This is a genomic window from uncultured Tateyamaria sp. (assembly GCF_947494755.1).
Classification (GTDB): Bacteria; Pseudomonadota; Alphaproteobacteria; order Rhodobacterales; family Rhodobacteraceae; genus Tateyamaria.
The window spans coordinates 1-55,679 of record NZ_CANLVZ010000009.1; the positions used below are offsets into that span (position 1 = coordinate 1).

The 55,679-nt window shown below is 60.8% G+C and carries 55 protein-coding genes and 1 tRNA gene (1 of these 56 running past the window's edge); 32 read left to right on the forward strand and 24 right to left on the reverse strand.

Translation table 11 applies throughout. From position 1 onward, the window contains the following. Positions 1 to 72: 72 nt before the first annotated feature. The 3 genes from Q0908_RS12160 to Q0908_RS12170 form a co-directional block, all read right to left on the reverse strand. Positions 73 to 2,082 (reverse strand): DNA methyltransferase, encoded by a 2,010-nt coding sequence (locus Q0908_RS12160; RefSeq protein WP_299284508.1) that lies wholly within the window; start codon positions 2,080 to 2,082, stop codon positions 73 to 75. Next, positions 2,079 to 2,570 (reverse strand): helix-turn-helix transcriptional regulator, encoded by a 492-nt coding sequence (locus Q0908_RS12165; protein ID WP_299284511.1) that lies wholly within the window; start codon positions 2,568 to 2,570, stop codon positions 2,079 to 2,081. Before Q0908_RS12165 ends, Q0908_RS12160 begins: the two co-directional genes overlap by 4 nt. A 1,078-nt stretch (positions 2,571 to 3,648) precedes the next feature. Continuing rightward, on the reverse strand, positions 3,649 to 3,828 hold the full coding sequence (locus Q0908_RS12170) for a hypothetical protein (RefSeq protein WP_299284514.1): 180 nt from the start codon (positions 3,826 to 3,828) through the stop codon (positions 3,649 to 3,651). 242 nt (positions 3,829 to 4,070) lie between these two features. On the opposite strand from Q0908_RS12170, the gene Q0908_RS12175 reads away from it, so the two are divergent. Further along, on the forward strand, positions 4,071 to 4,901 hold the full coding sequence (locus Q0908_RS12175) for a hypothetical protein (RefSeq protein ID WP_299284517.1): 831 nt from the start codon (positions 4,071 to 4,073) through the stop codon (positions 4,899 to 4,901). A 144-nt stretch (positions 4,902 to 5,045) separates the two neighbouring features. On the opposite strand, the gene Q0908_RS12180 is transcribed toward Q0908_RS12175, so the two are convergent. The 6 genes from Q0908_RS12180 to Q0908_RS12205 form a co-directional block, all read right to left on the reverse strand. Beyond that, positions 5,046 to 5,120, reverse strand: a tRNA-Phe gene (locus tag Q0908_RS12180). 106 nt (positions 5,121 to 5,226) lie between these two features. Continuing rightward, complete coding sequence (gene yacG / locus Q0908_RS12185) at positions 5,227 to 5,397, reverse strand: DNA gyrase inhibitor YacG (RefSeq protein ID WP_299284520.1); 171 nt, start codon at positions 5,395 to 5,397, stop codon at positions 5,227 to 5,229. Then, positions 5,394 to 6,416, reverse strand: a complete 1,023-nt coding sequence (locus tag Q0908_RS12190; RefSeq protein WP_299284523.1) for a ribonuclease E/G — start codon at positions 6,414 to 6,416, stop codon at positions 5,394 to 5,396. Before Q0908_RS12190 ends, yacG begins: the two co-directional genes overlap by 4 nt. Next, entirely contained in the window at positions 6,413 to 6,982 is a 570-nt protein-coding gene (locus Q0908_RS12195; RefSeq protein WP_299284525.1) for a Maf family protein, read from the reverse strand. Before Q0908_RS12195 ends, Q0908_RS12190 begins: the two co-directional genes overlap by 4 nt. Positions 6,983 to 6,991: 9 nt before the next feature. Beyond that, complete coding sequence (gene infA, locus Q0908_RS12200; RefSeq protein ID WP_005978431.1) at positions 6,992 to 7,210, reverse strand: translation initiation factor IF-1; 219 nt, start codon at positions 7,208 to 7,210, stop codon at positions 6,992 to 6,994. Between the two features lie 82 nt (positions 7,211 to 7,292). Beyond that, the gene (locus Q0908_RS12205; RefSeq protein WP_299284528.1) at positions 7,293 to 8,183 is read right to left on the reverse strand and encodes a carbon-nitrogen hydrolase family protein; all 891 of its coding nucleotides are present in this window, start codon (positions 8,181 to 8,183) and stop codon (positions 7,293 to 7,295) included. Positions 8,184 to 8,332: 149 nt separating this feature from the next. Between Q0908_RS12205 and Q0908_RS12210 the strand changes: the two genes are divergently transcribed. Then, on the forward strand, positions 8,333 to 9,295 hold the full coding sequence (locus Q0908_RS12210) for a LysR family transcriptional regulator (RefSeq protein ID WP_299284531.1): 963 nt from the start codon (positions 8,333 to 8,335) through the stop codon (positions 9,293 to 9,295). Here the strand turns inward: Q0908_RS12210 and Q0908_RS12215 are convergent. Then, a complete protein-coding gene (locus Q0908_RS12215; protein ID WP_299284534.1) occupies positions 9,292 to 10,002 on the reverse strand; it encodes a site-2 protease family protein in 711 nt (236 codons plus the stop codon). The two genes, Q0908_RS12210 and Q0908_RS12215, sit on opposite strands and share 4 nt — an antisense overlap. 81 nt (positions 10,003 to 10,083) lie before the next feature. Between Q0908_RS12215 and Q0908_RS12220 the strand changes: the two genes are divergently transcribed. Further along, a complete protein-coding gene (locus Q0908_RS12220; RefSeq protein ID WP_299284537.1) occupies positions 10,084 to 10,779 on the forward strand; it encodes an NAD-dependent deacylase in 696 nt (231 codons plus the stop codon). A gap of 142 nt (positions 10,780 to 10,921) precedes the next feature. Here the strand turns inward: Q0908_RS12220 and Q0908_RS12225 are convergent, their stop codons facing one another. Continuing rightward, complete coding sequence (locus Q0908_RS12225; RefSeq protein ID WP_299284994.1) at positions 10,922 to 12,484, reverse strand: 5'-nucleotidase C-terminal domain-containing protein; 1,563 nt, start codon at positions 12,482 to 12,484, stop codon at positions 10,922 to 10,924. A gap of 138 nt (positions 12,485 to 12,622) precedes the next feature. Here Q0908_RS12225 and Q0908_RS12230 point away from each other — a divergent pair, with 138 nt between their 5' ends. From Q0908_RS12230 to Q0908_RS12240, 3 genes are read left to right on the forward strand one after another with little or no spacing between them, the layout of a single operon-like run. After that, positions 12,623 to 12,970 carry a DUF952 domain-containing protein gene (locus Q0908_RS12230; protein ID WP_299284540.1) on the forward strand — a complete coding sequence of 116 codons (348 nt, stop codon included), beginning with the start codon at positions 12,623 to 12,625 and terminating at the stop codon, positions 12,968 to 12,970. Then, entirely contained in the window at positions 12,967 to 13,404 is a 438-nt protein-coding gene (locus Q0908_RS12235; protein WP_299284543.1) for a DUF1330 domain-containing protein, read from the forward strand. The genes Q0908_RS12230 and Q0908_RS12235 overlap by 4 nt, the downstream gene beginning before the upstream one ends. Next, positions 13,401 to 14,444: a quinone-dependent dihydroorotate dehydrogenase gene (locus Q0908_RS12240; RefSeq protein WP_299284546.1), complete on the forward strand. Its 1,044-nt coding sequence runs from the start codon at positions 13,401 to 13,403 to the stop codon at positions 14,442 to 14,444. The genes Q0908_RS12235 and Q0908_RS12240 overlap by 4 nt, the downstream gene beginning before the upstream one ends. 52 nt (positions 14,445 to 14,496) lie before the next feature. Here Q0908_RS12240 and Q0908_RS12245 read toward each other — a convergent pair whose 3' ends face one another. Genes Q0908_RS12245 through Q0908_RS12255 form a run of 3 tightly spaced genes read right to left on the reverse strand, consistent with a single transcriptional unit; the run spans position 14,497 to position 16,741 of the window. Continuing rightward, the gene (locus tag Q0908_RS12245; protein ID WP_299284548.1) at positions 14,497 to 15,819 is read right to left on the reverse strand and encodes an MATE family efflux transporter; all 1,323 of its coding nucleotides are present in this window, start codon (positions 15,817 to 15,819) and stop codon (positions 14,497 to 14,499) included. Continuing rightward, complete coding sequence (locus Q0908_RS12250) at positions 15,816 to 16,316, reverse strand: PaaI family thioesterase (protein WP_299284550.1); 501 nt, start codon at positions 16,314 to 16,316, stop codon at positions 15,816 to 15,818. Before Q0908_RS12250 ends, Q0908_RS12245 begins: the two co-directional genes overlap by 4 nt. After that, on the reverse strand, positions 16,313 to 16,741 hold the full coding sequence (locus Q0908_RS12255) for a PaaI family thioesterase (protein ID WP_299284553.1): 429 nt from the start codon (positions 16,739 to 16,741) through the stop codon (positions 16,313 to 16,315). The genes Q0908_RS12250 and Q0908_RS12255 overlap by 4 nt, the downstream gene beginning before the upstream one ends. 132 nt (positions 16,742 to 16,873) lie before the next feature. Between Q0908_RS12255 and Q0908_RS12260 the strand changes: the two genes are divergently transcribed. The 9 genes from Q0908_RS12260 (at position 16,874) to Q0908_RS12300 (ending at position 26,590) form a co-directional block, all read left to right on the forward strand. Further along, the gene (locus tag Q0908_RS12260; protein ID WP_299284556.1) at positions 16,874 to 17,254 is read left to right on the forward strand and encodes a MerR family DNA-binding transcriptional regulator; all 381 of its coding nucleotides are present in this window, start codon (positions 16,874 to 16,876) and stop codon (positions 17,252 to 17,254) included. Between the two features lie 129 nt (positions 17,255 to 17,383). After that, positions 17,384 to 18,136 carry a hypothetical protein gene (locus tag Q0908_RS12265; RefSeq protein ID WP_299284559.1) on the forward strand — a complete coding sequence of 251 codons (753 nt, stop codon included), beginning with the start codon at positions 17,384 to 17,386 and terminating at the stop codon, positions 18,134 to 18,136. Between the two features lie 193 nt (positions 18,137 to 18,329). Continuing rightward, entirely contained in the window at positions 18,330 to 18,731 is a 402-nt protein-coding gene (locus Q0908_RS12270; RefSeq protein ID WP_299284562.1) for a MerR family DNA-binding transcriptional regulator, read from the forward strand. A 90-nt stretch (positions 18,732 to 18,821) separates the two neighbouring features. Continuing rightward, positions 18,822 to 20,603 (forward strand): acyl-CoA dehydrogenase C-terminal domain-containing protein, encoded by a 1,782-nt coding sequence (locus Q0908_RS12275; protein ID WP_299284565.1) that lies wholly within the window; start codon positions 18,822 to 18,824, stop codon positions 20,601 to 20,603. Positions 20,604 to 20,651: 48 nt separating this feature from the next. Next, on the forward strand, positions 20,652 to 20,864 hold the full coding sequence (locus tag Q0908_RS12280) for a hypothetical protein (protein WP_299284568.1): 213 nt from the start codon (positions 20,652 to 20,654) through the stop codon (positions 20,862 to 20,864). A 27-nt stretch (positions 20,865 to 20,891) separates the two neighbouring features. Beyond that, the gene (locus Q0908_RS12285; protein ID WP_299284571.1) at positions 20,892 to 22,049 is read left to right on the forward strand and encodes an acyl-CoA dehydrogenase family protein; all 1,158 of its coding nucleotides are present in this window, start codon (positions 20,892 to 20,894) and stop codon (positions 22,047 to 22,049) included. Positions 22,050 to 22,346: 297 nt separating this feature from the next. Beyond that, the gene (locus Q0908_RS12290) at positions 22,347 to 22,979 is read left to right on the forward strand and encodes a glutathione S-transferase (RefSeq protein ID WP_299284574.1); all 633 of its coding nucleotides are present in this window, start codon (positions 22,347 to 22,349) and stop codon (positions 22,977 to 22,979) included. 105 nt (positions 22,980 to 23,084) lie between these two features. Further along, positions 23,085 to 24,296 carry an acetyl-CoA C-acetyltransferase gene (locus Q0908_RS12295; protein WP_299284577.1) on the forward strand — a complete coding sequence of 404 codons (1,212 nt, stop codon included), beginning with the start codon at positions 23,085 to 23,087 and terminating at the stop codon, positions 24,294 to 24,296. Positions 24,297 to 24,388: 92 nt separating this feature from the next. After that, the gene (locus Q0908_RS12300; protein ID WP_299284580.1) at positions 24,389 to 26,590 is read left to right on the forward strand and encodes a 3-hydroxyacyl-CoA dehydrogenase NAD-binding domain-containing protein; all 2,202 of its coding nucleotides are present in this window, start codon (positions 24,389 to 24,391) and stop codon (positions 26,588 to 26,590) included. 318 nt (positions 26,591 to 26,908) lie between these two features. On the opposite strand, the gene Q0908_RS12305 is transcribed toward Q0908_RS12300, so the two are convergent. After that, entirely contained in the window at positions 26,909 to 27,562 is a 654-nt protein-coding gene (locus Q0908_RS12305; RefSeq protein ID WP_299284583.1) for a Hint domain-containing protein, read from the reverse strand. 203 nt (positions 27,563 to 27,765) lie between these two features. Further along, the gene (locus tag Q0908_RS12310; protein WP_299284586.1) at positions 27,766 to 28,407 is read right to left on the reverse strand and encodes a Type II secretory pathway, pullulanase PulA; all 642 of its coding nucleotides are present in this window, start codon (positions 28,405 to 28,407) and stop codon (positions 27,766 to 27,768) included. A gap of 107 nt (positions 28,408 to 28,514) precedes the next feature. Here Q0908_RS12310 and Q0908_RS12315 point away from each other — a divergent pair, with 107 nt between their 5' ends. From Q0908_RS12315 to Q0908_RS12325, 3 genes are all read left to right on the forward strand, one after another. Further along, the gene (locus Q0908_RS12315) at positions 28,515 to 30,143 is read left to right on the forward strand and encodes an AMP-binding protein (protein ID WP_299284589.1); all 1,629 of its coding nucleotides are present in this window, start codon (positions 28,515 to 28,517) and stop codon (positions 30,141 to 30,143) included. Positions 30,144 to 30,208: 65 nt separating this feature from the next. Next, a complete protein-coding gene (locus tag Q0908_RS12320) occupies positions 30,209 to 30,418 on the forward strand; it encodes a CsbD family protein (RefSeq protein WP_299284592.1) in 210 nt (69 codons plus the stop codon). Positions 30,419 to 30,518: 100 nt separating this feature from the next. After that, positions 30,519 to 31,688 (forward strand): peptidase S41, encoded by a 1,170-nt coding sequence (locus Q0908_RS12325; RefSeq protein WP_299284595.1) that lies wholly within the window; start codon positions 30,519 to 30,521, stop codon positions 31,686 to 31,688. A 15-nt stretch (positions 31,689 to 31,703) separates the two neighbouring features. Here Q0908_RS12325 and Q0908_RS12330 read toward each other — a convergent pair whose 3' ends face one another. The 3 genes from Q0908_RS12330 to Q0908_RS12340 form a co-directional block, all read right to left on the reverse strand. Continuing rightward, the gene (locus Q0908_RS12330) at positions 31,704 to 33,593 is read right to left on the reverse strand and encodes an AMP-binding protein (RefSeq protein ID WP_299284598.1); all 1,890 of its coding nucleotides are present in this window, start codon (positions 33,591 to 33,593) and stop codon (positions 31,704 to 31,706) included. Between the two features lie 214 nt (positions 33,594 to 33,807). After that, on the reverse strand, positions 33,808 to 34,062 hold the full coding sequence (locus tag Q0908_RS12335; protein WP_299284601.1) for a hypothetical protein: 255 nt from the start codon (positions 34,060 to 34,062) through the stop codon (positions 33,808 to 33,810). 145 nt (positions 34,063 to 34,207) lie between these two features. Then, complete coding sequence (locus tag Q0908_RS12340; RefSeq protein ID WP_299284604.1) at positions 34,208 to 36,481, reverse strand: NADP-dependent malic enzyme; 2,274 nt, start codon at positions 36,479 to 36,481, stop codon at positions 34,208 to 34,210. A gap of 191 nt (positions 36,482 to 36,672) precedes the next feature. On the opposite strand from Q0908_RS12340, the gene Q0908_RS12345 reads away from it, so the two are divergent. Further along, on the forward strand, positions 36,673 to 37,758 hold the full coding sequence (locus Q0908_RS12345) for a cupin domain-containing protein (RefSeq protein ID WP_299284607.1): 1,086 nt from the start codon (positions 36,673 to 36,675) through the stop codon (positions 37,756 to 37,758). A gap of 35 nt (positions 37,759 to 37,793) precedes the next feature. On the opposite strand, the gene Q0908_RS12350 is transcribed toward Q0908_RS12345, so the two are convergent. After that, positions 37,794 to 37,955 (reverse strand): hypothetical protein, encoded by a 162-nt coding sequence (locus Q0908_RS12350; protein ID WP_299284609.1) that lies wholly within the window; start codon positions 37,953 to 37,955, stop codon positions 37,794 to 37,796. Between the two features lie 77 nt (positions 37,956 to 38,032). Between Q0908_RS12350 and Q0908_RS12355 the strand changes: the two genes are divergently transcribed. The 5 genes from Q0908_RS12355 (at position 38,033) to Q0908_RS12375 (ending at position 43,187) form a co-directional block, all read left to right on the forward strand. Then, positions 38,033 to 38,431: a cytidine deaminase gene (locus Q0908_RS12355; RefSeq protein ID WP_299284612.1), complete on the forward strand. Its 399-nt coding sequence runs from the start codon at positions 38,033 to 38,035 to the stop codon at positions 38,429 to 38,431. After that, entirely contained in the window at positions 38,428 to 39,735 is a 1,308-nt protein-coding gene (locus tag Q0908_RS12360) for a thymidine phosphorylase (RefSeq protein ID WP_299284615.1), read from the forward strand. The genes Q0908_RS12355 and Q0908_RS12360 overlap by 4 nt, the downstream gene beginning before the upstream one ends. After that, complete coding sequence (locus Q0908_RS12365) at positions 39,735 to 40,904, forward strand: phosphopentomutase (protein ID WP_299284618.1); 1,170 nt, start codon at positions 39,735 to 39,737, stop codon at positions 40,902 to 40,904. Before Q0908_RS12360 ends, Q0908_RS12365 begins: the two co-directional genes overlap by 1 nt. 184 nt (positions 40,905 to 41,088) lie before the next feature. Then, on the forward strand, positions 41,089 to 41,721 hold the full coding sequence (gene upp / locus Q0908_RS12370) for a uracil phosphoribosyltransferase (RefSeq protein WP_299284621.1): 633 nt from the start codon (positions 41,089 to 41,091) through the stop codon (positions 41,719 to 41,721). A 68-nt stretch (positions 41,722 to 41,789) separates the two neighbouring features. Then, positions 41,790 to 43,187, forward strand: coding sequence for an SPOR domain-containing protein (locus tag Q0908_RS12375; RefSeq protein ID WP_299284624.1), 1,398 nt, complete (start codon positions 41,790 to 41,792; stop codon positions 43,185 to 43,187). Between the two features lie 12 nt (positions 43,188 to 43,199). Here Q0908_RS12375 and Q0908_RS12380 read toward each other — a convergent pair whose 3' ends face one another. Then, a complete protein-coding gene (locus tag Q0908_RS12380; protein ID WP_299284628.1) occupies positions 43,200 to 44,216 on the reverse strand; it encodes a hypothetical protein in 1,017 nt (338 codons plus the stop codon). A gap of 172 nt (positions 44,217 to 44,388) precedes the next feature. On the opposite strand from Q0908_RS12380, the gene Q0908_RS12385 reads away from it, so the two are divergent. Genes Q0908_RS12385 through Q0908_RS12395 form a run of 3 tightly spaced genes read left to right on the forward strand, consistent with a single transcriptional unit; the run spans position 44,389 to position 45,971 of the window. Continuing rightward, the gene (locus Q0908_RS12385; RefSeq protein ID WP_299284630.1) at positions 44,389 to 44,853 is read left to right on the forward strand and encodes a hypothetical protein; all 465 of its coding nucleotides are present in this window, start codon (positions 44,389 to 44,391) and stop codon (positions 44,851 to 44,853) included. Continuing rightward, entirely contained in the window at positions 44,850 to 45,410 is a 561-nt protein-coding gene (locus Q0908_RS12390; protein WP_299284633.1) for a hypothetical protein, read from the forward strand. The genes Q0908_RS12385 and Q0908_RS12390 overlap by 4 nt, the downstream gene beginning before the upstream one ends. A gap of 12 nt (positions 45,411 to 45,422) precedes the next feature. Then, positions 45,423 to 45,971, forward strand: coding sequence for an SCO family protein (locus Q0908_RS12395; protein ID WP_299284636.1), 549 nt, complete (start codon positions 45,423 to 45,425; stop codon positions 45,969 to 45,971). Positions 45,972 to 45,992: 21 nt separating this feature from the next. On the opposite strand, the gene Q0908_RS12400 is transcribed toward Q0908_RS12395, so the two are convergent. Both Q0908_RS12400 and Q0908_RS12405 read right to left on the reverse strand, forming a co-directional pair. Then, positions 45,993 to 47,240: a Coenzyme F420 hydrogenase/dehydrogenase, beta subunit C-terminal domain gene (locus tag Q0908_RS12400; RefSeq protein WP_299284639.1), complete on the reverse strand. Its 1,248-nt coding sequence runs from the start codon at positions 47,238 to 47,240 to the stop codon at positions 45,993 to 45,995. Beyond that, positions 47,237 to 47,998: an NAD kinase gene (locus Q0908_RS12405; protein ID WP_299284642.1), complete on the reverse strand. Its 762-nt coding sequence runs from the start codon at positions 47,996 to 47,998 to the stop codon at positions 47,237 to 47,239. Before Q0908_RS12405 ends, Q0908_RS12400 begins: the two co-directional genes overlap by 4 nt. Before the next feature lie 170 nt (positions 47,999 to 48,168). On the opposite strand from Q0908_RS12405, the gene glyA reads away from it, so the two are divergent. Next, positions 48,169 to 49,464, forward strand: a complete 1,296-nt coding sequence (glyA, locus tag Q0908_RS12410) for a serine hydroxymethyltransferase (RefSeq protein ID WP_299284645.1) — start codon at positions 48,169 to 48,171, stop codon at positions 49,462 to 49,464. Positions 49,465 to 49,527: 63 nt separating this feature from the next. Here the strand turns inward: glyA and Q0908_RS12415 are convergent, their stop codons facing one another. Further along, positions 49,528 to 49,902, reverse strand: a complete 375-nt coding sequence (locus Q0908_RS12415) for a hypothetical protein (protein ID WP_299284648.1) — start codon at positions 49,900 to 49,902, stop codon at positions 49,528 to 49,530. A 76-nt stretch (positions 49,903 to 49,978) separates the two neighbouring features. Between Q0908_RS12415 and Q0908_RS12420 the strand changes: the two genes are divergently transcribed. From Q0908_RS12420 to carB, 4 genes are all read left to right on the forward strand, one after another. Next, complete coding sequence (locus tag Q0908_RS12420) at positions 49,979 to 50,743, forward strand: alpha/beta fold hydrolase (protein ID WP_299284651.1); 765 nt, start codon at positions 49,979 to 49,981, stop codon at positions 50,741 to 50,743. A gap of 65 nt (positions 50,744 to 50,808) precedes the next feature. Further along, positions 50,809 to 52,050, forward strand: coding sequence for a cyclopropane-fatty-acyl-phospholipid synthase family protein (locus tag Q0908_RS12425; protein ID WP_299284653.1), 1,242 nt, complete (start codon positions 50,809 to 50,811; stop codon positions 52,048 to 52,050). A 152-nt stretch (positions 52,051 to 52,202) separates the two neighbouring features. After that, positions 52,203 to 52,544: a hypothetical protein gene (locus Q0908_RS12430; protein ID WP_299284656.1), complete on the forward strand. Its 342-nt coding sequence runs from the start codon at positions 52,203 to 52,205 to the stop codon at positions 52,542 to 52,544. Positions 52,545 to 52,688: 144 nt separating this feature from the next. Continuing rightward, positions 52,689 to 55,679, forward strand: partial view of a carbamoyl-phosphate synthase large subunit gene (gene carB, locus Q0908_RS12435; RefSeq protein WP_299284659.1) — the 5' portion only. The gene runs 342 nt beyond the window's last position; the window shows 2,991 of its 3,333 coding nt (coding positions 1-2,991); its start codon is at positions 52,689 to 52,691; the stop codon falls past the right edge of the window.

Here is a 55,679-nt window from a genome sequence, read left to right on the forward strand (position 1 = left end):
TTCTCTTCATCGTCTGTCTCCTCAGTTGGAGAACAGGCTAACTCTAAATGCCGGACTTTTCAGGGGAGCAGGTCACCACTTTTCAAGCAACCAATCTTTGGTCACAGGGTCCAGTAACAGATGTTCCGATATGCCGTAGTAGTTGCCTTTCACCATTGCTTGAACCGATGATAAGGGCTTGCTGACAGTTGATACCCAATGATCAGGCTGTGCTAGGAGATATCCGTTAATGTTGGGTGTCGAAAGCTGTGTGCCTTCATCAAAAAGAACCGCTTCACCTTTGTCCAGAGCGCCGCCGATGACTACGACAGTAACGCCCGCATCGTTGGCTGCTAGGTTCGACCACTTGAATGACCTGATGGCATAGAAAATGCGCATTCCATCCTGGAATAAGGGCTTCCAAAAGTTGGACACATGTTGACCTTGCGCGACACTATTAGTTGCAACGAATGCAAAGCGCGTTGGCGTGACACGGGCGTAGTCAAATGACTTGATAAACCAGCCACAAACATAGTCGAGCAGCCCCCACTTTTCTGCTCTACCGTCGAGAAGGAATTTCATGTCATCCTTCTGTTCGGGAGTTTTCCTTGCGTTGCCCTTGTAAGGCGGATTCCCGCATATGTAGGTTTCTCCACCTTCATTCTCAAAGTCGATCTCTGCCTGTTCCAGTGGTGTCTGGAAGAGGTCATCGGAACGCAACCTCACTTTGGCACCTGTTGGTGGACACACAGTCAACCAGTCAAGCCGAAGCGCGTTCCCGCAAGTGATCCAATTCTCTCTATCCAAAGGCAGGAACTCAGCCAGCGCATCCTTCTGACCCCGATAGGTCACGTCGCACTGATATTCAGCGATGATTAGGGCCAGACGGGCGATCTCGGCTGAGAAGTCCCGCAGTTCAATCCCACGGAAGTTCTGGATGCGGATGTCGGAACGAATGAACTCTTCACCGCGTCGTTTGTTGATGGCGAACTCGATTTCGCGCATCTGTTTGTAGGCGATGACAAGGAAGTTGCCCGATCCACAGGCGGGGTCGAACACACGGATGTTGGACATGCGTTTGCGCAGGTTCAGCAGCTTGGCTTTGTTGTCGCCCGCGCGATCCAGATGGTCCCGCAGATCATCAAGAAACAGCGGGTTCAAAACCTTCAGGATGTTCGGAACAGAGGTGTAGTGCATCCCCAAGGCGCTGCGTTCATCCTCGTCCGCCACGGCTTGGATCATCGACCCGAAGATATCGGGGTTGATCTTGGTCCAGTTCAGATTGCCGATGTGCGTCAGGTAGCGTTGCGCGATGCGGCTGAACTTTGGAACGTCAGTGCGGCCAGAGAACAGACCACCGTTCACGTAAGGAAACACATCCGCCCAACGGGGCAGCTTGGCCGCTGCACGGTCCTTGATGGGCGTATCCATGGCACGAAAGAGTTCGCTGATCACCTCATGGGTGTTGGACCCATCGGGGTTGGACATCTGTTCGATGGTGGCCGTGAACAGGTCTTCACCGTTCAGGATGTCTGTGTCCTCGGCGAAGAAGAGAAAGATCAGACGCGCCATGAAGTGGTTCATGTCGGCGCTGCGTTCGGGTGTCCCCCAATCAGGGTTGTCGGTGCGCAGGGTGGTGTAGAGCTTGTTCAGACGCAGGGTGGCCCGCACATCGAACTCGGACTCAGATAGCTGCTTGGTCTTGCTAAGGCCCGCCAGTGGCCAGAAGAAGACGAAGTGGTTCGGGAAGTCCTCATGGGTGCAGGAGACGGTTTCACCCGTGGACAGGTCTTCAGCCTCAAAGGTGGCACCGTCGGTGGCCAGCAGGAAACGGACCTTGTTGCGCTTGGTGTCGGTGGCTTTGCTTTCGCGCAGGGCGGTCAAGGTGTCTGGCACCTGACCCACATCGCAGGTCTTGAGGTGGATGTGGTTGACCTGAAGAACCCCGCCGATGTCGGATTTGTTGGACGCATCAGTGCGGAGTTTCTTGATGGTGGTGGCCTTGTTCCCGAAGGCTTCAAGAAAGCTGAACGGGAACTCAGCCGCGTCAAAAGGTTGCTCGGCCAGATCGGTGATGGCCTGTTCGATCTCAACAGCGTTCATGAAGAATGACCCAAGATGCCACCAACCATGGCATCGTAGCGTGAGGGATCGAACGCACTGCCCGTGGTTTCCAGCACCCGCGTCGTCTCAAGCCGTAGGACCTCCACCACCGCCGTGCGCACGGCTTCAGGCTTGGGCCGATGCCCGATGTGCTGGATCATCCGTTCGATGTGTTCAACGACGATGCCAAGGCGGTCAAAGTCTGTTTGGGTCGGCGCTACCACGATGCGGCCCTCAAACATCGCGGAGATCGAAAGGCCGTAGGCCGCAGCGATGTCCACCAGCCGTTGGGCATCAACCTTAGTTTCGTTATTTTCCCAACGCCAAAGGCTGGTCTTCGGAACCCCAAGCAGCTTTGCACCTTCACCGAGGGAAAGGTCCTTGGATTCACGGGCGTCTTGCAGGATTTCACCAAATGATTTGGCAGATGCATTTTTCATCCTTTTTGTATTCCACAATGTGGAACGTGAGGGAAGCGGAACGATCATATTTCACAATTTCAATTGCGAATCGTTCCGTATAATGGAATACGGGACACATGACATTGACGCAATATCTTGCCACCAACCAACTGACCCTCAACGACCTCGCAAAGCAGTGCGGAACCAGCGCCAGCACGATCCTAAGGGTAAAGGATGGGACCGTGGCACCTTCAAAGCGGGTTGCACGTGCCTTGTGGGATGCCACTGGCGGTCAAGTGTCCCCAAACGACCTCTACGGCCTGCACCACGCCGCAGGACACTGTGTCTGTGGCCACAACGCACCTGAAGCACCGACCACACAACAATAAGGAATACTGTATTGCCCCCACAAACCACAACGTCGCCTCTGACCGCCTTGATTACCATGTGTGCCATCGCAGTCGGCGGATATGTCGGATACGCCACCGCATTTCCGAGTGATCGAAAGCAAGTGCGGTCTTGCATCGCATCCATGCTCGAATCGTCACGGGGACAGGTCGGTTACGGCGAACTGCGTGATAAGTTGTTGGAACTGGATCGTGCGGAATCGGTTGTGGTTGTAGATGAGACCCGCCGTGATTTTGGTGACAGCACTTTGGTTACATTCGTTTACCAAGTAGATGGCCGCACCAGCCGCATCGTATGCGGGCAATGATGTCCTGATGGGCAGTTGATAGTCATCGGCTCCAACGACAACCCACAGTGCATTCAATTGAATAGTTTACCAACTTGCAGCTTCACCAACATGATGAGCGCCTGACTTCAATACCTGAACGACAGGCCATCTTTGAAAGGCTCTGTCACCGCAATGGCATCAGACGCGAACGTTGCCTTCGTTTGATAAACGTTCCAATGGCATATGACTATCAAGTCAGAAATCTTGCCACACGCCGCTACGTCGCGCTTTTGAATCCGCTGTTAGCCGCAGCTTTCACAGAGGCTACGTTGCCCCATCCCCCTGCTGCAAGACGTGCAATGGCAGTTTACCTATATCAACGTGTCAAAGCCAAGCTTGGCATCGCCGATCCGCATTCGAAACCACCTGACGCCCTCCAACTCCTAGAACGGTTTGCAGGCAGCATGAATATCGTCCACATGACTCCGCCTAAACCCCATAGGACAAGTCAGCCTGATCAACGTCCAAAAATTCGCCCTCGTTGATGAAGAAGGCAAGACAGTGACTGATCAATTCCCCTGTTGGCATATCATTCTCGACCGCCATCACCCTCGCTTGGCGATACAAGTCGTCGTCGATGTTTCTAATGGTTTTTCGTGTGCTGCTCATACTGCATCCTCCCCTCGTATTTAGCCGAACTGTCAGACAAGCAGGCGAGGAAACGTAACCTCAATGACCACCTTTCTTGATGACATCCATTCAAACTTCGGCGTCGATGTCGGCTGACCGAAATAATACCAGCGCAACTGGCTGGTTTTTCCCCCGAAGCGTCATTTCGACCGTCCCCCTAGAACAAGGGTGTGCTCCCGCAATGAGAGCAAAACCTAATCCAGATGGAAGGAACGATAATTATGAACGCACATGCATCCACTTTCGGCAAACAACAGGAAACCCCAGAAGTCCCAGCCGAGATTTTTCAAATACTCAACAATATGTATGACACGTCAGACCAATTGACTCTTGTGCCGAGGGAGAACTTCGTGCCTTTGCTTGACTGCAAACTTCATGAAAAGCTACGTGATGCCTCAGATCGCAAAGACCATTTTGCTATGATGGAAATGCGGATGATCATCGAAACAGCCGTGGCCAAAGCGGGCTACGGGTTTTGCTCTTTTGAAACAGGGGCTGCTGTTAGCGTCTTGTTTGAACCGGAAAAGTTCATTGACCTCTATGATTTACTTGAGGCTGACCAAGCCGTGGAAGGTGACGAGGGGCTGAACGCCTTTATCTGGCGGTCAGGTCAATGGGCGCAGCTTCAGTTTGTGCTTGCTGCCATACATTACAAATCAAACCCAGATACACTGGGTCGTTTTGTAAGCAGTGCTTGGAAGACAGGAAAGGGTCAGAGCATCATGACCGCCAACTTTGACTTCAAAACATGCAGCGAACTGTTTGAAGCTTCCAGCCAAAGGGGGCTGAACATGGAGGAAAGCGCCCCAACCAAAGCGATCAGCAAGACACTTTATCGTGGTGGTGCGCTCTGCCCATCATTATCCCATGGCATGTCTTGGACCGAAGATCGGGACATGGCGGTCTTCTTTGCCAAGCGCCTCAACAAGGAGACCCCTATTGTTCTCTCCACAAAAACTTCTGCCAACAGGGTGCTTGCACGGTTCGAACATGAATCCGAGGCTGTGCTGTCCTACGACACCAAACGACCAGTTCAAGTCGAATTTTTGTAAACCAAGAGCATCAGGCCCAACGACAGCCTGACGAAGGATCGGCCAGTCAAAACCACCCGATTGTCCCACTTTGGAACGTCACGATGTGAAGTGGGACATTTCATACTTATAAGTATCTGATTTAACTGAATATTTTCAGATAAATGGTGCCCGGGGGCGGAATCGAACCACCGACACGAGGATTTTCAATCCACTGCTCTACCCCTGAGCTACCCGGGCACAAATGAAGGTCAAAGCCTTCTGGGGGTGGACGCGTGATAGGACGAAGACACTACGCTGTCCATAGGAAAACAAACAAAAAACCGACAAGCGCGAAATCCTGCGATCAGTGCGTCGTTGGCACCTCATCATCCGGCAAACTCTGGTCCTCTTCGCGTTCGGACGGGACCGCATAACCGCCGCTCATCCAGCGTGCCAGATCAACGTCCGCGCAACGGCGCGAACAGAACGGGCGGTAGAGCTTGACCGTCCCGTTCTGGCAAATGGGACATGTCATGACAGCACCTCCGACAGTGGCAAGCGGGCACGTTTGCGTTGCAATTCGTAGTGCCCCAAAGGCGTCCAGCCCGCCAGCACGGTGTCCACGTCATCTGCGCGGAACGCGGCGCGCAGGGCGGCTTCGAAACTGCGCCGTTCCTTCTTGGGCATGGGGGCGAGATCGAGGATGATCTGCCCACCCAGACCCCGCACACGCAAGGCGGCGGGCAAGGCACGCGCGCAGGCGATATTGGCGCGCAGCCCGGCGGCAAAGGATCCATCTGCGCCGGTGTTCACATCTACGGCCACCAAAGCACGGGTGGGTTCGACAAACATATTCATATCGCCGCCCAGAGGCACGCGGGCACCTTGCGCCGCGTCGATGGCATCAAGAACGCCATGGCTTTCAAAGCAGCCCTTATCCGTCACGATATCAGCCGTGTCGACCCAATCTCGCCACGCCAGAACGTGCGGCGCATCGCCCAAGGTCAGCACTTCGGGGTCGCTGCCTTCGTCACCAACGACCTGTTCGGCGAGTTCACGCATGGCGGCGATGTCTTCGGCGACGTCACCCGGATCGGCTGTCGCGGCGGCGGAGCGCAGGATGAGGCCCATCTCGCAGCCCTCCATCCCCTCATGCGCCAGTTCCATCAGCGCATCACGCAGATCATCGTCCCGGATACGGCGCGATAGGTTCAGGCCGGGCGCATCCGGAGTCACAATCGCATGGCGGCTTTTGAACAGCAACTTGTGGGTCACCGGGATGGCCTTGCCGGGCTCGGCGTAGCCTGTGACCTGCACCTGCAACACTTCGCCCTGCCCGATGCCCTTGACCCCGCGTAGATAGGCCGACCCATCCGGGGTTTTCAGAAATATGCCACCCTGCCCTTTGACCGGGCGATCTGTGACCGCGCGGTAGATCGTGCCGGGGCTTGGCGGATCGCCTTCGATCAGCAAATCACTGAGGACCCCGTCCACCATCAGGGCCGCCGCTTCGCGACCGGCGATATGGTCCAGCAATATCTGACGTCCTTTCATGCCCACACCTTCATACCTGCGGCCCGCAAGAGGCCTGCGGTTTCGGCCAAGGGCAATCCGACGATGCCCGTGAATGATCCGCTGATCCAAGGGATCAACGCACCGGCAGGGCCTTGGATGCCGTAGCCCCCGGCCTTGCCTTGCCAGTCCCCTGTGGCCAGATAGCCCGCAATTTCGGGCTGCGAGAGGTTTTTCATGCGCACCGTGCTGACGACATCCACCTCCCACATACGCGCGCCTTGGCGCACGGCAACGGCAGTGATAACACGGTGACGACGGCCAGACATCAGGCGCAGAAAGGCTGCGGCCTCGTTCTCATCTGTGGGTTTGCCAAGGATGCGGCGGCCCAATGCGACGGTGGTGTCTGCACATAACACGACATCATCGGCATCCGCGACAACGGCGGCGACCTTTTCGCGGGCCATGCGGGCGCAATAGGGGCGTGGCAACTCGGCCCGGGCCGGCGTCTCGTCGATGTCGGGCGGGCGCACCGCATCCGGCACAACGCCCAATTGCGCCAGCAATTCAAGCCGGCGCGGGCTTCCTGACCCTAGGACAAAAGCCACGAAACGTGGCTACTTGAAGCGGTAGTTGATGCGGCCCTTGGTCAGGTCATAGGGGGTCATCTCGACCTGCACCTTGTCACCTGCCAGAACGCGGATCCGGTTCTTGCGCATTTTTCCTGCCGTATGTGCGATGATCTCATGGCCATTTTCAAGCTCGACCCGAAACGTCGCATTGGGCAGGAGTTCCTTTACGACACCGGGAAATTCGAGCGTATCTTCCTTGGCCATGGTCTCTCCTTGATTACACAGGCCCGCGCGGATGCGGACGCGCCACTAAATGCGCCTGTTGTCCCAATAATTCAAGGGCTAATCAGGTCAAAGACGTCACGACAGCCCGATCATCCCGCCCCATTTGGGCTTGCCAGTCCCGCCGGTTCAACACGCCCCCGTCGGCGCGCACATGGGCAATCGCGTCCAGTTCAACGTCCCCGTAGACCCAGCCCGGTTCGTTCATCTGACCCAGCGCAATGACCCCGGTGTCGGGAAACCCCACATCCGGCGGGCCGAATATCCCCCCGGCACCGACGGAAATATCGACCGCCTCGGACCACGGTGCCGCGCCAACGACCGATGCCATCACCGTCACGCATTGGTTTTCCAGAGCGCGCGCTTGCGCGCCGATACGCACGCGGGAATAGCCTGTGAGCGCTTCGGTCACGGACGGCACGAGGATCAGATCCGCGTCCATCAGCGCCCGCCCCAAAAGCGGAAATTCACTGTCATAACAGATCAGTATGCCGATCTTGCCCAAGGTCGTCTCAAAGAGTTGCAAAGGGCCGCCCGGCACGACATCCCATGTTTCGGCCTCGAAGCGGGTCATGATTTGCTTGTCCTGCACGCCCACAGCGCCACCGGGCGCGAAAAGGCGCGCGCGATTGACGGGGCGGGTCACGCCCTTTGGCAGGGCGGTGGTGGCAGGGCCCGACCCCGCCAGAATGTGAACACCGAATTGCTCGGCCAAATGAGCGTGCAGCGCATCCGCATCGGCAAGCCGGTCAGCCACCGCATGCAGGGACGCCTCTAGATCAGCGGCGACATCAAGGCCCGCAAGGGTTGCCAATTCCATCGCCCCGTATTCGGGAAAGACCAGCAGTTTGGCGCCATAGGCCTCAGCCTCGGCCACCCAACGGGTCAATTTATCCTCATATGCCGCCCAATCGGGCAGTACATCCAAAGGGTAAGAGGCGGTTGCGATCTTCATCAGTGCAATGTGCCAGAGCGTACACGGACAAGGCAAGAGTGCAGGCTACCATCGCAAAACCTGAATCTTGCATGCGCATGCCCGCTTTATTTCCTGAACGCGCCGGGATATGAATTTGCCAAACCCAAATCTAACCTCAAGGACCCCGCATGCTGAGCAAAGGCGTCACCCTCCGTGGTCTCGAAGTCTTCGAGGCGCTGGCGGCCACCGGGTCCGTCGCGCAGGCGGCCAATGTGACGGGGTTGAGCCAGCCCGCCGTCAGCCAGCAGTTGCGCAATCTTGAGACCGCGCTCGCCACCGACCTGATCGATCATGGCAAACGCCCCATGCGGCTGACGCCCGCGGGCCACAGCTTTCTTTCGCGCGCCGAGGCGGCGTTGTCGCAGTTGCGGCTGGCCCAATCGGAATTGACGGTCATGGATCTGGCGCATCTGTCGGCTTTGTCCATCGGTGTGATTGATGATTTCGAGAATGACCTGACGCCCCGTCTGGTCACGATCCTGGCAGACAGCCTGACCCGCTGCAAATTCACGCTGGCCACGGCACCCAGCCATGAAATCCTGCAATCCATCGCGGACAAACGGCTGCACATTGCGATCTCGGCCAGCGATGGGGCGATGCGCGACGGGGTTCTGGAATACCCGCTCGCGCGCGATCCGTTTATTCTTGTGGCCCCCAAGGGGATGTTTGACCCGGAAAACCCGATGGCGCGGCTGCACGATCTGCCCTTGTTGCGCTATGAGCGGGACCAGTTGATCTCGCGCCAGATCGAGGCGCATCTGGCGCGCCAAAAGCTCGACTTGGTGGACCGGTTCGAGATCGGCAGTCATCTGGCCCTGATGGCCATGGTGGCCCGTCGGATCGGGTGGAGCGTCACAACCCCGCTTGGCTTCATGCGTGCGGGTCGCTTCCATGATGAGGTTGAGGCGTTCCCCCTGCCCTTCAAACCGTTTTCGCGTACGATTTCGCTCTATGCCAGTGCCGATTGGGCTGGCAATGTGCCCACCGACGTGGCCCAGACCATGCGGCGATTGATGCAGACGCATATGATTGAACCCGCGCTCAGCCAGTTGCCGTGGCTGGCGGGTGATCTGCGCCTGCTCGACAGTTAGGGCTGCGTCCGGGTGCGACTGCGCCCTTCGCGCAACATGGACCAGTGCAGCCGCAGGCTTGGCAAAAACAGGAACACAAAGCCGAAGGTGACAAAGAGCACCAGCATGACAGGCACCCAGATCAGGCTAAAGACGAGGCCAAGCGCACCGGCGACCTGCAAGGCACGCCCGTCAGGAAGGGCGCGAGACAGGGCAAAGAAGGCCAGCTTGCCCCCATCCAAAGGCTGCACCGGCATCATGTTGAGAATGAACAGCATGAGGTTCAGCTCAGCCGCAAACCACAACCACGCGGCAAGCTGGAATTGATCGCCCGCGCCGGGCGTGGCTTGGGTCGCCCAGATCGCCTCGGCCAGCAGCGACAGGATCGCCCATAGCGCAAGGTTCACCAAAGGCCCCATCACGGTGATAAATTCGGACAGGCGCATCGGGGCCGCTGCATGCAGACATGTCCCGCCTGCGCCATGCAATGTAATCCGGGAGACGCGAACGCCCTGGACCAGCGCGCCCCAGGCATGACCCAGTTCGTGCAGCAGGATCGATCCGATCAGGATCGCCGCAATAATCACCCCGTCCATCATCGCCTCGGCCCCACCGCTCGCATGGACCCCAATGATCAGGAACAGGAGGAACAGGATCGAGGGTTGCACGTCGATCGGAACACCCCAAGGCCCGCGCAGCCGCAGAATTGACGTTTCGATTTGGTGCATGCGGCCTTGCCTATGGGTTGATCTCGGGGTCACATGACGCTTTAGCAAACGATCAAAGCAAGAATATGGCAAAGCAAGACTATGGCACATCCTTCTATTGTGATCCTCACCGGCGCTGGTATCTCGGCGGAAAGCGGGCTTGGCACCTTTCGCGATGAAGGCGGGCTGTGGGCGCAGCACCGCATCGAAGACGTCGCCACCCCAGAAGGTTTTGCGCGCAATCCGCAGCTGGTCGTTGATTTCTATAACGCGCGGCGCGCGCAGGCCGCGACCGCGACGCCGAACGCCGGCCATGTGGCCTTGGCGCGCTTGCAAGCCGAGCATAGAGGCGAGGTCACGCTGGTGACGCAGAATGTGGATGATCTGCACGAAAAGGCCGGCAGTTCGGACGTGATCCATATGCACGGGGCGTTAAATTCGGCATTGTGCGCGACGTGTGATCATCGCTGGCCTGCGCCGCTTGAGATGTCTGTAGGCGCGGCCTGTCCGGCCTGCAGTGCCGCGCAGGCTCGCCCCGACATCGTGTGGTTTGGCGAGATCCCCTATCACATGGAGCGGATCGAGCGTGCGCTTGCGGAGGCCGATATCTTTGTCGCCATCGGCACGTCGGGCAATGTCTATCCGGCGGCGGGTTTTGTGCAGATGGCAACGCATGTCGGTGCCAAGACGGTCGAGATGAACCTTGATCCTGGTGAGACAGTAGCCTTGTTCGAGGACACGCGACCCGGCAAAGCCTCGCAAACCGTTCCGGCCTGGGTGGATGAGATTTTGAGCTAGGAGGGCGGAGGACACCTCCGCCTTACGTGGCACAGGTATTGATCCATGGGGCTCTGCCCCCGGCCTTCGGCCTCCCCCGAGGTATTTCTGGCGAAAGGAAGGGACGGGCATCAGGCGCGGACGTGCCGCGCCTGAGCATGGATCATTTGGCTGTGATGCGCCCGTCCGTATAGGGCGTGAACGGGCCCTGTTCGGCGAGGTATTCAGCCGTCACATCCGCGAGGTCGGGGCCAAAGTCGTATGCATTGGCCGCGTCCTTGAACATCGCATAACCATCGCCGCCGTTGCGCACGTAGTTGTTGGACACCACGCCGTAGACCTTAGCCATGTCGATGGGTGCGCCGCCGACCATGACGTCACTGATCCGCTCACCTGAGGGTTTGGAGGCGTCAAAAGCGTAAGTCATGCCCGCCACTTGCGGGAACCGGCCTGCGCCATCTTCAATCTGGCCCACGCCGTTTTCGAGGGCCGCTACAATCGCTTCACCCGACACTTCGAACGTGGACAGGGTGTTCTGGAACGGCAGCACCGTCAACACTTCGCCCATGGTTACGGGGCCTGCATCGATAGACGCGCGGATGCCGCCCCCGTTCTGGATCGCGATTTCAACGCCTTGGTCGGCCACGCGGGCCAGCATCGCGTCCGCAATCAGTGACCCCATGGCACATTCCTGCGCCCGGCAGGTGTCACGCCCGCCTTCGATCACATCAGCAGCTTCTGCAACCACGCGGGTCTTCATCTCTTCGATGGGCGCACCCATTTCGGCAATGCGCGTCAGGAACGCCTCATCGGGGGTGACGGAGGCGTCGAGCACAATCGGATCACCCGAGGCCGCTGTGACGTTGCCGTCATCATCAAAGGTGACGCTCAGGTGGCCCAGATACTTGGTATAGGCATAGGCTTGGGCCACAGGCGTGCCATCAACCATGGTCGGATAGGCTGGCGTGCCATCGTCATCATTGCTCATGTAGGTGTGGCTGTGCCCGCCGATCACCACGTCGATGGCCGGTACGGCGGCTGCGATGTCGAGATCCTTGTTCAGGCCCACGTGGTTGAGGGCGATGATGATATCGACGCCTTCGGCTTCGAGGGTGGCGGCATCCTGCGTCAGCGCCTCGATTTCATCCTGAAAGACGACGTTGTCGCCCGGGCTGGAGGTTTCGACTGTGTCCGTGGCCAGCGCCGAGATGATACCGATCTTCTTGCCACCGACCTCAAGCACGACGTGATTTTCGACCTTGCCGTTCAGCAACGCTTCACCCGTGAGGTCCAGATTGCCAGAGATCACCGGAAAGCTGACGGTATCGACGAAATCGGCCAATCCTTTGGGGCCGTCATCAAATTCGTGGTTGCCGACGGCCATGGCGTCATAGCCCATCTGCTCCATGAACTCGGCCTCGGCGGCGCCCTTGTAGGTGGTGTAAAACAGCGATCCCTGGAACGGGTCACCTGCATCCAGCACGATCACGTTCTGATTGTCCAAAGCGGCGCGTTTGGTATCGAGCGCGGATTTGACGCGTGCGATCCCGCCAAAGCATTCACCCTCGGCTTCGCCTTCGGCATTGCAGGTCGAATCGTATTTGTTGATCGATTCAATCCGGCTGTGCATGTCGTTGGTGTGCAGAATGTTCAGCGTGTATTCGGCGGATGCCATACCTGCGCTTATGGCAAGCGTTGCTGCACTGAGCAAAAAACGGTTCATGATAGTCTCCCCTGTTTTGGTTATGGCGACATCGTGACCGCATCCTGAGGCAAGAGTCAAAGCCCTCGTCGCCCGGTTGACCCGACGACCTCTTGCCAGCGCGCCCTTGACCAAAAGACAGGCGAGCGGCATGACGGGCATATGCTGATTTACAAAATATTCCGTGCGGGCGAATGGGCGATGCTGCGCCAAAACACCCACACGACGGGTGCGCCAATTGATGTGGCCGATGGCTACATCCACTTTTCGACAGCCGAGCAGGCGGGCGAAACGGCAGCCAAGTACTTTGCCGATGTTGATGACCTGTTCCTGATCGCGGTCGAGGCGGACAGCCTTGGTGACGATCTGAAATGGGAACCGTCGCGGGGCGGGGCGCTGTTCCCACATCTTTATCGCCGACTGGAGCTGGGCGATGTGCATTGGGCGCAACCCCTCCCTATCGTGGACGGCGTGCATCAGTTCCCGGCAGGCGCAGGATTTGAGACATGAGCGATGATCGACACAACGACCCGACTCGCGCGCAGTTTGAGGCCTTCAAGGATCTGGACCGGGACCAACCCATCGAGATGCTGAACCTCGTTGCCTTCAACGATCTGGCCAATTATCCCGGCGACCACGAGCTGGCCCGCGATGGGCTGACGGGGGCCGAGGCTTACAAGCTTTACGGCAAACAGTCCGAGCCGGTTCTGCTCAAGGTCGGTGGTCAGGTGATCTGGCGGGGCCAATTCCAGACCACGTTGATCGGCCCTGCGGATGAGGCGTGGGATGCGGTGTTCATCGCGCGCTACCCCACGGCGCATGCGTTTCTGGCGATGGTGACGGACCCCGACTACCAACGGGCGGTGGTGCACCGTCAGGCCGCTGTGCGGACATCCAGATTGATCCGCTGCGCCCCAACCGGGTCCGGAGCCACGTTCGGATGAAGGCTGCGATTGAGCGGTTCGGCACCGCAGCGCTGCGCCGGATTGACCCTGAAACGGCCCATGGTCTCGCCTTGCGCGCGCTGCACACACCATTGGCCGCGCGCCCCGGGCCGGTCACAAGCGCCCGTTTGCGCACGACGATTGCCGGTCTGACCTTGCCCAACCCCGTCGGTCTGGCAGCCGGGTTCGACAAGAACGCAACCGCCATCGCCCCGCTGAGCCAAGCGGGCTTTGGCTGGATCGAAGTGGGCGCGGCCACCCCCCTGCCCCAGCCCGGCAATCCCAAACCGCGTCTGTTCCGACTGACCGAGGACGCCGCCGCCATCAACCGCTTTGGCTTCAACAACGATGGAATGGAGGCAATTGGCGCGCGGCTTGCCAGACGGCCCAAGGGCATTCCCGTGGGCTTGAACCTCGGGGCCAACAAGGACAGTGCCAACCGGGCCGAGGACTTTGCGCGGGTGCTGCAATACTGCGCCCCCCATATCGACTTTGCCACTGTGAACGTTTCGAGCCCCAACACCGAAAAGCTGCGCGACCTGCAAGGGCCGATGGCGCTGGCCGCATTGCTGGACGGCGTGATGCAGGTGCGCGGGACCTGCCCGGTCTTCCTCAAGATCGCGCCGGACTTGAGCGATCAGGAGCTTGCAGACATTGCCAAAGTGGCGGCGGATGCGCGCATCGCGGCGATTGTCTGTACCAACACAACGCTGGATCGCACCGGCTTGCGCAGCGCCCATGCCTCAGAAATGGGCGGCCTCTCCGGCAACCCCTTGTTTGAAAAGTCCACGCGGGTATTGGCCAAACTGCACAGGCTGACGGACATCCCGCTGGTCGGTGTGGGCGGGATTTCATCGGCGCGCGACGCCTATGCCAAGATCCGGGCGGGTGCCTCTGCGGTCCAACTCTATACCGGGCTGGTCTATGGCGGCCTGAGCCTTGGGGCCGACATCGCCCGAGGTCTGGACACATTGCTGGCGCAGGATGGGTTCAATTCGGTGGCAGAGGCCGTTGGGCGTAACACAGATGATTGGCTCTGATCCCCTTCATCCTGCCAAATAAATTCCGGGGTCTGGGGCAGCGCCCCGGTTCTCAGACCGCGCCACGCTCAAGCGCCGGATAACGCGCGCCCAACGTCACCCCACGGGCGATGAACGACACGAGCAGCGCCGCCCAAAGTCCGTGATTGCCCATGATCGGCAGCAAGGTGAAAATGGCCGCCCAGTAGATGATGAATGACAGCGCCATCATGTTGCGCATGTCACGGCCCCTACCCGCCCCGATGAAGATCCCGTCCAGCATCCAGGCCGCACAGCCGACAAGGGGGGCGGTCACCATCCACCACAAATATGCGCGCGCCTCGACCTGTACGGCGGCATCCTTGGCCATGACATCGATCAGCCACGGGCCCGCCAGCAAGAATGCAAAGGCCGTCGTGGCGCAGACAACCATGCCCCACATGCTTGTCATGACGGCCGAGCGGCGTACCCGGGTCGGGTCGCGTCGCCCATAGGCGCGCGCGATCAACGTTTCAGCCGCAAAGGCGAACCCGTCCATCGCATAGGCGGTGATATACATGAACTGGATCAACACCTCGTTTGCCGCCAGCGTGACATCGCCAAACCGCGCCCCGATGAACACGAAGGACGAAAAGATGATCATCAGCATAGCCGAGCGTAGCAGGATATCGCTGTTCAAGAGCGCCATACGCACCAGTTTTGCGCGCTCGAAAATGCGCGGCCAGTCGCGCCAGGCCACATGCTGAAACGCCGCGCGACAGAACCACAGACCCAAGGCCGCGCCGGTGAGTTCCGCAATCACCGTTGCAACGGCCACACCGTCCACGCCCCAGCCAAAGCCAAGTACAAAAACAAAATTCAACGCGATGTTCAGCCCGTTCATCAGCAATTGAATCCAGAACACAGCCCCCGTACGCTCCATCGCGACAAGCCAGCCGGTCAGCGCATAGATCGAAATCGCCGCAGGCGCCGTCCAGATGCGAATGGCGAGGTAACTGCGCGCGAGGCTTTCCACCTCACCACTGGCGGGTGACAACTGAAATGCGGCCCAAAAGATCAGAGTCTGCAGCGCGATAAGCGCAACGCCCGCAGCCCCAGCCACCATCAGCGCGCGCGTCAGCCACGCGCTGACTTCGGCCTCATCCCCCGCCCCCGCGGCCTGCCCGACAAGGCTGACGGTGCCCATCCGCAAAAAGCCGAAAATCCAGAACACGGTCGTCAGGATGATGGAACCCATCGCAACCGCACCAATCGGAGCCGCCTCGCCCATCTGGCCGACGACCCCCACATCGACCGCGCCCAAAATCGGCACCGTCGCATTGGATAAAACAATCGGCAGCGCGATCTTCAGCACCCGCCGATGGGTCAGCGGCGCAGGTGGGGCGTCCGTGCTCACCGACGCTGCGGCATTACGAAATGCCCTGTGGCCTGCGCGAAGAGCTTGTCGCGGTTGTCCTGCCAGCCCTCCACATGCACCGAGGCATAGCGGCGACCAGACCGGTTGATCCGGGCGCGGGCATAAGCATCGCGTGGCAGACCCGAGCGCAGATAATCGACGGAGAAATCCACCGTCTTGGGCAGGCGGGGCAGCTTGATCTCGCCCCCGATGTCGAAATCGAGACTGCCGCTTTCGATATCTTCCCACAGGTACGACCACGACAAGGTGATGATCGCCGTCACCTCAAGAAAGGCCGCCGTCACCCCACCATGCAAGGCGGGCAGCAGCGGATTGCCGATCAGCTTTTCGTCAAAGGGCAACACGCCCGTCAACTCATCTCCGCGCCGATCAAAACTCAGCCCCAGATATTTGATGTAAGGCACGTGATCGACCAACGCATGCAGGGCCGCATCGCGGCGCTGTTTGACGACCTGAACGGGTTCGGGTTTCTTCATCGCTTGCCCTCCACGGTAAAGGCGCCCGTGGCGGTGGCGACCGGGTTGTCCGTGTCCTCGTCCGAGGCGGTCGCGCGTACAAACGCCACCGAACGGGTGACGTGGTAACACTCGGCCCGGGTGGTAATCGCCTGGCCGGGCGTGGCGGCGCGCATGTAGTCGATGCGCAGATCCAGCGTCGCGGTTCCGCCCATGTTCGAGGGATGGCTCATGACGGCCGCGCCGCAGCAGGTATCCATCAGCGCCGACACCGCACCACCGCTGATCACGCCGGTTTCGGGGTCGCCGATCAGACGGTCATCAAAGGGCATGGTGATCACGGCCACACCATCCTGCATCTCTGTCAGGGTCATGCCCAGATCGCGCGAATGAGGGATGGCTTCGATAAACTGGCGGGCCAATTTCAGCTTGTCTGGGTCGGACATACACCCTGCCTTGTCTGTTTCTTGGTGTTCGTTATCACGTTATGGGCGCGCACCTGCTTGGGGGCAAGGCGGCTGTTGCTCTTGGGGCGTGCGCGCCGTAGGCTTTTGGTCAGGGTTGGAGAAAGATTGGCTATGGCAGACGACCGCTTGAGCTTCAAAGAGATGTGCGCGCGCTTTGATGTGACGCCGCGTACGCTGCGGTATTACGAATATATCGAGTTGCTGCACCCCGATCGCGAAGGGCGATCCCGGTTTTACGGCGCACGTGAATGTGCGCGGATGAAGCTGATCCTGCGGGGGCGCAAATTCGGCTTTCAACTCGAAGATATTCGCCAATGGCTGATGATCTACGAACGCGAAGGCACCGAGGCGCAGATGCGCGCGTGGATCACTCTGGCAGACGGTCAGCTCAAGGAACTGGACGAACAGCGCGCCCAGCTCGACGAGGCCCGCAAAGAGTTGCAGAACCTGCGCGACAGCGTCGCCGATCAGATCACGAGCGCGGACGCCTGAGCGCTCGCCAGTCGGCTCCTTCGCGACACGGGGCCCTAACTCCATCAAAAGACAGACCTGCAATTGACCCCATGGCGCGGCGACCTACACCCTAACAGGAACCAGATCAGCGTAAAGGGTGGCCTTGGTATGACGACAGGTGCCAAAACGGTGCTGATCCTTGGCAGTGCGCCCAATGTGGTCGAGGCCCGCGGCCTGCCCAAGGCGCTGTTCTCTGCAATCGTGGTGATCAACAACGCATGGCGGGTGCGTGCGGACTGGGATTACCACATCTCACCCGATGACTTTCCCGACGCACGCAAGCCGCCACATCTGGCCCCCGGCCAGTCGTCCATAGGGGCCGCCGACTATGTGCCCGCCAACAATCACTATGGCGGCGTTGTTTATGCGGGCGGCACCATGGCCTTTTCGGCAGGATACTGGGCCCTTGCAGCGCTGAACCCCACCGCACTGGTATTTTACGGCTGCGACATGGTCTACCCAACTTCGGGCCGCGCCCATTTTTATGGCACCGGCACAGCCGACCCGCTGCGCGATGACGTTACCTTGCGCAACCTTGAGGCCAAATCCGCACGGCTGATGGCCCATGCCGCCCAACAGGGCTGTGCCTGCCTGCGCGCTCCGCGCGGGGCCAGCCGCCTGTTGTTTCCGACGATCACCCTCAGCGAGGCGACGGCGGGGATCATGGCCACACCTCAGTTTGATGCGGATGCCTTCCACCGCGCCAAGCAGCGCGAGGCAGAGTTGGGGTATTTCGTGGAATCCGGGCGCTATTGGACGCATGCCGCCTCAATTTGCCCCGAAAAAGTGGATTCGCTGGATCATATGTGGACACAAACGACCGCAGTACCACCCGGCGGGGACGCGATCTCGCGGCCATAGTCAGGCGGGGCTTTGAGACCAATCAGTGCCTGAGCGCGGGCCGGACAAAGCCCCACTGCCGCTTGACGTACTTCACAAACACGTCAACCTTGAAAGTTACGTGACGTACAACTTACGTCAACGTCATAGTCTGGTTGCAACGAATCCCACGCTGCCCCATGTCGTGGTCGTAACGGCGATAGCGAGAAATCCGATGACCGATAAGACAGCAACGATCCGCGAGATGTGTGACGCATTCGACGTCACCCCCCGGACTCTGAGATTTTACGAAGCCAAGGAACTGCTGTTCCCGATCCGAGAAGGCCAAAAGCGGCTGTTTACCAAACGCGACCGCGCGCGGCTCAAGCTGATCCTGCGTGGCAAACGGTTTGGCTTCAGCCTCGAACAAATCCGCCAACTGCTGGATCTTTATGACATGGGCGACCAGCAACAAACCCAGCTGGCCCGCACCTATGAAATTGCCCGTGACCGCCTGTCGGACATGGAAGCACAACGCAACGAACTGACCGAGGCCATCGATGACCTCAGAAACCAGCTCAAATGGGGCGAAAAAATGCTCGCTTCGATGAGCACAACCAAAAACGCTGCCGAGTAAGCGGCAGCGCGATAAACTGCGCCATGGACATGTGGCGATGACGGGATACGCGGCCAGACATGTGCCGCAGCACTTAGGGAGAATGACACGATGCCCAGCTACACACCTCCAACGAAAGACATGCAATTCATCCTGCATGACGTCCTGAACGTCACAGAGGCCGGCATTCCCGGCTATGATGAGCTTGAGGCCGATTTCACCTCTGCCGTTCTTGAAGAAGCGGGCAAGTTGACAGCCGATGTCCTCGCGCCGCTGAATGTCGTGGGCGACAAGGAAGGCTGCCGTTTGGAAAACGGTGTCGTCTACACCCCTACCGGGTTCAAGGACGCATTCGAGCAGGTCAAGGAAGGCGGCTGGCCGGGTCTGGACATGCCAGAAGAGTTCGGCGGCCAGAACATGCCCTACGTGATCGGCACCGCCGTGGGCGAGATGTTCTCTTCCGCCAACATGGCCTTTACCATGTATCAGGGCCTTACCCACGGCGCGGCTTCGGCCATTCTGGCGCACGGTTCGCAAGAGCAGAAAGAGACATATTTGCCCAAGATGGTGTCGTGCGAATGGACCGGCACCATGAACCTGACCGAGCCACATTGCGGCACCGATCTGGGCCTGATGCGCACCAAGGCCGAACCGCAGGACGACGGCACCTTCAAAATCTCCGGCCAGAAGATCTTTATCTCCGCCGGTGAGCACGACATGTCCGACAACATCATCCACCTCGTGCTGGCCAAGATCGTTGGCGGCCCCGAGGGCATCAAGGGCGTGTCCCTGTTCATTGTGCCCAAGTTCCTCGTGAACGAAGACGGCTCGCTTGGGGCCCGGAACGGTGTGGCCGTGGGCAACATCGAAGAGAAGATGGGCATTCACGGCAACTCGACCTGCGTGATGAACTATGACGACGCGGTCGGCTATTTGATCGGTCAAGAGCACAAGGGCATGCGCGCCATGTTCACCATGATGAACGAAGCGCGCATCGGTGTCGGCATGCAAGGCCTGAGCCAGGCCGAAGTCGCCTATCAGAACGCGCTTGAGTATGCCAAGGACCGCCTTCAGGGCCGTGACGTGACCGGTGTGAAGAACCCCGAAGGGCCAGCCGATCCGCTGATCGTGCACCCCGATATCCGCCGCTCGCTGATGGATCAGAAATCCTTTGCCGAGGGCGCGCGCGCCTTCATCCTGTGGTCGGCTACCATGATCGACGCCGCCCACCGTGGTGAGGACAAGGACGCGGACGGGATCGTGTCGCTGCTGACGCCCATCATCAAAGGCTTCCTGACGGATGTGGGCTATGACATGACCATCAAGGCCCAACAGGTCTATGGCGGGCATGGCTACATCGAGGAATGGGGCATGTCGCAATACACCCGCGACGCCCGGATCGCGATGATCTACGAAGGGGCGAACGGCGTTCAGGCGCTCGACCTCGTGGGCCGCAAGCTGGCGCAGGACGGCGGCAAGCACGTGATGGCCTTCTTCGAGCTGGTGAAATCCTTCATCAAGGACAATGCCGGTCAGGACGAAGCGTTCGACAAGGAGTTCCTCGACCCGCTCAAGGCAGCGTCCAAGGATCTGCAGGCGGCGGGCATGTATTTCATGCAGCAAGGGATGAGCAATCCTAACAATGCGCTGTCGGGGTCAAATGACTTCATGCACATGTTCGGCCATGTCTGCCTTGGCCTGATGTGGGCCCGCATGGGCAAGGCGGCCAGGGCGGCGCTGGATGGCGGCACTTCGGACACCGAGTTCTACGAAACCAAGCTTGCGACCGGGCGCTACTACATGGCGCGCCAACTGCCCGCCACGGCCCTGCACCTGACCCGCATCCAGACGGGCGGTGACACGGTGATGGCGCTGGACGCGGCAAACTTCTAAACTCGGTGAGGCGGGGGACACCCCCGCCTTACGTTATCAGGTCGGATTATGCCCAAACGCTTTCGTCTCACCCGCCGTTTTCCGGTCGCCATGACCGAAGACGGCTATCGCCGCCTCAAGCGGTTTGCATCCGAAGCGGGCCTTGATGAGGGCGAGGCGCTGTCGTTTTTGTTCGAGAATTTCGACAGTGTGACCAATGAGGAAAACCTGACGGCCCGCATGCGCCTGTTCAATGCGGAACTGGAGGCGCGCAAACGCTGATCACCACATCTTTCAGGGAGGAAAGATATGAAGGATCTCGATCACGGCCCGCAGGGCTGGATGAGTGATGAACACCAGATGATTGCCGACATGACGGCGCAATTCATCACCAACGAATGGGCACCGCATTTTGAACGCTGGCGCAAGCAGGGCGAGATGGACCGCGAGACCTGGCAGCAGGCGGGTGAACTCGGTCTGCTCTGTCCCTCCATCCCCGAGGAATATGGCGGGGCAGGCGGTGATTTTGGCCACGAGGCGGCCATCCTGATCGAAGGTGCGCGCGCCAATCTGGCCAGTTGGGGCCACGGCATCCATTCCGGCATCGTCGCGCATTACATCCTGAATTACGGCACCGAGGATCAGAAACAGCGCTGGCTGCCCAAGATGGTGTCGGGCGAAATGGTGGGTGCCTTGGCGATGACCGAACCCTCGACCGGGTCGGACGTACAGGCCATCAAGACGCGCGCGATCAAGGATGGCAACGCCTATCGGTTGACCGGGTCCAAGACCTTTATCACCAACGGCCAACACGCCAATCTGATCGTGGTGGCGGCCAAGACCAACCCGGAGGAAGGCTCCAAAGGTGTGTCTCTGGTGGTTCTGGAGACCGAAGGCGCGGCCGGGTTCGAACGGGGACGCAACCTCGACAAGATCGGCATGCACGCCTCGGACACGTCCGAATTATTCTTCGACAATGTCGAAATCCCGCCTGAGAACATCCTTGGAGGGACCGAGGGGCAAGGGTTCTACCAACTCATGCAGCAACTCCCGCAGGAGCGGCTGATCATCGCCTGCTCCGCAGTGGGCGCGATGGAAGGTGCGGTGGACCGCACGATCGCCTACTGTAAGGAGCGCGAGGCCTTTGGCGGGCCGATCATGCAATTCCAGAACACGCGCTTCAAACTGGCAGAGGCCAAGACCAAAACCATGGTCAGCCGCGCCTTTTTTGATGAGTGCATGGCCGAGCATTTGCGCGGTGAACTGACCGTCGACAAGGCCGCGATGTGCAAATACTGGACCAGCGATACACAGGCCTGGGTTCTCGACGAATGCCTGCAACTGCATGGCGGATACGGGTTCACGCAGGATTATGATATCGGTGGGATGTGGACAGATGCACGTGTGCAGCGGATTTACGGTGGCACCAACGAGATCATGAAAGAGCTGATTGCGAGGGCGTTTTGAGCTTTCACAGCGCAGACAAAGTTGCAGACCGACCCTCCGGGGGCGGTTTAATTGGCGAAATGAAGTTGGGATCCACCCCGCTTTTCACGGGCGGCGATACACCGAGGCCAGAAAAGCGGGGCTTCACTTCGCACATGGCTCAGCTCCGCAGCCTGCCATGCCCTTCGTTCATATCCGCATTAACCTTAACAGGGTGTAAAAGGGATCATCTTCATTTCGCCAGATAAACCGCACGGGGGTCCGGGGGTGTGAAACCCCCGGTCCTGCCCTACCCCATATTCAAAAAGGCCCAATATCATGACCCTCAAACTGCATTGCTTTGGTGAAAGCGGTAATTCCTACAAGGCGGCGCTCGCACTCGAACTCTCGGGTCTGGATTGGGAGCCGGTCTTTGTCGATTTCTTCGGCGGTGCGGCGCGCAGCGATGAGTATCGTGCGCTGAACCCCATGGGTGAGGCCCCCCTGCTGGTCGATGGCGATAAACGGATCAGCCAATCCGGCGTCATCCAGCAATATATCAGCGACAAATCCGGCAAACACGGCGGCACCGGAGACGATAAATACGAAGTGCTCCGATGGGTGTTGTGGGACAATCACAAACTGTCATCCATGGCCGGCGTCACCCGGTTTCTGATGAACTTCCTGCCCGAGGACAAACGCCCTCAACCGGTTATCGACTTCAACCTCGGGCGACTCAAAGGGGCCTATACCATCCTGAACGCCCATCTTGAAGCGCGCGACTGGATCGTGGGCGACAGCCTCACAAATGCGGACCTGAGTTGCTGTGGCTACCTCTACTATCCTGAGCCGTTTGGGTTTGATCGTGCGGACTGGCCCAATATCGACCGCTGGCTCACGAACATCTCGAACCTGCCAGGCTGGAAGGCCCCCTACGACCTCATGCCCGGCTCACCCGCCGACCGTGCCTAAGTTTACGTGATCGGTCGCAACGTCACTCTTGAATAGACCGACCGGTCCACCCCAACTGATAGACAGACAAAGACACTGACCGCCTCTGGCAAAAGGACAATCTCCATGACCGAAGCCTATATCTATGACGCGCTGCGCACACCCCGTGGCAAGGGCCGCAAAGACGGCGCACTGCACGAAGTCACTGCACTTCGTCTGTCCGCCCAAACCCTCAACGCGATCAAAGAGCGCAACAACCTTGATGGTCACGCGGTCGAGGATGTGATCTGGGGCAATGTCACCCAAGTCATGGAACAGGGCGGCTGTCTGGCCCGCTCCGCCGTGCTGGCTTCGGATCTTGATCAACGCATTCCGGGCCTCGCCATCAACCGCTTTTGCGCCTCGGGTATGGAAGCGGTGAACCTCGCTGCCAACCAAGTGCGCGGCGGCGCAGGTGAGGCTTATATCGCAGGTGGCGTCGAAATGATGGGCCGGGTGGCCATGGGCAGCGACGGGGCGGCCATTGCTGCGGACCCTTCGATTGCGATGGACACATATTTTGTCCCCCAAGGCATCAGCGCTGACATCATCGCCACCGAATATGGATTTAGCCGCGATGATGCCGACCAGCTTGCCGTAGCGTCCCAGCAGCGCGCCAAGGCTGCTTGGGACGACAACCGCTTTGCCAAGTCCGTGATCGAGATCAAGGACGTGAACGGCCTGACCATTCTGGACCATGACGAATACATGCGTCCCCAAACCGATATGCAATCCTTGGGTAGCCTGAACCCCGCCTTTCAGGCCATGGGCGAAGTCATGCCCGGGTTCGACAAGGTCGCGCTGATGAAATACCCCCACCTTGAGAAGATCAACCACATCCACCATGCGGGCAACTCGTCCGGTATCGTGGACGGCTCAGCCGCTGTGTTGATCGGCAACAAGGAATTTGGCGAAAAATGGGGCCTCAAACCCCGCGCCCGCATCCGCGCCACCGCCAAGATCGGGACCGACCCCACCATCATGCTGACCGGCCCGGTGCCCGTCACCGAAAAAATCCTCAAGGATCACGGCATGGACATCAAGGACATCGACCTGTTCGAGGTAAACGAGGCTTTTGCCTCCGTCGTGCTGCGCTTCATGCAGGCCTTCGATGTGGACCACGACAAGGTAAACGTGAACGGCGGGTCCATCGCGATGGGTCACCCCCTCGGCGCGACCGGTGCCATGATCATCGGCACATTGCTGGACGAGATGGAGCGTGCGGACAAAGAGGTTGGCCTTGCCACCTTGTGCATCGCTTCGGGCATGGGTGCCGCCACCATTATCGAGCGGGTCTGAGACCGTGCGCGGCGTGCACAGAACACTGCGCACGTCGCCCCTCGCATCGATAGCCTGACTATAAATATCACTCTCAAGAAGGGAGATCACTGATGACCGATTTCACCATGCAAAAGGACGCCGACGGCATTGCCACGATCACGTGGGATGTGGCCGGCAAGTCCATGAACGTCATGTCGTTCGAAGGGCTCGAAACGCTGAGCGACCTCGTGGACGACGCCCTAGGCGATGACGCCGTCAAAGGCATCGTTATCACCTCTGGCAAGGACACATTCGCAGGCGGCATGGACCTCAACCTGCTCGCCAAGATGAAGGAAGATGCAGGCGATGAGCCTGCCAAGGGCCTGTTCGAAGGCACGATGAAAATGCACGGCCTGCTGCGCAAGATCGAACGCGCTGGCATGGACCCCAAGACCAACAAGGGCGGCAAGCCTGTTGCCGCCGCCCTGCCCGGCACCGCGGCTGGCATCGGGCTGGAGTTGCCATTGGCCACGCACCGCATCTTTATGGCCAACAACCCCAAGGCCAAGGTTGGCCTACCCGAAATCATGGTTGGGATCTTCCCCGGCGCGGGTGGCACGACACGCCTTGTGCGCAAACTGGGTGCGATGGCCGCATCGCCCCTATTGCTTGAGGGCAAGATGCTGTCGCCCGACAAGGCCAAGGGCGTTTTGGTCGATGAAGTCGTCGATGATCCGGTCGCCGCCGCGCGTGAGTGGGTGCTGTCCGCGACAGACGCTGACATCCTGAAACCATGGGATGCCAAGGGCTACAAAATGCCCGGCGGCGCGCCCTACCACCCTGCCGGTTTCATGACCTTCGTGGGGGCTGCGGCTATGGTCAACGGCAAGACCCAAGGCGTCTATCCTGCGGCCAAGGCGCTGCTGAGTGCCGTCTATGAAGGTGCGCTTGTGCCATTCGACACCGCCCTCAAGATCGAGGCGCGCTGGTTCACAAACATCCTGATGAACCCCTCGTCCGGTGCCATGATCCGCTCGCTGTTCCTGAACAAGGAAGCACTGGAAAAAGGCGCGGTGCGCCCCGAAGGTGTCCCGGATCAGCGCGTCAAGAAACTCGGCGTGTTGGGTGCGGGTCTGATGGGCGCGGGCATCGCGCTGGTCTCGGCTCAAGCCGGTATCGAGGTCGTCCTGATCGACCGCGATCAGGAGGCGGCGGACAAGGGCAAAGCCTACACAGCCAAATATGTCGAAGGCGGGATCAAGCGCGGCAAGACCACGCAGGAAAAGGGCGACAAGCTGTTGGCGCAGATCACCGCCACCCCTGATCTGGATGCACTCAAGGGGTGTGATCTGATTATCGAGGCCGTGTTCGAGGACCCCAAGATCAAAGCCGAGATCACACAGAAGGTCGAGGCGATCATTCCCGACGACTGCATCTTTGCCTCCAACACCTCGACCCTGCCGATTTCGGAACTCGCCAAGGCGAGCAAAAATCAGGACCAGTTCATCGGCATCCACTTCTTCTCTCCGGTCGAAAAGATGCTGCTGGTCGAGATCATCAAGGGCGCCAACACCGGCGACCGGGCCGTGGCCAAGGCGCTGGATTACGTGCGCCAGATCCGCAAAACGCCCATCGTTGTCAACGACGCGCGCTTCTTCTATGCCAACCGCTGCATCATTCCTTACGTCAACGAAGGTGCGCGGATGGTCACGGAAGGGGTTGAACCTGCGCTGATCGAGAACGCGGCCAAGCTGGTCGGAATGCCCCTCGGCCCGCTGCAACTGACGGATGAGACGGCCATCGACCTTGGTGCCAAGATCGCACGCGCGACGATGGCCGCGATGGGCGACGATTACCCGAAATCAGGGGCCGACGATCTGATCTTCTGGCTTGAGGAGGAGGGCCGTCTGGGTCGCAAGGCCAACGCGGGCTTTTACCAATACGATGACAAGGGCAAGCGCATCGGCCTCTGGGATGGTCTAAACGAGAAATACCCGCTCGCCGACGATCAACCCGAAGTGACGGAGGTGCAGCATCGCCTGCTGTTCAGCCAAGTCCTCGAAGCGGTCCGTGCGCTGGAAGAAGGCGTGCTGATGGACATTCGCGAAGGGGATGTGGGCGCGATCCTGGGCTGGGGTTTTGCCCCGTGGTCCGGCGGGCCGCTGTCATGGCTCGACATCATCGGCACGCCCTATGCGGCCGAACGCTGTGACCAGCTCGAGGCGAAGTATGGCGAGCGGTTCAAGTGCCCCGACCTGCTGCGCGAGATGGCCGAAAAGAACCAGAGCTTCTATGGTCGGTTCGGCCCGAAAGACGCCGCAGCCGCTGCATAAACAAACATGGGGCCTCGCAAACGCGGGGCCCTTTCTCCATCACCCGGCCTTGCGGGACACGATCCATGATCATGCGCAGATAGAAGTCATACGCATCACGCAGCACGTAAATCCAGCCGGGAAAGTCGGACAGTTTCGGGGGGCGGGGACATGGGCACGTAAAGCCGGCGGGATGCAGGGATCAGCAGTGCGGATCAACGGCTTGGTTCCAGCGGTCCCGTAATGGGCAATGACGGGCAAAGGTCCGACATCGCGGTGATACCGAACCATAGCGAAAAAGGGTAAGGCGCGGCCCTCCAGGTACGCGCGCCCTCCCAGTCAGGCAGAGGTGTAAAGGGTGCTGGTTCCCATCTTGTCTTCGACCATCATGCACTCAACCAGAAATGCGGCGTCGCGGGCGGGCACAACCTCGTAAGCGCCATTCATGGCCCCCATCTGACACAGCTGGATTTGCGCAGGTGGGCAATGCAGCAGCGCGCCACCTTCGGCATAGATTACCTGTTCCTGTGCAAAGACCAATGTGATGACTTCGACCTGAGTGCGCGGCGCGACCCGGGTGATGCCACGAAAGCCGTCGAGGGTCTTGGCGGCGACCACAGCAAAAGGATCGCCCATGGCGTCGCAGGCAGCGTCGGTTTCGATCAGGACGCCTTGGTCAGGCAGCAGTTCCACGTCCTGGCCGTTGCCAAGCGCACCAGCAGGGACGTGGACCGAGGCGTAGGCGGCAGGCACCATCGCATCAGCGGCCCAGAACGTATCGCGGCGCACTTCAACCACGGGTTGCGCGCCCGCATCAAAGGTCAGGACCAGATCGCCGGGGGCCAATGCCTCAACACCGCGCCAGCCCATCGATGTGGCCACCCGTGTGCCCGCCAGCAAACCGCGTGTCGTCATTAGACCGCCATCCCATGCAGCCGACGTTTCGGCCATCCGCTGCGGTGCGCTTTTGCCTTTGCCTTTCCATCCAAACATCTCATCCATCCCCATGGTGCGACGCCTCTCATGCGCCGGTTGCTTTGATGTCTTCATCTGGGGTGATTCTCGGGGCGCAGATCGGTCCTGATCTGGGCACAAATGAGGCATTGTTCCGGGACGTGGTAACAATGATCCCATTAGCGCGCATTTGAGGCAAATTTGACGACAATGAGCAGCGAATTGCGCGCATGGCGCGAACTTCACTCGAATGTGTAGCCGAATCTGTCGATGTCTTCAGCGCAGGATATGGCAACAGCCGCCCGCGCCTGATCCGTGTAATAGGTCCGATAATCCGCATCGCGCACGGACGCATTGGCGCGCCCGATCTCCAGCTCAAAGCCAAGGTGATCCCACAGCGGGGCCGCATCGGTGTCCAAAGCCTCAAGCCGGATATAGAGATTGCAGCGCTCGGCCCCGCTGGCATCTGTCATGTAGTGCCGCGCGGGGCTCGCCTGGAGGGATGCGCGCACCTGGCCTGCGCAGGCAAAGTCAGAAAATGGCATCTGGGCCGCCAAGGCCACCGCCGGGTGGTCAAAGGTCTGATCGCGCAGCCAGTGATAGTAGCTGACCATCCGGTCCCAAGGGTTGCGCACCAGCGTAAAGGCGAACAGCCCGTCCAGCGTCGGCACCAGCCCATCAATGTCCGCAAGGGTTGAGTGTTTCCACAGCCGCCCCCGCGTCTGCACATCCGCCACGCGCTTGCGCCGCTTCAGCGCCTTGGGCGTGTCCCCGAGCATAATGTCATCCTTCATCGCCCGCCCCTCGAGCGCCAGCGCCATGGCGGTGCCACCCGTCTTGGGGGCATGGACAAAGATATAGGACCGGCCGGTGCTCAGGATCATGTGGCACACCCTAGCCGCTGTCGCGCAGACGTCCATCCACCCCTTCCCATTTCGAACCGCCCTCGCCATAACTTTGCCTCAAGACGACGCAGCAGGGAGGCCACGTCATGGGGTGGATGTCAGACGAAACCGGGCTCGACAAAACAGCCGCCAACTATGTGGCGTTGACGCCGCTGTCGCATCTGGCGCGGGCCGCGCATGTCTTTGCCAACCACACCGCTGTCATCTATGGCGACCACCGGGTCACATACGCCGAGTATTATGACCGCTGCACGCGGCTGGCGTCACTGCTTGCGGGTATGGGCGTGAAGCCGGGCGATGTCGTCGCCACCTTGATCCCGAACCTGCCCGCACAGGCCGAGGCGCATTTCGGCGTGCCGGCCTGCGGCGCGGTGCTGAACACGATCAACACCCGTCTGGACGTGGATACGGTCGCCTACATCTTTGATCACGGCGAGGCGAAGGTGGTGCTGTGCGATCCCCAATTCCTCGATCTGGCTGAAGCGGCGATCGAGAAGATGGACGGCGCGCACCCCCTCATCATCGAAGTGGCCGATGCCGCGCACGGCTGGCCCGCAACGGGGCGGCATCCTGAATACGAGACGGTGCTGTCCGCCGCCGACCCGGATTTCAACTGGCACATGCCCGAAGATGAATGGGAAAGCCTCGCGCTCAACTACACCTCCGGCACGACGGGGCGGCCCAAGGGCGTCGTCTATCACCACCGCGGCGCGTATCTTATGACGATGGGCACGGTGATCTCGTGGCGGATGCAGTTGCACCCGGTCTTCATGGCGATTGTGCCGCTGTTTCACTGCAACGGGTGGAACCACACGTGGATGATGCCCGTGATCGGCGGCACGCTGGTCTGTTGCCGCGACATTGCCGCCAAGCCGATCTATGACGCCATCGCGGATCATGGTGTCACCCATTTCGGCGGCGCGCCCATCGTGCTGAACATGCTGGTCAACGCGGATGAGGCTGAACGCCGCCCCTTTGACCATGTGGTCGAGGTGTTTACTGCCGGGGCACCCCCTGCCCCCGCCACGCTGGCGAAGGTCGAGGCGCTCGGGTTCAACGTTACGCAGGTCTACGGGCTGACCGAAACCTATGGCCACGTGACCGAATGCGTCTGGCGGGGCGCGGATTGGGACGAACTGGCCCAGGCGGACAAGGCCGCGATCAAGGCGCGCCAGGGTGTCGCCTTTCCGATGATGGAACATATCACGGTGATGGACGCGGACATGGCTCAGGTGCCGATGGACGCCACCACCCAAGGCGAGATCATGATCCGCGGCAATTCGGTGATGAAGGGCTATTTAAAAAACCCAGAAGCGACTGCTGAGGCCTTCAAGGGTGGCTATTTCCATTCCGGCGATATCGCGATCCAGCACGATGACGGCTACATCCAGATCGCGGATCGGGCCAAGGACATCATCATATCGGGCGGCGAAAACATCTCCTCCGTCGAGGTCGAGGGGGTCCTGATGGGCCACCCGGACGTGAACCTGGCGGCTGTGGTGGCGAAGCCCGACGAGAAATGGGGCGAGGTGCCCTGCGCTTTCGTGGAACTCAAACCCGGCACATCGCCGACCGAGGCGGACCTGATCGCCTTTGCGCGCGAAACGCTGGCGGGGTTCAAAGCACCCAAGCAGGTCGTCTTTCAGGAACTGCCCAAAACCTCGACCGGCAAGATCCAGAAATTCGAGCTGCGGAAATTCGCTAAAACCTTATGAACCCCGGAACCGATCCGCGTTCCAGCCGTTGATATTCCGACAGCATTAGCTTGAGAGGATACGACATGAATTGGGACACGATCAAAGGCAACTGGAAACAGGTGACAGGCTCGGCCAAAGCCAAATGGGGCGAGTTGACCGACGATGACCTGCAAGAGGCCGAAGGCGACCGCGAGATGCTGGCTGGCAAGATCCAGGAACGCTATGGCATCGCCAAAGACGAAGCCGAAAAACAGATCGACGCGTTCGTGGCGGAACAAAAAGCAAAGTTCTAAAGCGACCGTGTTATGAAAACGCCGCAGCACCCCCGAGCTGCGGCGTTTTTTATTTGTCTGACAGATCGACCTTCCGGCCCGCCGTCTTTAGGGTCGTCCCATGGTATTTGAGCGCGACATTGATCTGATCAAGGACATCGTTCTAGGGCGCGATCTGTCGTTTGCCGGTTTGGACCGGCTCCGGGTCGCAGACAGTTTGCAAACGCTAAACAACGCAAACCTGCCGCACGACGCCTTCCTGCTGACCGCCATGCGCAGTCTCGCCCTGACCAGGAACGGCCACACCCGTCTTGTCCCCAATGCCGCCATTCGCATCCATCCCGTTCGGTTTGTCGCTTTGGGGTCAGGCATTTATCTGACAGCGGCACCAAGCGTCTATCAGGCCTGTCAGGACATGCCGCTTGTGGCCATCAACGATGTCGCCATCGAGGATGTCTTTGCCCGATTTGAACCGTATCTGGCCGGAAATATGCAACGACAACGCGTGATCGGGGCTCTTTTACTGGCGTGGCCAGCCGCGCTGAACGCGGTCGAAGTCGTTCGGCAAGGCAGGGATGTGACGTACACATTCCAGCCCACCGACAGCACCCAGAAAACCGTGACAATGGTCCAGCACGATCTGGTTCCAGGTCAAGACCTGTACCCCTATTTCGAGCAGGGGCAGCTGCAGGCCAGCGAGAAAAATCCGATCTGCCACAGGACGATGCCATCCGATGTGACCTATATCGCGTTCCCGGATTTCATTGACACCCGAGAACATACGCTTGAGGCGGACGTGGCGCGCGCTGTGCAGTCCATCACCAAACACCCCGATCACGATTGGGTCGTGGACGTACGGGGCAACCCGGGTGGGTCGTTTCTATGGAGCCTCCCCTTTGTCGAGGCCCTCAAGACCCAATGGCGGGGGAAGCGGTGCGCCGTGCTGACGGACAAATTCACCTTCTCGGCCGGTATCGTTTTTGTCGCCCTTCTCAAACACGCATTGGCCGACCGATTGACCATTATCGGTGAAGGTATGGGCGATAATCTACAGTTCTTTGCCGAAGGTGGCTTGCAGGACTTGCCTGACACGGGTGCGATGATCCGCTATTCCGACGCCTTTCATGACTGGCAAACCGGAACCGCCCACCCCTCAACCCCCGATATAATTGCACAGCACCTCGTCGGAGTAGGCGGTCTGACCCCCGATGTGACGGTCGACATCTCTGCCACACACAAGCGCCATGGTCGCGATCCTCAGTTTGAAGCCGCGCTGAGCGCATTGCTTTGACGCAAGCCTGAGCGCTTACCCTTTCGCGTAGCCAATGCTTTGCAGCGCCACCTTGATCTCGTCCAGGATTGCCGGATCATCAATCGTTGCGGGCATCTTGAAGTCCTGATTGTCGGCGATCTTGACGACCGTGGCGCGCAGGATCTTGCCCGAGCGGGTCTTTGGCAGCCGATCCACGACTACGGCCTGTTTGAAGGCCGCAACCGGCCCGATCTGCTCGCGCACCCGTTGCACGCATTCGGCCACAATCTCACCATGGGGGCGGTTCACGCCCGTGGTCAGGCACAACAAGCCCAAAGGGGACTGCCCTTTGAGGGCATCCGAAACGCCAACGACCGCGCATTCGGCGACGTCGGGATGTCCGGCCAGAACTTCTTCCATCGCACCGGTCGAAAGCCGGTGACCCGCCACATTGATCACGTCATCCGTGCGCGCCATGATATAAAGGTAGCCGTCCTCGTCCATCATCCCCGCATCGCCGGTCTCGTAATAACCGGGGAAGGTGTTGAGGTAGGATGATTTGAACCGCGCTTCGGCATTCCACAACGTCGGCAAGGTGCCGGGTGGCAAGGGCAGTTTGATGGCGATGGCCCCCAACTCTCCGACCGCGACGGGGTGACCCGCATCGTCAAGGATCTGCACGTCATAGCCCGGCATCGCGACCGTAGGCGAGCCGACCTTGACCGGCAGCGCCTCAAGCCCCGCCGGATTGCCCGCGATGGTATAGCCCGTCTCGGTCTGCCACCAGTGGTCATAGACAGGCACACCCAGCTTATCCTGCGCCCATTCGATAGTGTCGGGATCCGCCCGTTCGCCCGCAAGGTACAGGGCGCGTAGACCCGACAGGTCATATTTGGCGCGCTCGATCCCCTTGGGGTCTTCGCGTTTGACGGCGCGGATGGCCGTGGGTGCGGTAAAGAACGATTTCACGTCATGTTCTTCGATCACCCGCCAGAAGGTGCCCGCGTCGGGCGTGCCCACGGGCTTGCCCTCAAACACGACGGTGGTATTGCCGTGGATCAGCGGGGCATAGCAGATATAGGAATGGCCCACGACCCACCCTACGTCCGAGGCGGCCCAGAACACTTCGCCCGGATCGACCTGATAGATATTCTTCATCGTCCAGTTCAGCGCAACCAGATGGCCCGCCGTGGGGCGGACAACACCCTTGGGGGCACCGGTCGTGCCGGATGTATAAAGGATATAGGCCGGATGATCGCCACGCACGGGCGCGCAATCGGCAGGGGTCACACCCTTTTGGGCGGCATGCCAGTCCACATCGCGCGGGCCCAGATCGCAAGGGGCCTGCTCACGTTGCAGAATGAGACAGACCTCGGGGCTGTGATCGGCCATCTCGATGGCCCCGTCGAGTAGCGGTTTATAGGCCACCACACGCCCCGGCTCGACCCCGCAGGAGGCGGCGATGATGGCCTTGGGGGTGCAGTCATCAATGCGCACTGCCAACTCGTTGGCCGCAAAGCCGCCAAACACCACCGAATGGACAGCACCCAAACGGGCACAGGCGAGCATCGCTACAAGCGCCTCGGGCACCATGGGCATATAGATGATGACCCGATCGCCAAGGCCGACGTCGTGCGCCTGAAGGGCACCTGCAAGCGCGGCCACCTGGGTCTGCAATTCGGCGTACGTGATCTTGGCCGAGGTGCCGGTGATCGGGCTGTCATGAATGATGGCGATGCGGTTGCCATGACCCGCCTCGACATGGCGGTCTACAGCGTTCCAGCAGGTGTTGACCTGCGCATCCGCGAACCACTCATAGATGTGATCGCCGCGCTCAAACAGCGCTTGGGTCGGGGGTACGATCCAGTCGATGGCCTCAGCGGCCTGCATCCACCACCCTTCGGGGTTCGCCTTCCAGCTGTCATATTCCGCGCGATATCCCACGACGTTCTCCTCCGTCCCAAACCGTGTGACAAGGGGTACGCCGCCGCAATGCCTCCGGGCAAGAGGGCGTGGGGACTGTCATCCCGCTTGGGTGCAGAAATTTGCAAATATCCACGGCATGGACCTGCAAAACTTTTCAAACTGGCACGCATTACGCATAAATCTGGAAATCGGGACAAAGTTTGCAAAGCCAGCTTACGCGATTTGCAAAGCCTCAGTCGCGATCCCGGTTGTAGGTGTCAATCAATGCAGTCTGGCAATCGCGGCGATCCCCGGCACGGCAGGTCACACGTTCGGCCCCGACATAGATGGTTGTGCGGCTGTAGGTGCTGCCATCGCTGCGCTGAAAGGTGCGGGTGACCGTGTCGTAGGTGCGACCACGATCCGTGATCGTGCCGCTGCTCTGGTTCACAGTGTCCGCACATCCCGCCAGGATAAATGCGGCACATAGGCTGATGAAAGCTTTCATGGACGGTCCTCAAGAATTGGTTGCCAAACAAGTAGTACGCAAGCGGCAGATGGCACGGCCCGCTCAGCGTCTCTATCACAAAAACCCCAGGACGATGTGGCTTGACGGGGCACTGCCCCCGCCTCGGCCTGACCCGGGCTACATACTAGCCGTAATGTGCCACCGGTGTGCCTGCGACCGCCGACATGTTCAGCAAACCCCGCGCCGTGATCGAGGGCGACACGATATGCGCGCGGTTGCCCATGCCCATCAGGATCGGACCCACCTCGAGGCCGCCGCCCTTCATCTTGAGGATGTTGCGCACGCCGGAGGCCGCGTCGGCATGGGCAAAGACCAGCACATTGGCCGCGCCCTGCATTCGGTTCCCGGGGAACAGCCGCGCGCGCAGTTCGGGGTCAAGGGCGGTGTCGATGTTCATTTCGCCCTCATAACAGAAATCATGGCCCTGCGCGTCCAGAAGGCGGATCGCCTCGCGCAGACGCCAGCCAGACCCGTCCCCCTGATTGCCGAACTGCGATTGCGAACAGAAGGCGATCTGCGGCTGAACCCCGAAGCGGCGCACGTGGCGGGCAGCACCCACCGCGATCTCGGCGATCTCTTCCGGTGTGGGATGCAGATGGACCTGCGTGTCAGTCACGAACAACGGACCGTCCTCGAGGATCATCATCGACAGCGCACCGACCGGGTGATGCCCGTCACGGCCCAGAACTTGCGTGATGTAATTCAGATGCCAGCGGAACTCGCCGAATGTACCGCAGATCAGGCTATCGGCCTCTTCGCGGTGGACCATGACCGCACCGATGGCGGTGGTGTTGGTGCGCATGATGGCGCGCGCCAGATCGGGCGTGACGCCCTGACGGCACATCAATTCGTGATAGGTCTCCCAGTAGTCGCGATAGCGCGGGTCGTTCTCGGGGTTCACCAGATCGACCGTGTCACCCAGTTTGATCGTAAGGCCCGCACGCGCGATGCGCGCCTCGATCACCTCGGGGCGTCCGATCAGGATGGGACGTTCGGTGGTTTCCTCGACCATGGCCTGCGCGGCGCGCAACACCCGCTCGTCCTCACCCTCGGCAAAGACGATGCGACGCGCCTTGGCGCGGGCAGCGGCGAACACGGGCCGCATCAGCAGCGCGGATTTGAACACCGAACTGTCGAGCCGGGTTTTATAGGCTTCGAGGTCTTCTATGGGACGCGTCGCCACCCCGGTGTCCATCGCCGCCTTGGCCACGGCTGAACTGACAATGCTGACAAGGCGCGGATCGAACGGCTTGGGGATGAGGTAGTCGGGGCCAAAGGTCAGTTGCTCGCCCTGATAGGCAGCGGCAGCTTCGGCACTTGTGGTTTCGCGCGCCAGGGCCGCGATGCCATCGATGCAGGCCAGTTGCATTTCGTCATTGATGGTTGTGGCCCCCACATCCAGCGCGCCGCGAAAAATGAACGGGAAACAAAGCACGTTGTTGACCTGATTGGGAAAATCGCTGCGGCCCGTCGCAATGATCGCATCCGGGGCGACCTCTCGCGCGAGATCGGGCAGGATTTCAGGCGTCGGATTGGCCAGCGCAAAGATAATGGGCTGCTTACTCATCTTGGCGACGTTGTCTTGGGACAGCACGCCCGGACCGGACAGGCCCAGAAACAGGTCGGCCCCCTCGATCACGTCATCCAGCGTGCGCTTGTCGGTGGGTTGAGCGAAGGCCGCCTTGGCCACGTTCATGTCGATCTCGCGGCCCTCATAGACCAAACCGTGAATGTCGCACAGCCAGACGTTTTCGCGCTTAACCCCCAGTTTCAACAGCATGTTGAGGCAGGCAATGCCCGCCGCGCCGCCGCCGGTCGAGACGATCTTGATGTCCTCGAAAGATTTGTTCGCCACGTGCAGTGCGTTCTTGACCGCGGCCCCGACCACGATCGCCGTGCCGTGCTGATCGTCATGAAAGACGGGGATGTTCATTCGCTCGCGGCAGAGTTTTTCGACCACAAAACAGTCAGGCGCCTTGATGTCTTCGAGGTTGATGGCCCCGAAGGTGGGTTCGAGTGCGCAGACGATGTCGGCCAGCTTTTCGGGATCGGTTTCGTTCACTTCGATGTCAAAGCAATCGATCGAGGCGAATTTCTTGAACAGGACCGCCTTGCCCTCCATCACCGGTTTTGAGGCCAATGCGCCGATATTGCCAAGCCCCAGAACCGCCGACCCGTTGGACACCACTGCCACCAGATTGCCCCGCGCGGTAAAGCGTGCGGCGTTGGCCGGGTCCTCTTTGATCTCGAGGCAGGCTTCGGCCACGCCCGGTGAATAGGCACGCGCAAGATCGCGCCCGTTGGCCATTGGCTTGGTGGCGCGTATTTCCAATTTACCCGGCTTGGGGAACTCGTGATAATCCAGCGCCGCCTGGCGCAGATTTGATTGGTCAGACATGTGGTCCCCTTCTTGGGTATTTGGTTTAGCGTTAAACTGTTTTGGGCAGGTCGCCAATTGACCTTTGGTCAATCGCCGCAAATCGTGATCCGAAGGAACGCTGCCGCGCACGCGATGTTTCGGGGGGCTTTGCCCCCATTGCATTCGCAATTCCCCCAGAGTTTAGTTGGCAAAATTGAAGGGATCTGCCGATGAGCGAGACGCGGGCCGAGATACGCTTGCCCAGCACGACGCTGCGCGATGACATTGCGTTTTTCACCTCTGTTTTGGGGATGCGGATGGACATGATCTATCCAGCTGATGACCCACAGGTGGCGGTGTTTTCAGGCCATGGCTTGCGGTTGCGCCTTGATACGGGTGCGCGCGAGCCTGCGGGCACATTGCGCATCTTGACCGATGCACCGAACGCATTTGCCGATGGTGCGCGCGTGCTGCATGCCCCCAATGGCACAAGGGTCGAGATTGACCTGCTGACCCCGCCGCTGGTGATGCCCGAGACCGCGCACAGCTTTGTGGTGCGCCGATTGGCCGATCAGGCCCCTTGGGTGATTGGACGCGCGGGCATGCACTATCGTGACCTGATCCCGGATCGCCTTGGCGGGTCGATCATTGCCAGCCACATCCGCATTCCCGATGGGGGCCCTGTGCCCGACACGGTGCATTATCACACCGTCGGGTTTCAGCTGATCTTTTGTTATCGGGGCTGGGTTGATCTTGTCTATGAGGATCAGGGGGAGCCGTTTCGGCTTGAAGCGGGCTGTTGCGTGATCCAACCGCCCGAGATCCGCCACCGGGTCCTTTTTGCCAGTGACAATATCGAGGTGATCGAGATTGGCGTGCCGGCTGAACATATCACGACGATTGATCACGACATGGAGCTGCCCAACGGCCCCTCCAACCCGGATCGTCGGTTTCAGGGGCAACGGTTTGTGCATCACAAGGCGTCGGAAGCGACCTGGACCCCATTTCGCATTCCCGGCTTTGAGGCGAGCGACACCGGCATTGCTGCGGGCACGAATGGGGTCGCTGGTGTACAGGTGGCGCGCCGCACAACTGGCCCCGTTGCGACCTCTAGCCATGACGGCGACATCCTGTTCACTTTCGTGATGGAGGGCACGCTGACGCTTGAGGCGGCGGGCCGTGATCCGGTCGCGCTGTCCCCGGGCGATGCCTTCGTCATCCCGCCGGGCATGGCCGTGCGGTATACCGAGCCATCCGACGACGTGGAACTGCTGGAAGTCTCGTTGCCCGGAGTATTTGCGACGACGTTGCTTTAGTCGTCTTTCAAGGCCGCGATCCGCTCGCGCGCCTGTCATTCGGTCAGGGCGGTGTCGAACTCTTCGCCCTTGCGTTCGCACAGGTCGCGCAGTTCAGCGGCGGTGCGTTCGGTCATTTCGCCGTCCGGATCGCCATTGACTTCGGGGGCGTCCGCAGGGGATTTGATCAGCATCGAGGATTGGGTCGTATCGGACATCTGGCCTTCCTTTCATTATGCGGTGGTCAAGATTCGAACGCTTGGCTAGGGTCAAAGTTCCGAAGTGAGGGCGCATCATGCAAGAGTTGAAAGCGGCAGCATTGGCGGTGCGGGAAAACGCGCACGCCCCCTATTCCAATTTTCAGGTCGGGGCGGCGATCCGCACGCCTTCGGGTGCAATCTATGCCGGGTGCAATGTCGAAAACGTCGCCTATCCCGAGGGAACCTGTGCCGAAGCCGGTGCCATTGCCGCAATGGTGGCTGATGGGGTGCGCGAGATTACCGAGGTTTACGTGGTGGCGGGCAGTCCGATGCCGGTGACCCCGTGCGGCGGGTGCCGTCAGAAGCTGGCCGAGTTCGGGGCGGGCGATGTGCGCGTGACCATGGCCACCACGGGCGGGCTGGAGCAGGTGATGACATTGGCCGAACTGCTGCCCGGTGCGTTTGGTGCGGCTCATATGGAGGGTGATGCATGAACAACGCCCGCGCCATCATTGCAAAGCTGCGTCAGCGTCAGACCCCTACCCGGGACGAATTGAACTGGTTTGCCCAGGGGCTGGCCGATGGGTCCGTCACCGATGCGCAGGCCGGGGCCTTTGCAATGGCAGTCTGCCTGAACGGGTTGGGCGATGTAGGCCGCGTGGCCCTGACATTAGCGATGCGCGACAGTGGCCGGGTGCTGGACTGGGATCTGCCCGGCCCCGTGCTGGACAAGCATTCGACCGGCGGCGTGGGCGATTGTGTGAGCCTGATCCTCGCCCCCGCTTTGGCCGCCTGCGGGGCCTATGTCCCGATGATCTCTGGGCGGGGTCTGGGCCATACCGGCGGCACGCTCGACAAGCTCGACTCCATTCCGGGTGTGATCTCCCATCTTGATGAGCGTCGGTTGCGCGATGTGATGGGCCGCGCGGGCTGTGCCATCATCGGCGCCACTTCGGACATCGCGCCCGCTGACAAGCGGCTTTATGCGGTGCGCGATGTGACAGCGACGGTCGAAAGCCTTGATCTTATCACCGCCTCGATCCTGTCCAAAAAGCTGGCGGCGGGGCTCGATGGGCTGGTGCTGGATGTCAAGGTCGGCTCGGGCGCGTTCATGAAGGATATGGACGAGGCGCGCGGCCTTGCCGATGCGCTGGTCAAGACGGCCAATGCCGCCGGGTGCAAGACCACGGCCCTGATCACGGATATGAGCCAACCGCTCGCCCCTGCCCTTGGCAACGCGCTTGAGGTGGCTGAGGTGATGGCCGTCCTGACCGGGCAGACCAAAGGGCCACTGGTTGAAATCTGCGCCTCTCTTGGCGGTGTGTTGCTGGCCAATGGTGGCTTGGCTGCAGATGTGCAGGCCGGAGCGGACGCGATTGCGCAGGCCATCGCGGACGGGCGCGCGGCAGAGCGTTTTGGTCAGATGATTGCGGCCATGGGCGGCCCTGTCGAGTTTGTCGAGAACTTTGCCCGGTTCTTGCCCGAGGCCCCGGTGATCCGTGAAATTTCCGCCACAGGCGCGGGGTTTATCACGGCCATGGATGGTGAGGCCTTGGGTCTGGCTGTTGTGGACCTTGGCGGCGGGCGCGCGGTCGAAAGCGACGCGGTCAATCCTGCCGTGGGTCTGCGCGATGTTGTGCGCCTTGGCACGAAAGTCAGTCGCGGCCAGCCGCTTGGGGTGATCCACGCCGCCCGCGCTGCGGATGCGGATCGGGCTGAGGCGGCGTTGCGCGCGGCGATCACGATTGGACCGCGCGCCACACCGACACCGGATCTGATCGCAGATCGGGTCGGGTGATGGGCCGCGCGTTTCTGGTTGTCATCGACTCGGTTGGCATTGGCGGTGCCCCGGATGCGGACGCGTATTTCAATGGAACCGTGCCCGATACCGGTGCCAACACGCTTGGTCATATCCTTGAGGCCTGCGCGGCGGGTCAGGCCGAGGATGGACGTTCGGGACCGCTGGCCATTCCCAACATGATCGAGATGGGTGTGCTGGATGCAATGGCGCTGGCCAATGGGGCGCAGGTTGCGCCGGGGCCCTTCGGGGCGGCGACGGAACAGTCCCGTGGCAAGGATACACCCTCGGGCCACTGGGAGTTGGCGGGTGTGCCTGTGCCGTGGGACTGGCATTACTTTCCCGACACGCAGCCCGCCTTTCCGCCTGAGGTCGTCGAAGCTGTTTGTGCGGCTGCCGGTGTAGACGGCATTTTGGGTAATTGTCATGCCTCAGGCACCGACATCATGGCAGCGTGCGGGGCGGAGCATATCCGGACGGGTTATCCGATTTGCTATACCTCTGCGGACAGTGTGTTTCAGATCGCTGCGCATGAAGACCACTTTGGTCTCGACCGCCTGTTGGATCTGTGTCGTGCGGTGGCCCCGGTGTTGCATGACATGCGCGTCGGACGCGTGATTGCGCGCCCTTTTGTGGGGCTGGAGGGGGCTTTTGAGCGGACCACCAATCGACGTGATTTTGCCATCACTCCGCCCGCGCCCATCCTGTCCAATTGGGTGCAGGACAGCGGCGCGCGCGTCTATGGGATTGGCAAGGTCGGGGATATCTTTTCGCAACAGGGGTTTGACGAGGTTCGCGAGGGGACCGATGCGGCCCTGATGGAGCACCTGTCCGATCTGGTTGGCGAAGCGGAGGAGGGCAGCTTGACATTCGCCAACTTTGTCGAGTTTGACAGTCTTTACGGGCATCGCCGCGATGTGTCGGGCTATGCCCGTCATCTGGAGTGGTTTGATCGGGCCCTCGGCCCGCTGTGCGCGGGTTTGCGGCCCGGTGATTTGCTGGTGATCACCGCAGATCACGGCAATGACCCCACATGGGTTGGCACCGATCATACCCGCGAACGGGTGCCGGTTCTGGTTGCGGGCGGGGGCGGCGCGCCTCTTGGCTTGATGGGTTTTATCGATGTGGCAGCACTGGTCGCGCGCCACTTGGGCGTTCGACCCCGATGAGCGCCTGACGGCGCACACCTTTTATTCAAGGGGCTCCGCCCGTCCGCCAGAGGCGGGGAGTTACTATTGAGGGGGCTCCGCCCCCGGCCGAAGGCCTCCCCCCGAGGTATTTTTGGCGAAAGGAAGGGGGATTGTGTTGCGCCCTGGGGCGCGGCAGAAGGACCCCAGCAAAGGAGCGTGCCCCATGTCTGATCATCTGACCGTCGTTGACCATCCGCTTGTTCAGCACAAGCTGACCCTCATGCGTGATGCGACCACGCCCACGGCGGTGTTTCGACAGTTGCTGCGCGAGATCAGCCAGTTGCTGGCCTATGAGGTCACACGCGGGTTGGCCATGACCACCAAGCGCATTGATACCCCCATGGAATCGATGGACGCCCCGACGCTCGCTGGCAAGAAACTGGCTCTGATTTCCATTTTGCGGGCGGGCAACGGCTTGCTGGACGGGGTGCTTGAGTTGATCCCCTCGGCCCGTGTTGGCTTTGTGGGCCTTTACCGCGATGAAGAGACGTTGGAGCCGGTCCAATATTATTTCAAAGTGCCCGAGGGTCTGGATGACCGTCTGGTGATTGCGGTGGACCCAATGCTCGCCACTGGCAATTCCTCCGTTGCGGCGATTGATCTGCTCAAGAAGGCAGGCGCGACCAATATCCGGTTCCTGTGTCTGCTGGCCGCCCCTGAGGGAATCGCGCGCATGAAAGAGGCTCATCCGGACGTTCCGATTGTCACAGCCGCGGTTGATCGGCGATTGAACGAGGTTGGATACATCGTTCCGGGCCTTGGGGATGCCGGGGATCGCATGTTTGGCACCAAATAGCTGTGCTGGCGTCTTTACTCTGATCGCGCATTCGGGCATCGTTTCATCCATATCTTGTGGGGGATATGATGAAAGTTACAAGAATTGTCGCGCTGGCGGTGATTGCGGCCTCTTTCGGGATCGGCGCATCGCACGCTCAAAATCTACGTAATGCCCAGGCACCGGCGGAGTTTCCGCCCGCGTCGTTCAAGGGATCGCAGTACATCGATAGCCAGGGCTGCGTCTTTATCCGGGCCGGCATCGATGGGAATGTGACCTGGGTGCCCCGGGTGAACCGCCAACGTCGTCTGATCTGTGGCCAGACCCCGACCTTGAGTGCAAATGCGGCCCAGGCGGCACGCACGACCCCTCAGCAGTCGGCGAGCACGCGCGGCGTTGAGCAGATTACAGTGCCGACCCCTGCGCCGCAGACCGCAGCCCCGGCCCCAGTTGCGCGCGCCCCTGCGGCCCCCGCCGCCCCTGCCCGCGTGGCGACCCCGCGCCCTGTCGCGACACCGGCCCCCACCACCCGCCGCGTTGTCACAGCGCCAGCGCCAAAGCCTGTGCAGCGCGTTCAGGTGCGCCGCCCTGCCCCCGTGGCAACGCCCGTCGCGCCCAAAGTCGTTGTGGCCCCCAAGCCGAAGCCAAAACCCGCGGTCACTGCTCCAGCCCCACGCACGGCAGCGGTGAAGCAGCATGTGCCCGCCTGTCCGGGTGCCTCGCCCATCAGTGGCCGCTATATCAATTCCGGTGAAAAGGCCCCTGTGCGCTGCGGTCCCCAGCCCGTCACCCGATCCTCCGCCAGAGGCATGTCGACAACCGTCGCCACACCTCAGGAAACCCGCGTTGTGCCACGTCATGTGTTTGACGCCCGCCAGCGTGGCGGCCCCAAAGTTGTCCCCGAGGGCTACCGCCCTGTCTGGGAAGATGATCGGTTGAATCCGCGCCGTGCCGAGCAAAACCTCGAAGGCATCGCCCGGTCGCGTCTGATCTGGACCAACACAGTGCCGCGTCGTTTGATCGACCAGCCCACGGGTCGCGACGTGACCACGAAAGTTCCGCTTGTCTATCCGTTTACCGATCAGGCGACGCAGACCCGCGATTTGGGGACCGTGACACTCGTGCGTCGCAATGGCGTGCTGATGAAACGCATCGTGCGCAACAAGGCCAAGGCAGCGGCACAGCAGGTCACCGCCGCTGCCCCTGTCGCACGTCAGCAGGCTGCCCCGACCCGCAAAGCCAAGGCGCAGGTGGCCGTGCCCGGTCGCTATGTGCAGGTCGGCACCTACGGCCAGCCGTCCAATGCAACGGCCGCCGCCCAACGGATTTCACGCGCCGGGTTGCCTGTGCGCATGGGCAAGCTGACGCGCAAGGGCAAGACCTATCAGGTTGTGCTGGCCGGGCCGTTCACCTCATCCTCGACGTTGAACAACGGGCTGAACCGCAGCCGTGCGGCAGGCTTTGGGGATGCGTTCATCCGCAAGTAGCGCCAGCGGTGCTCAGTCCTCGCAGATCGCCTGAAGCTGGATCCAGTCCCGGTCGCGCATGATCGGGTCCGAGGCCGCGTCGGCCATCGGATCAGCCTCGATCAAGGCCAGCGTTTCCTCGCCCGAGATGTCGCGCGCCCGGGCGTAGGGGGAACTGCGCACCTTGGCAGCCGCGAAGGCAGGCAGGATCATGTCAGGCGCAAGGGTGGCGGCGGGCGTGGCCAACTGCGCTTCGGTATAGGCATCAAGCGCGCTTGCCGGCAAGCTGCCCGTGGTCAGCAATTGGGCGGTGGCGCGGGTGCCTGCATGTTCCAGCAAGCCCCGCAGCGGTGGCGCCGTGATGCTGCGGACCTGTTCGACCAATACGTAACCTGCGGCCACGTCCGGTTCTTCGAAATCTTCAACCAAGGCCCGATTGAGCAGGATGGTGCCGCCCGGCAGGGACAAGCCTTCGCGCACGCCGTCTGGTACGATCACCACACGCGCCGCCCCCGTGCGCCCCGCCAGTGCGGCCAGTGCCGGGCGCGCCTCGGCGCTGCGGCAGGGTACGCCGGACACCCGTTCGATGCGGGCCAGAAGGGCGGAGCCGATTTCGGCCTCTTTAACCGGGGGCACGACGCGCATTGCGTGATCGACCAAGGCACCCGGCAGCCAGAACACGGCCAAGGCGGCGACGGCGGATGCGGACAGTGCAACACCAAGCCAGCGCAAACGCCCCGGATGCGGGCGGGCGCGGGCCACTGCGGTGCGCAACGTGTCGATGGCGGTGATCATCTCGCCCTCTTCAGCACCAAGCTCGAGCGTTTCGGACGGATCGCCGTCGGGGTGAAAGATCGCGCCGGTGCCGGAGTTGCCTGCCGCGCGCTCCACGGCCGCCAAAGACCAGTGGGTGATCGCCTTGTCGTTCAGGTCGGAGATCACGAGGGTTGCATCACCAATCGACACGATCACCTCGCGCCGTTGGGCGTCCTGCGCAGTCCGCCACAGGCCGGTCGCCTCAAGCCGGTCGTATTTGGTGAGTGCTGTCATGCCTGTTAATCTGCGCGGGCCAAAATATGCCTCGTTGTTATGAGGCTAGCTTATCACGCCCGCACCAGCCCGCCAAGCGATCACAAAACCGCCGAAGTCGAAAAAGCGTGATTTGACGGACGCGTTCAGGTCCTTACGGTGGGGGAAGTTGACTTAAGGAAAGGCAGGGTTCATGCGATCCCAGATTTTAACAGGACTAGCCTCGGCCATTGCGCTGCTCGCCGCCCCGATTGCGGGGCATGCCGCCGAAGGCACGCGGGTGCAGGTGACCGGCGAAATCATTGATACATGGTGTTATTACTCTGGCGTGATGGGCAGCCCGGATGCGGTTGTCGGATCGGCCCACCATACCTGCGCGCTGTGGTGCAGTGCGGGCGGTATCCCCGTGGGCCTGCTGGCCGAAGACGGGACGGTCTACATGGTTCTGAAGGTCGGCGACGATGCTGAAGCGGCAGGCGGGGATACGATCCTGAACCTCGCCGCGCACACGGTCGAGGCGGACGGGATGCTATATCAACGCGACGGGCTGAATTATCTGGTCGTCTCCGAAGTCGTGTCGGACATGGATATCACCAACGTGAACCATGATGATTATGGCAACGTTCCTTCATTCTCGATCCCGGATCCTAACAAATGAGACATCTCATCGCATGTCTGGCGCTGATCGCCAGCCCGCTCGCCGCGCAGGACTTTTCCGAAGGATCGGAGGCCCGCAGTTGGAACCTCTATGCCGAGGTGCCTGCCAAATTTGAGGCCGAGGTCGTGGATGTGCTGTGCACCCTGACCGGCGACTGCCCGGAGGATTGCGGGGCTGGCAAACGCCAGCTTGGTTTGGTGCGCAGCGCGGATGATGTTCTGGTGTTCCCCATGAAAAACAGCCAGCCCGCCTTTACCGGCGCGGCAGTGGAACTGGCCCCGTTTTGCGGGCAGACCGTCACCGTCGATGGGTTGATGATCGATGATCCTGAGCTTGGGGCCAACAACGTCTACCTGCTGCAAACGATCAAGGTCGCGGATGCGGACAAGATCAAGGCCAACCAGTGGACCAAGGTCTGGGCCAAGAACCACCCCGACGCCAAGGGCAAAGGCCCGTGGTTCCGCCGTGATCCGCGCATCAAGGACATCATCGCGACCGAAGGCTATCTGGGCCTCGGCCTTGAAGTCGACGAAGCCTTTATCGCGGATAACTTCTGAATGCTGCGTGCGTTGACACTTGCACTAGGTCTGGCGGCCCTTCCGGCCGCTGGACAAAGCCCGTTTCCGGTTGAGATCGGCGGACCTTATACGTTGGTCGACCAACACGGCCAGACGCGCACCGAAGCCGACCCGGACGGACGCGCGCAACTGTTGTTCTTTGGCTATGCCAATTGCCTCAACATCTGCTCGGCGGCTCTACCCCTCATGGCGCAGGTCGTGGATGAACTGGCTGCGGAGGGGATCGAAGTGACGCCGGTGATGATCACGGTTGCCCCGGATCAGGATCGGGTCGAGACGATGGGCGCGCCGCTTGCTGACATTCACCCCGACTTCGTTGGGCTGACCGGGGACGCGGCCGCGCTCCAGACCGCCTATGACGGGTTCAACGTCGAGATCACCAAGCTGTTTGAAGACCCGGAATACGGCTGGATTTACGCGCATGGCAGCTTTGTGCATTTGCTGGATGCCTCAGGTGAAACGCTGACGCTGTTGCCGCCCGTTCTGGATGTCGCACAGGTGGCGGGGATCGCGCGGAGTTACCTGGAGCCCAAGAGTTAGGGTTCGCTTCGGATCGCTCGCTTATTTTAGGGGCTCTGCCCCCGGCCTTGCGGCCTCCCCCGAGGTATTTTCGGCGAAAGGAAGAGTGTGACTTTCGCCCGGTTCGGGCGTGAGCGCGTAGGGTTTGGCGATTTGCCAGACGTGATCGGGGATCATGTTCTTCATCTTGGCGGGCAGTGACTGGCGCAGGTGCAGGATGGTTTCGGCCGCTTTCATCTCGACCCGCGTGCGCGCAAATTCGAGGCCCCGTGGCCCGGTGCGTGGTTGCAGCCAACTGACGATGGGCCGCACCCAGTTGGGCATCCGGCGCAGCGGCAACCCGCCCGCCGCGCGGGCCGTGTTGGCGATGAACCCTTTGACGGCGGCGTGCCTTTTGCCCTTGCTGTCCGGCGCGGTGAGGATGATCTGCTCGCCGAGCCCTTCCAGCATTTCGGCGCCACGCGCGTTGCGCACGATGACCCACTGATCACCTTGGCCCGCCATATATCCGACCGTGATGTCGGCCAAGGCGTTCGTGTAATCGACGCAAGTGCGGCATGTGAGCGGGAAAAAATCGGGCGGCAAGTCAGAGATCGGCAGGGACAGAAATGGGATAAGCCGTTGCCGTCCGTCGCTGAACCGCAGTTCCACCCGGTAGTCGGCGCGAAATTCGAGATAGGTGATGGTGTCGGGATTTTCGTCCAGCAGGGCGAGGAAGGTATGAAAATTCTCGGTCGTGGTGTTGTCGGAACAGGGCGTGCCGATCACGTAAAGCCGGTCGAACCTGAGGTCAGCCTCGAGTTTGCGCAGGGCGTAGATTTGGCAGGGGATGCCGATCACCGCGAGGCGTTTGAAGGCGCGGGCGTGCGCCTCCTCAAGCAGCGCCAGCAGCGGCGCGTAGCCCATCCGCATACCGCGCGCGCGGGCCATGTCGTCTGCCTCGGTGATCAGGGTGGGCTGGGGTTTCCAACGGTCACCGGCATCCGGCACCATGGTCAGCACCGCATCCACCTTGCCATTGCGCAGCAGATCAGCAGCAAGCCCTGTGGTGATCCCGGTCCATTGCGCACCCGTGGCGGGGGTGGCCATGCGGGCGCGGTGCATGGATTGGAAGGGGCCGAAAAACAACTCGTCCCCTGCCCCACGCGCACGCCCGTGCACCGCGCGTTCCATTCCTGGATAATCAGGCTTGATGAATTGGCAGGCCGTGCCGCAGGCCGAGGGATCTTTCATCCGCGACACCCCACAATCCGTACACAGGCTGCGCGGCGCAGGGGCGCGCAGTGTCACGTGAACTGTTCCGAGATCAGCCGCTCCTCCAACCCGTGGCCGGGGTCGAACAGGATCCTGTGCACGACTGACGGTTCGGACTGGATTTCGACGGACACCACGTCGCGGATCGAGCGCGAGTCCGCCTCGGCCATGACAGGGCGCTTGTCGACCTCGAGCACGTCAAAACGCACATGCGCCATCTTGGGCAACAAGGCCCCGCGCCAGCGCCGGGGACGGAACGCGGCCACAGCCGTCAGCGCCAGCACGTCCGAGCCGATGGGCAGGACGGGGCCGTGAGCGGAATAGTTGTAGGCGGTGGAGCCCGCAGGCGTTGCCACGAGCGCGCCGTCACAGACCAACTCGTCCATCCTGAGACGCCCATCGACCGTGATGCGCAATTTCGCCGCTTGCGGGCCTGAGCGCAGCAGCGACACTTCATTGATGGCGAGCGCCTGATGCCGACCCCCATGGATGTCCTGCACCGTCATGCTGAGCGGGTTCAACTCCGCCTCTTCGGCCGCTTCAAGCCGGGCGATCAGATCGCCTTCGCCGTATTCGTTCATCAAAAAGCCGATGGTGCCGCGGTTCATGCCATAGACCGGCGCGCGCATCGCGCGTGTGTCATGCAGGGTTTGCAGCATGAACCCGTCCCCACCAAGGGCCACAATCACGTCCGCCGCGCCGGGATCTGCGTCGCCATAGCGCCCGATCAAAGCCGCCCGCGCCGTTTGTGCGACCGCAGCCCGGCTGGCGGCAAAGGCGATTTTGAGCGGCATCGGAGTTTCCTATGGCGTGCGTTCTGCGCCAAAAGAACCATATATTTTCGCCCCTTACCAGCATTGCCGCTCAGACAGGCGATTTCGTCGCTTTACATCCTTTGCCCGCGGCTCCGTTTCCGATAGGAAACCGCTCAGATACCCGACTCAGGCAGACACGGAGAGTGCCCATGAACGCGCCCCACCGCACCGACGGATTTTTCACCCAAACCCTCGCAGACCGCGACCACGCACTGTTCGGCTCCATCCGCGATGAGCTTGGCCGCCAACGCGACGAAATCGAGCTGATTGCCTCGGAAAACATCGTCTCCGCTGCCGTGCTTGAGGCGCAGGGGTCGGTGATGACCAACAAATACGCCGAAGGGTATCCCGGGCGGCGCTATTACGGTGGATGCCAATATGTGGACGTCGCCGAAAACCTCGCCATTGAGCGGGCCAAGCAACTCTTTGGTTGCGGCTTTGCCAACGTACAGCCCAATTCCGGCTCGCAAGCCAATCAGGGTGTGTTTCAGGCGCTATTGCAGCCGGGCGATACGATCCTTGGTATGAGCCTTGATGCCGGTGGCCACCTGACCCACGGGGCCAAGCCCAACCAATCGGGCAAGTGGTTCAACGCGGTGCAATACGGGGTGCGGCGCGACACGCTGGACATCGACTATGATCAGATCGAAGCGCTGGCGCTGGAACACAAACCCCAGATGATCATCGCAGGCGGTTCAGCCATTCCGCGCGTCATCGACTTTGCGCGCATCCGCGAGATTGCGGACAAGGTCGGTGCGTGGGTACTGGCGGATGTCGCCCACTTTGCGGGTCTGATCGCGGCTGGCGAATACCCCAACCCTTTCCCGCATGTGCATGTGGCGACCACGACCACCCACAAGACCCTGCGCGGGCCCCGTGGTGGCATGATCCTGACCAATGACGAGGCGCTGGCCAAGAAGTTCAACTCGGCCATCTTCCCCGGCATTCAGGGCGGCCCGCTGATGCATGTCATTGCGGCCAAGGCCGTCGCCTTTGGCGAGGCGCTGGACCCGTCGTTCAAGACCTATCAACAGCAGGTCATCAAGAACGCCCAAGCGCTGGCGGATCAGTTGCATAAAGGCGGGCTTGATACCGTCACCCACGGCACCGACACCCATGTGATGCTGGTCGATCTGCGCCCCAAAGGGGTCAAGGGCAACGCCACCGAAAAGGCACTGGGCCGCGCGCACATCACCTGCAACAAGAACGGCGTGCCCTTTGACGACGAAAAACCGACGATCACGAGCGGCATACGCCTCGGCTCCCCCGCGGGCACGACACGCGGCTTTGGCGAGACGGAGTTCCGCCAGATCGGCGACTGGATCAACCAGGTTGTGGACGGTCTGGCAGCCAATGGTGAAGAGGGCAACAGCGCGGTCGAGGAGAAGGTTAAGGCAGAAGTGGCCGCCCTGTGCGCGCAATTCCCGCTCTATCCCAACCTCTGATCGACGACGAAACTGACATGAAAAGGCGGGCCGCTCTGGCCTGCCTTTTGCGTTTTCGAAGGGCTAGACCTGCCCGGTCCAGACCATCCATACCACCAGGCCAGCCGCGATCAGCAGGATGTTGAAGGCCATCGCGGCAGCGATGCCGAGCCAGAACCCTTTGCGGCGGTCTGCCCGGTCAATGCCACCCAGAAACGTGACAATCCGGGTCTCTGCGGTGTCCAGCGCGCCGCCATCGATCTGCCGCGTCAACTTGGGTTGCCCGCCAAGCGCTTGGGCGTCCACGATGCGGCGCGCCTCCGCATGCAGTCGTTTCGGTAAACGACGCCCCGTGCGGCGCAGGGCGACATCCAGCGACTTGGCTTTCACACCAAATGCCGCGCGCAGGGCACTCTGGACACGCGTGGCGCGGGCGTTGATCGTTTCTTGGGTTTCCATGCTTGGCTTCTACCGCGTGGCAGGGGTCGGCTCAATCCCTCTGGCTCGACACCGATTTCCGCGTTAAGCCATGGATATGTTGACCTATTCACAGATTGGCCCTGCGATGGGCGCGCCATTGTTGATTGCGCACGGGCTTTATGGATCGGGGCGCAATTGGGGAGTGATCGCCAAGAGGTTGGCCGATACGCGGCGGGTGATCACCGTCGATATGCGCAACCACGGGCACAGCTTTTGGTCGGATGACCACGGCTATGCCGATATGGCCACCGATCTGGCTCAGGTCATCGACCACCTTGGCGGGCCAATGGATGTGGTCGGACATTCCATGGGCGGCAAGGCTGCGATGGTGCTGGCGCTGACGCGGCCGGACACGCTGCGACGGCTGGTGATCGGGGACATCGCGCCTGTCCCTTATCAGCACAGCCAGATGCAGTTCATTGAGGCCATGCGCGCGGTCGATTTGGACATGGTGACCCGCCGCTCGGACGCAAATGACCAACTGGCGGACCAGGGGATCGATCCGGCTTTGTGCAGCTTTCTGACTCAATCGCTCGATGTCCCTGAAAAAAAGTGGCGGCTCAACCTGGATGCGCTGGCCGACAACATGGACGCGATCATCGGGTTTCCCGAGGTCGAGGGTCAGCATGGTGGGCCCACGCTGTTTCTATCTGGCGGGCAGTCGGACTATGTCGCGCGGCGCTACCGCGCCACGATCCAGTCGCTGTTCAGCAACGCCCGCTTTGCCAAGATTTCGAAAGCCGGGCACTGGCTGCACGCCGACGACCCACGCGCATTTGAAGGCACTGTGCGCGCATATCTGGACGCTGACGGCGTCTAGCCCTTGACCTAACCCCCTCTGCAATATCACCTTTATGGTCAGACGAGAAATCAGGGGGCAAAGCGATGTGGGACAAACTGCTGGATCGGTTTTTGACGGGTATGATGGTGCAGGACCGTCTGAGCGTCACATATCCCGACGGCACCACGCGCGACTATGGCCCGACCACAGGGAGCCAAGCCCACTTGGCACTGACAGGCGATGCCACGGTGCGCGCGCTGATCCTGAATCCCGATCTGGGCCTTGGCGAAGGGTACATGGACGGGCGGATCACGCCGCAGAACTGCACGCTGGATGATGTGCTCGAGATCATCATCCGCAACCGATTCGCAGGTGGACTGCCGCCGTGGATGCTGATGGCGAACCGGGCGCGGTTTCACATGCGCAGCTTTGTCCAGCGCAATGCCCCCCGTGCATCACGCAAGAACGTAACGCACCATTATGATATCTCCGACGACCTCTATGCGATGTTTCTGGACACGGACATGCAGTATTCCTGCGCTTATTTCCGCGACGACGCCATGACGCTGGAAGAGGCCCAGGCCGCCAAAAAGGCCCACATTGCTGCCAAGTTGTGCATCGAGCCGGGAATGCGCGTCCTTGACATCGGGTGCGGGTGGGGCGGGATGGCGCTGACCCTTGCAGGGGAATACGGCTGCGAGGTCACCGGCATCACGCTCAGCGAAAACCAACTCGCCACTGCGCAGAAACGGGCAGATGCGGCGGGGCTGTCGGATCGCATCCGCTTTAACCTTCAGGATTATCGCCACACCAGCGGCACCTTTGATCGGATCGTGTCGGTGGGGATGCTGGAACATGTGGGCGTGCCGAACTTTGGCACGTATTTCGACCGCGTGGCGGAGCTGCTGGACCCGGACGGGGTTGCGTTGATCCATACGATCGGGCGGTCCGCACCGCCTATGGCGCACAGTTCGTGGATCAACAAATACATTTTTCCGGGGGGGTACGTCCCGTCGCTCTCCGAGCTGGCGCAACCCCTCGAACAGTCGGGGCTGTGGCAGACCGACATCGAAATCTGGCGGCTGCATTACGCCAAGACGATCCGGCACTGGCGCGCGCGCTTTGATGAGAACATCAGCGAAATCAGCAGCATGTATGATGACCGTTTCGTACGCATGTTCCGATACTATCTGACCGTCTGTATCCTCGCATTCGAACACCAGATGCAGGCCGTCTATCACCTGCAACTCGCGCACAACCGCGCGGCCGTGCCGCTGACGCGCGACTACATGTATGCAGACGACGCAGTCGCCGAACCAATGCCTCTACGCGAAATGGCACAGTAGGCGGTTGCCGCCTAAGTTTCACGATCTGACCACGAAATAACCACGATTAACGGGTAGCTTTGACGTGCGCAGGCCCCCTGCTTGCGTTCTGTAACACCAGACGGACCCGCAAATCGGGAGGACAGCAAATGGAATACGGTCAACGCGAACCTATGAAAAGCGTGTCAGCCAAAGAGCCGACCGCCTTCACCATGAAGTCGATCAAGGAATTGATCGCCGAGGAGAAGGACACATTTGCAAGAGCCGTCACATTGCGCATGGCGATGCCGAAATCCGAGCTGCAGCAGCCTCCGCATCTGCGTGGTGCCGCACCTGCCCCGCGCAAACCTGCGGTCGCCAAGCCCGTGCTCAAAGCCAGCTCGGCTCCTCAGTTCGAGGCCGAAATCACATCGCCCCCCACGGCCATTCCGGCCTCTATCCGCGGCCAGATCGACGAGACACCAGAACCCACCGCCAAGTCGCGCTCGTTCTTCAGCCGGCTGATCGGCGGCTAAGCCTGCACGGGGCCCTGCGCCCCGTTGCCAAAATGATGTGAACGCGCACGCGGATCGCAGATTCAGGGCCGTGGCCCCTTCCAACCTCTTGCACCTTCCGACCCCATCCCTATAACGCAGACAATTTGCACGCAGGGGGTCAGCATGCCGAAAAGAACCGATATCAACACGATCATGATCATCGGCGCGGGCCCCATTGTCATTGGTCAGGCCTGCGAGTTCGACTACTCCGGCGCTCAAGCCTGCAAGGCCCTGCGTGAAGAAGGCTACCGGGTCGTCCTCGTCAACTCGAACCCCGCCACCATCATGACCGACCCCGGGCTGGCCGATGCCACCTATATCGAGCCGATCACCCCCGAGGTGGTCGCCAAGATCATCGAGAAAGAACGCCCCGATGCGCTGCTGCCCACCATGGGCGGACAGACCGGGCTGAACACCTCGCTTGCGCTGGAAGAGATGGGCGTGCTGGACAAATTCGGCGTCGAGATGATCGGGGCCAAGCGGGAGGCCATCGAGATGGCCGAAGATCGCAAGCTGTTCCGCGAGGCGATGGACCGCCTTGGCATCGAAAACCCCCGCGCGACAATCGTGACCGCGCCCGTCGATGCCGATGGCAAGAAGGACCTTGCCGCAGGCGTCGCGATTGCGCTGCAAACGCTTGAGGATATCGGCCTTCCGGCCATCATCCGCCCCGCCTTTACCCTTGGCGGCACTGGCGGCGGCGTCGCCTACAATCGGGATGATTACGAGGCGATCTGCCGCTCGGGGATGGACGCTTCCCCCGTCGGTCAGATCCTGGTCGATGAATCCCTGCTTGGCTGGAAAGAATACGAGATGGAGGTGGTGCGCGACACCGCCGACAACGCGATTATCGTCTGTTCCATCGAGAACGTCGACCCGATGGGCGTGCATACAGGCGATTCTATCACCGTGGCCCCAGCCCTCACGCTGACCGACAAGGAATACCAGATCATGCGTAACCACTCGATTGCGGTGCTGCGCGAGATCGGCGTCGAAACGGGTGGCTCAAACGTGCAATGGGCAATCAACCCCGAAGACGGGCGCATGGTCGTGATCGAGATGAACCCCCGCGTATCGCGCTCCTCGGCGCTGGCGTCCAAGGCGACCGGTTTTCCGATTGCCAAGATCGCGGCCAAGCTGGCGGTCGGCTACACCCTCGATGAACTCGACAACGACATCACCAAGGTGACGCCCGCCTCGTTCGAGCCAACCATCGACTATGTGGTCACCAAGATCCCCAAATTCGCGTTCGAAAAGTTCCCCGGGTCCGAGGCGACTCTGACCACCGCGATGAAATCGGTGGGCGAGGTCATGGCCGTTGGGCGTACCTTCCACGAATCGTTGCTCAAGGCGCTGGCATCCATGGAATCCGGCCTCACCGGCTTGGATGACATCGACATCCCCGGTGCGCCGGACAAGGCGGCGGTGGTCAAGGCGATCTCGGTGCAGACCCCCGACCGGTTGCGCCTGATCGCGCAAGCCATGCGCCATGGGCTGTCGGACGATGAAATTCACGGCGTCACGATGTTCGACCCCTGGTTCCTCGCCCGTCTGCGCGAGATTGTCGACACCGAAGATGCGGTGCGCCGCGACGGGCTGCCCGACAGCGAAGAGGGGCTGCGCCGCCTCAAGATGATGGGCTTTACGGATGCGCGTCTGGCCACTTTGACGGACAGCCGTGAAGCGGATGTGCGCGCCCTGCGCGACAGCCTCGGGGTCCATGCCGTGTTCAAGCGGATCGACACCTGCGCCGCCGAGTTCGAGGCGCAAACGCCGTATATGTACTCGACCTATGAAACGCCGGTGTTCGGCGAGGCGGAATGCGAGGCCCGCCCGTCGGATCGCAAGAAAGTGGTCATTCTGGGCGGCGGTCCCAACCGGATCGGGCAAGGGATCGAGTTCGACTATTGCTGCTGTCATGCCTGTTTTGCGCTCACGGATGCGGGCTATGAAACAATCATGATCAACTGCAACCCCGAGACGGTGTCGACCGACTATGACACCTCCGACAGGTTGTATTTTGAACCGCTGACTTTTGAACACGTCATGGAAATCATGCGTGTCGAGCAGGACAACGGCACCTTGCACGGCGTGATCGTGCAGTTTGGGGGGCAGACCCCGCTGAAGCTCGCCAATGCGCTGGAAGAGGCGGGTATTCCGATCCTTGGCACCACGCCGGACGCGATTGATCTGGCCGAAGATCGCGAGCGGTTCCAGAAGCTGGTGCAGGATCTGGGCCTGAAGCAACCCAAGAACGGGATTGCGCATTCCGACGATGAAGCCCTTGCAATCGCAGAAGATATTGGCTTCCCACTGGTGATACGTCCGTCTTATGTCTTGGGTGGTCGGGCGATGGAAATCGTGCGCGATATGGGCCAATTGCGCCGCTACATCTCCGAAGCTGTGGTGGTGTCGGGCGACAGCCCCGTCCTGCTCGACAGCTATTTGTCAGGCGCCGTCGAATTGGATGTGGATGCGCTGTGCGACGGCACCGACGTGCATGTGGCCGGCATCATGCAGCACATCGAAGAGGCGGGCGTGCATTCGGGCGACAGCGCCTGTTCGCTGCCCCCCTACTCGCTTGGCAAGGACGTGATCGCCGAAATAGAAGTGCAGACTCGCGCACTGGCCTTGGCGCTTAACGTGGTCGGCTTGATGAACATCCAGTTCGCGGTGCAGGGCGACGACATCTACCTGATTGAGGTCAACCCGCGTGCCTCGCGCACCGTACCCTTCGTCGCCAAGTCGACCGACAGCGCGATTGCATCCATAGCGGCGCGGATCATGGCCGGTGAGCCGCTTTCCAACTTCCCCCTGCGCGCGCCCTATGATGCGAGCGCCAGCTATGATGCGGTGCTGCCTTTGGGCGATCCGATGACGCTGGCCGATCCGAACATGCCGTGGTTCTCGGTGAAAGAGGCCGTGTTGCCCTTTGCCCGTTTCCCCGGCGTGGACACGATTCTGGGTCCCGAAATGCGTTCAACCGGGGAGGTGATGGGCTGGGATCGCACTTTTGGGCGCGCCTTCCTCAAGGCGCAGATGGGTGCAGGCATGGTGCTGCCCGACGCGGGATGCGCCTTTGTCTCGATCAAGGATATGGACAAGACGCCCGAG

What these genes read in the sequence shown, in the direction of transcription:
- Q0908_RS12160 (WP_299284508.1), bottom strand. Translation starts at nt 2,082, where the DNA reads ATGAACGCTGTTGAGATCGAACAGGCCATCACCGATCTGGCCGAGCAA.
- Q0908_RS12165 (WP_299284511.1), bottom strand. Translation starts at nt 2,570, where the DNA reads ATGATCGTTCCGCTTCCCTCACGTTCCACATTGTGGAATACAAAAAGG.
- Q0908_RS12170 (WP_299284514.1), bottom strand. Translation starts at nt 3,828, where the DNA reads ATGAGCAGCACACGAAAAACCATTAGAAACATCGACGACGACTTGTAT.
- Q0908_RS12175 (WP_299284517.1), top strand. Translation starts at nt 4,071, where the DNA reads ATGAACGCACATGCATCCACTTTCGGCAAACAACAGGAAACCCCAGAA.
- yacG (WP_299284520.1), bottom strand. Translation starts at nt 5,397, where the DNA reads ATGACATGTCCCATTTGCCAGAACGGGACGGTCAAGCTCTACCGCCCG.
- Q0908_RS12190 (WP_299284523.1), bottom strand. Translation starts at nt 6,416, where the DNA reads ATGAAAGGACGTCAGATATTGCTGGACCATATCGCCGGTCGCGAAGCG.
- infA (WP_005978431.1), bottom strand. Translation starts at nt 7,210, where the DNA reads ATGGCCAAGGAAGATACGCTCGAATTTCCCGGTGTCGTAAAGGAACTC.
- Q0908_RS12205 (WP_299284528.1), bottom strand. Translation starts at nt 8,183, where the DNA reads ATGAAGATCGCAACCGCCTCTTACCCTTTGGATGTACTGCCCGATTGG.
- Q0908_RS12210 (WP_299284531.1), top strand. Translation starts at nt 8,333, where the DNA reads ATGCTGAGCAAAGGCGTCACCCTCCGTGGTCTCGAAGTCTTCGAGGCG.
- Q0908_RS12215 (WP_299284534.1), bottom strand. Translation starts at nt 10,002, where the DNA reads ATGCACCAAATCGAAACGTCAATTCTGCGGCTGCGCGGGCCTTGGGGT.
- Q0908_RS12220 (WP_299284537.1), top strand. Translation starts at nt 10,084, where the DNA reads ATGGCACATCCTTCTATTGTGATCCTCACCGGCGCTGGTATCTCGGCG.
- Q0908_RS12230 (WP_299284540.1), top strand. Translation starts at nt 12,623, where the DNA reads ATGCTGATTTACAAAATATTCCGTGCGGGCGAATGGGCGATGCTGCGC.
- Q0908_RS12235 (WP_299284543.1), top strand. Translation starts at nt 12,967, where the DNA reads ATGAGCGATGATCGACACAACGACCCGACTCGCGCGCAGTTTGAGGCC.
- Q0908_RS12240 (WP_299284546.1), top strand. Translation starts at nt 13,401, where the DNA reads ATGAAGGCTGCGATTGAGCGGTTCGGCACCGCAGCGCTGCGCCGGATT.
- Q0908_RS12250 (WP_299284550.1), bottom strand. Translation starts at nt 16,316, where the DNA reads ATGAAGAAACCCGAACCCGTTCAGGTCGTCAAACAGCGCCGCGATGCG.
- Q0908_RS12255 (WP_299284553.1), bottom strand. Translation starts at nt 16,741, where the DNA reads ATGTCCGACCCAGACAAGCTGAAATTGGCCCGCCAGTTTATCGAAGCC.
- Q0908_RS12260 (WP_299284556.1), top strand. Translation starts at nt 16,874, where the DNA reads ATGGCAGACGACCGCTTGAGCTTCAAAGAGATGTGCGCGCGCTTTGAT.
- Q0908_RS12265 (WP_299284559.1), top strand. Translation starts at nt 17,384, where the DNA reads ATGACGACAGGTGCCAAAACGGTGCTGATCCTTGGCAGTGCGCCCAAT.
- Q0908_RS12270 (WP_299284562.1), top strand. Translation starts at nt 18,330, where the DNA reads ATGACCGATAAGACAGCAACGATCCGCGAGATGTGTGACGCATTCGAC.
- Q0908_RS12275 (WP_299284565.1), top strand. Translation starts at nt 18,822, where the DNA reads ATGCCCAGCTACACACCTCCAACGAAAGACATGCAATTCATCCTGCAT.
- Q0908_RS12280 (WP_299284568.1), top strand. Translation starts at nt 20,652, where the DNA reads ATGCCCAAACGCTTTCGTCTCACCCGCCGTTTTCCGGTCGCCATGACC.
- Q0908_RS12285 (WP_299284571.1), top strand. Translation starts at nt 20,892, where the DNA reads ATGAAGGATCTCGATCACGGCCCGCAGGGCTGGATGAGTGATGAACAC.
- Q0908_RS12290 (WP_299284574.1), top strand. Translation starts at nt 22,347, where the DNA reads ATGACCCTCAAACTGCATTGCTTTGGTGAAAGCGGTAATTCCTACAAG.
- Q0908_RS12295 (WP_299284577.1), top strand. Translation starts at nt 23,085, where the DNA reads ATGACCGAAGCCTATATCTATGACGCGCTGCGCACACCCCGTGGCAAG.
- Q0908_RS12300 (WP_299284580.1), top strand. Translation starts at nt 24,389, where the DNA reads ATGACCGATTTCACCATGCAAAAGGACGCCGACGGCATTGCCACGATC.
- Q0908_RS12305 (WP_299284583.1), bottom strand. Translation starts at nt 27,562, where the DNA reads ATGTTTGGATGGAAAGGCAAAGGCAAAAGCGCACCGCAGCGGATGGCC.
- Q0908_RS12310 (WP_299284586.1), bottom strand. Translation starts at nt 28,407, where the DNA reads ATGATCCTGAGCACCGGCCGGTCCTATATCTTTGTCCATGCCCCCAAG.
- Q0908_RS12315 (WP_299284589.1), top strand. Translation starts at nt 28,515, where the DNA reads ATGGGGTGGATGTCAGACGAAACCGGGCTCGACAAAACAGCCGCCAAC.
- Q0908_RS12320 (WP_299284592.1), top strand. Translation starts at nt 30,209, where the DNA reads ATGAATTGGGACACGATCAAAGGCAACTGGAAACAGGTGACAGGCTCG.
- Q0908_RS12325 (WP_299284595.1), top strand. Translation starts at nt 30,519, where the DNA reads ATGGTATTTGAGCGCGACATTGATCTGATCAAGGACATCGTTCTAGGG.
- Q0908_RS12335 (WP_299284601.1), bottom strand. Translation starts at nt 34,062, where the DNA reads ATGAAAGCTTTCATCAGCCTATGTGCCGCATTTATCCTGGCGGGATGT.
- Q0908_RS12340 (WP_299284604.1), bottom strand. Translation starts at nt 36,481, where the DNA reads ATGTCTGACCAATCAAATCTGCGCCAGGCGGCGCTGGATTATCACGAG.
- Q0908_RS12345 (WP_299284607.1), top strand. Translation starts at nt 36,673, where the DNA reads ATGAGCGAGACGCGGGCCGAGATACGCTTGCCCAGCACGACGCTGCGC.
- Q0908_RS12350 (WP_299284609.1), bottom strand. Translation starts at nt 37,955, where the DNA reads ATGTCCGATACGACCCAATCCTCGATGCTGATCAAATCCCCTGCGGAC.
- Q0908_RS12355 (WP_299284612.1), top strand. Translation starts at nt 38,033, where the DNA reads ATGCAAGAGTTGAAAGCGGCAGCATTGGCGGTGCGGGAAAACGCGCAC.
- Q0908_RS12360 (WP_299284615.1), top strand. Translation starts at nt 38,428, where the DNA reads ATGAACAACGCCCGCGCCATCATTGCAAAGCTGCGTCAGCGTCAGACC.
- Q0908_RS12365 (WP_299284618.1), top strand. Translation starts at nt 39,735, where the DNA reads ATGGGCCGCGCGTTTCTGGTTGTCATCGACTCGGTTGGCATTGGCGGT.
- upp (WP_299284621.1), top strand. Translation starts at nt 41,089, where the DNA reads ATGTCTGATCATCTGACCGTCGTTGACCATCCGCTTGTTCAGCACAAG.
- Q0908_RS12375 (WP_299284624.1), top strand. Translation starts at nt 41,790, where the DNA reads ATGAAAGTTACAAGAATTGTCGCGCTGGCGGTGATTGCGGCCTCTTTC.
- Q0908_RS12380 (WP_299284628.1), bottom strand. Translation starts at nt 44,216, where the DNA reads ATGACAGCACTCACCAAATACGACCGGCTTGAGGCGACCGGCCTGTGG.
- Q0908_RS12385 (WP_299284630.1), top strand. Translation starts at nt 44,389, where the DNA reads ATGCGATCCCAGATTTTAACAGGACTAGCCTCGGCCATTGCGCTGCTC.
- Q0908_RS12390 (WP_299284633.1), top strand. Translation starts at nt 44,850, where the DNA reads ATGAGACATCTCATCGCATGTCTGGCGCTGATCGCCAGCCCGCTCGCC.
- Q0908_RS12405 (WP_299284642.1), bottom strand. Translation starts at nt 47,998, where the DNA reads ATGCCGCTCAAAATCGCCTTTGCCGCCAGCCGGGCTGCGGTCGCACAA.
- glyA (WP_299284645.1), top strand. Translation starts at nt 48,169, where the DNA reads ATGAACGCGCCCCACCGCACCGACGGATTTTTCACCCAAACCCTCGCA.
- Q0908_RS12415 (WP_299284648.1), bottom strand. Translation starts at nt 49,902, where the DNA reads ATGGAAACCCAAGAAACGATCAACGCCCGCGCCACGCGTGTCCAGAGT.
- Q0908_RS12420 (WP_299284651.1), top strand. Translation starts at nt 49,979, where the DNA reads ATGTTGACCTATTCACAGATTGGCCCTGCGATGGGCGCGCCATTGTTG.
- Q0908_RS12425 (WP_299284653.1), top strand. Translation starts at nt 50,809, where the DNA reads ATGTGGGACAAACTGCTGGATCGGTTTTTGACGGGTATGATGGTGCAG.
- Q0908_RS12430 (WP_299284656.1), top strand. Translation starts at nt 52,203, where the DNA reads ATGAAAAGCGTGTCAGCCAAAGAGCCGACCGCCTTCACCATGAAGTCG.